Annotated in this window: 46 protein-coding genes and 3 pseudogenes; 28 read left to right on the forward strand and 21 right to left on the reverse strand. The window is 65.0% G+C overall.

The features are described 5' to 3' along the window. Positions 1 to 715 (forward strand): ASCH domain-containing protein (locus PV766_RS22470; protein WP_421097942.1); only part of this gene is annotated, 715 nt, incomplete at its 5' end. A gap of 250 nt (positions 716 to 965) precedes the next feature. Here PV766_RS22470 and PV766_RS22475 read toward each other — a convergent pair. Together PV766_RS22475 and PV766_RS22480 are read right to left on the reverse strand one after the other, a co-directional pair. Continuing rightward, on the reverse strand, positions 966 to 1,577 hold the full coding sequence (locus PV766_RS22475; protein ID WP_258261253.1) for an AAA family ATPase: 612 nt from the start codon (positions 1,575 to 1,577) through the stop codon (positions 966 to 968). 347 nt (positions 1,578 to 1,924) lie between these two features. Beyond that, positions 1,925 to 2,350, reverse strand: coding sequence for a GNAT family N-acetyltransferase (locus tag PV766_RS22480; protein ID WP_258261252.1), 426 nt, complete (start codon positions 2,348 to 2,350; stop codon positions 1,925 to 1,927). Between the two features lie 554 nt (positions 2,351 to 2,904). Here PV766_RS22480 and PV766_RS22485 point away from each other — a divergent pair. Next, positions 2,905 to 3,492, forward strand: coding sequence for a hypothetical protein (locus PV766_RS22485; protein ID WP_301851099.1), 588 nt, complete (start codon positions 2,905 to 2,907; stop codon positions 3,490 to 3,492). Positions 3,493 to 3,764: 272 nt separating this feature from the next. Here the strand turns inward: PV766_RS22485 and PV766_RS22490 are convergent, their stop codons facing one another. Further along, positions 3,765 to 4,367, reverse strand: a complete 603-nt coding sequence (locus PV766_RS22490) for a TetR/AcrR family transcriptional regulator (RefSeq protein WP_421097943.1) — start codon at positions 4,365 to 4,367, stop codon at positions 3,765 to 3,767. A 65-nt stretch (positions 4,368 to 4,432) separates the two neighbouring features. On the opposite strand from PV766_RS22490, the gene PV766_RS22495 reads away from it, so the two are divergent. Beyond that, entirely contained in the window at positions 4,433 to 4,981 is a 549-nt protein-coding gene (locus PV766_RS22495; RefSeq protein WP_421097944.1) for an acyl-CoA thioesterase domain-containing protein, read from the forward strand. A gap of 450 nt (positions 4,982 to 5,431) precedes the next feature. Here the strand turns inward: PV766_RS22495 and PV766_RS22500 are convergent. Beyond that, positions 5,432 to 5,554: pseudogene (locus tag PV766_RS22500) on the reverse strand (helix-turn-helix transcriptional regulator); the annotation flags it as partial. 869 nt (positions 5,555 to 6,423) lie between these two features. Here PV766_RS22500 and PV766_RS22505 point away from each other — a divergent pair. Further along, positions 6,424 to 6,631: pseudogene (locus PV766_RS22505) on the forward strand (hypothetical protein); the annotation flags it as partial. 169 nt (positions 6,632 to 6,800) lie between these two features. On the opposite strand, the gene PV766_RS22510 reads toward PV766_RS22505, so the two are convergent. After that, positions 6,801 to 7,451, reverse strand: a complete 651-nt coding sequence (locus PV766_RS22510) for a response regulator transcription factor (RefSeq protein WP_421097969.1) — start codon at positions 7,449 to 7,451, stop codon at positions 6,801 to 6,803. A gap of 5 nt (positions 7,452 to 7,456) precedes the next feature. Further along, the gene (locus PV766_RS22515; RefSeq protein WP_421097945.1) at positions 7,457 to 8,791 is read right to left on the reverse strand and encodes a sensor histidine kinase; all 1,335 of its coding nucleotides are present in this window, start codon (positions 8,789 to 8,791) and stop codon (positions 7,457 to 7,459) included. A 132-nt stretch (positions 8,792 to 8,923) separates the two neighbouring features. On the opposite strand from PV766_RS22515, the gene PV766_RS22520 reads away from it, so the two are divergent. From PV766_RS22520 to PV766_RS22530, 3 genes are read left to right on the forward strand one after another with little or no spacing between them, the layout of a single operon-like run. Next, on the forward strand, positions 8,924 to 9,811 hold the full coding sequence (locus PV766_RS22520) for an ABC transporter ATP-binding protein (protein WP_421097946.1): 888 nt from the start codon (positions 8,924 to 8,926) through the stop codon (positions 9,809 to 9,811). After that, positions 9,808 to 11,349, forward strand: coding sequence for a hypothetical protein (locus PV766_RS22525; protein ID WP_421097947.1), 1,542 nt, complete (start codon positions 9,808 to 9,810; stop codon positions 11,347 to 11,349). Before PV766_RS22520 ends, PV766_RS22525 begins: the two co-directional genes overlap by 4 nt. Beyond that, positions 11,336 to 11,977, forward strand: coding sequence for a hypothetical protein (locus PV766_RS22530; RefSeq protein WP_421097948.1), 642 nt, complete (start codon positions 11,336 to 11,338; stop codon positions 11,975 to 11,977). Before PV766_RS22525 ends, PV766_RS22530 begins: the two co-directional genes overlap by 14 nt. Positions 11,978 to 12,053: 76 nt before the next feature. Here the strand turns inward: PV766_RS22530 and PV766_RS22535 are convergent, their stop codons facing one another. The 3 genes from PV766_RS22535 to PV766_RS22545 all read right to left on the reverse strand — a co-directional run bounded on the left by PV766_RS22535 (position 12,054) and on the right by PV766_RS22545 (position 13,348). Beyond that, positions 12,054 to 12,266 carry an SHOCT domain-containing protein gene (locus PV766_RS22535; protein WP_059384588.1) on the reverse strand — a complete coding sequence of 71 codons (213 nt, stop codon included), beginning with the start codon at positions 12,264 to 12,266 and terminating at the stop codon, positions 12,054 to 12,056. 62 nt (positions 12,267 to 12,328) lie between these two features. Next, positions 12,329 to 12,547, reverse strand: a complete 219-nt coding sequence (locus PV766_RS22540) for a hypothetical protein (RefSeq protein ID WP_155418975.1) — start codon at positions 12,545 to 12,547, stop codon at positions 12,329 to 12,331. Between the two features lie 249 nt (positions 12,548 to 12,796). Further along, positions 12,797 to 13,348: a helix-turn-helix domain-containing protein gene (locus PV766_RS22545; protein ID WP_059384589.1), complete on the reverse strand. Its 552-nt coding sequence runs from the start codon at positions 13,346 to 13,348 to the stop codon at positions 12,797 to 12,799. Between the two features lie 81 nt (positions 13,349 to 13,429). On the opposite strand from PV766_RS22545, the gene PV766_RS22550 reads away from it, so the two are divergent. The 9 genes and pseudogenes from PV766_RS22550 to PV766_RS22590 all read left to right on the forward strand — a co-directional run bounded on the left by PV766_RS22550 (position 13,430) and on the right by PV766_RS22590 (position 18,448). Then, the gene (locus PV766_RS22550) at positions 13,430 to 13,795 is read left to right on the forward strand and encodes a hypothetical protein (protein ID WP_059384590.1); all 366 of its coding nucleotides are present in this window, start codon (positions 13,430 to 13,432) and stop codon (positions 13,793 to 13,795) included. Then, positions 13,792 to 14,511: an ABC transporter ATP-binding protein gene (locus tag PV766_RS22555; RefSeq protein WP_421097949.1), complete on the forward strand. Its 720-nt coding sequence runs from the start codon at positions 13,792 to 13,794 to the stop codon at positions 14,509 to 14,511. Before PV766_RS22550 ends, PV766_RS22555 begins: the two co-directional genes overlap by 4 nt. Then, positions 14,508 to 15,305, forward strand: a complete 798-nt coding sequence (locus tag PV766_RS22560; RefSeq protein WP_421097950.1) for a hypothetical protein — start codon at positions 14,508 to 14,510, stop codon at positions 15,303 to 15,305. Before PV766_RS22555 ends, PV766_RS22560 begins: the two co-directional genes overlap by 4 nt. A gap of 373 nt (positions 15,306 to 15,678) precedes the next feature. Continuing rightward, a complete protein-coding gene (locus PV766_RS22565; RefSeq protein WP_413768918.1) occupies positions 15,679 to 15,990 on the forward strand; it encodes a transposase in 312 nt (103 codons plus the stop codon). 77 nt (positions 15,991 to 16,067) lie between these two features. Next, entirely contained in the window at positions 16,068 to 16,364 is a 297-nt protein-coding gene (locus PV766_RS22570) for an IS3 family transposase (RefSeq protein ID WP_421097970.1), read from the forward strand. Continuing rightward, positions 16,352 to 16,720 carry a DDE-type integrase/transposase/recombinase gene (locus tag PV766_RS22575; protein WP_421097951.1) on the forward strand — a complete coding sequence of 123 codons (369 nt, stop codon included), beginning with the start codon at positions 16,352 to 16,354 and terminating at the stop codon, positions 16,718 to 16,720. The genes PV766_RS22570 and PV766_RS22575 overlap by 13 nt, the downstream gene beginning before the upstream one ends. 123 nt (positions 16,721 to 16,843) lie before the next feature. Further along, positions 16,844 to 17,983 carry an IS110 family transposase gene (locus PV766_RS22580; protein WP_413768916.1) on the forward strand — a complete coding sequence of 380 codons (1,140 nt, stop codon included), beginning with the start codon at positions 16,844 to 16,846 and terminating at the stop codon, positions 17,981 to 17,983. A gap of 28 nt (positions 17,984 to 18,011) precedes the next feature. Then, positions 18,012 to 18,251, forward strand: a pseudogene (locus tag PV766_RS22585) (integrase core domain-containing protein); the annotation flags it as partial. A 41-nt stretch (positions 18,252 to 18,292) separates the two neighbouring features. Beyond that, positions 18,293 to 18,448, forward strand: coding sequence for a hypothetical protein (locus tag PV766_RS22590; protein WP_421097952.1), 156 nt, complete (start codon positions 18,293 to 18,295; stop codon positions 18,446 to 18,448). Positions 18,449 to 18,522: 74 nt separating this feature from the next. Here PV766_RS22590 and PV766_RS22595 read toward each other — a convergent pair whose 3' ends face one another. Next, entirely contained in the window at positions 18,523 to 19,473 is a 951-nt protein-coding gene (locus PV766_RS22595; protein ID WP_421097953.1) for a phosphatidylserine/phosphatidylglycerophosphate/cardiolipin synthase family protein, read from the reverse strand. 420 nt (positions 19,474 to 19,893) lie between these two features. Here PV766_RS22595 and PV766_RS22600 point away from each other — a divergent pair, with 420 nt between their 5' ends. Beyond that, positions 19,894 to 20,937, forward strand: a complete 1,044-nt coding sequence (locus PV766_RS22600) for an alpha/beta hydrolase (protein WP_421097954.1) — start codon at positions 19,894 to 19,896, stop codon at positions 20,935 to 20,937. Positions 20,938 to 21,100: 163 nt separating this feature from the next. On the opposite strand, the gene PV766_RS22605 is transcribed toward PV766_RS22600, so the two are convergent. The 4 genes from PV766_RS22605 to PV766_RS22620 all read right to left on the reverse strand — a co-directional run bounded on the left by PV766_RS22605 (position 21,101) and on the right by PV766_RS22620 (position 22,806). Further along, positions 21,101 to 21,637: a hypothetical protein gene (locus tag PV766_RS22605; RefSeq protein WP_421097955.1), complete on the reverse strand. Its 537-nt coding sequence runs from the start codon at positions 21,635 to 21,637 to the stop codon at positions 21,101 to 21,103. Between the two features lie 318 nt (positions 21,638 to 21,955). After that, positions 21,956 to 22,096, reverse strand: coding sequence for a hypothetical protein (locus tag PV766_RS22610; RefSeq protein ID WP_173283636.1), 141 nt, complete (start codon positions 22,094 to 22,096; stop codon positions 21,956 to 21,958). Beyond that, positions 22,093 to 22,446, reverse strand: coding sequence for a hypothetical protein (locus tag PV766_RS22615; protein WP_147430456.1), 354 nt, complete (start codon positions 22,444 to 22,446; stop codon positions 22,093 to 22,095). The genes PV766_RS22610 and PV766_RS22615 overlap by 4 nt, the downstream gene beginning before the upstream one ends. A gap of 171 nt (positions 22,447 to 22,617) precedes the next feature. Further along, positions 22,618 to 22,806: a hypothetical protein gene (locus PV766_RS22620; RefSeq protein WP_421097956.1), complete on the reverse strand. Its 189-nt coding sequence runs from the start codon at positions 22,804 to 22,806 to the stop codon at positions 22,618 to 22,620. 158 nt (positions 22,807 to 22,964) lie between these two features. Here PV766_RS22620 and PV766_RS22625 point away from each other — a divergent pair, with 158 nt between their 5' ends. From PV766_RS22625 to PV766_RS22640, 4 genes are all read left to right on the forward strand, one after another. Further along, on the forward strand, positions 22,965 to 23,147 hold the full coding sequence (locus PV766_RS22625; RefSeq protein ID WP_421097957.1) for a hypothetical protein: 183 nt from the start codon (positions 22,965 to 22,967) through the stop codon (positions 23,145 to 23,147). Positions 23,148 to 23,364: 217 nt separating this feature from the next. Then, positions 23,365 to 23,556 (forward strand): hypothetical protein, encoded by a 192-nt coding sequence (locus PV766_RS22630; protein WP_421097958.1) that lies wholly within the window; start codon positions 23,365 to 23,367, stop codon positions 23,554 to 23,556. 125 nt (positions 23,557 to 23,681) lie between these two features. Further along, positions 23,682 to 23,954: a hypothetical protein gene (locus PV766_RS22635; RefSeq protein WP_421097959.1), complete on the forward strand. Its 273-nt coding sequence runs from the start codon at positions 23,682 to 23,684 to the stop codon at positions 23,952 to 23,954. Positions 23,955 to 23,969: 15 nt separating this feature from the next. Further along, on the forward strand, positions 23,970 to 24,161 hold the full coding sequence (locus tag PV766_RS22640; protein WP_421097960.1) for a hypothetical protein: 192 nt from the start codon (positions 23,970 to 23,972) through the stop codon (positions 24,159 to 24,161). A 152-nt stretch (positions 24,162 to 24,313) separates the two neighbouring features. On the opposite strand, the gene PV766_RS22645 is transcribed toward PV766_RS22640, so the two are convergent. Genes PV766_RS22645 through PV766_RS22660 form a run of 4 tightly spaced genes read right to left on the reverse strand, consistent with a single transcriptional unit; the run spans position 24,314 to position 30,416 of the window. Then, positions 24,314 to 24,571: a hypothetical protein gene (locus PV766_RS22645; RefSeq protein WP_421097961.1), complete on the reverse strand. Its 258-nt coding sequence runs from the start codon at positions 24,569 to 24,571 to the stop codon at positions 24,314 to 24,316. 7 nt (positions 24,572 to 24,578) lie between these two features. Further along, positions 24,579 to 27,656: a type I restriction endonuclease subunit R gene (locus PV766_RS22650; protein WP_421097962.1), complete on the reverse strand. Its 3,078-nt coding sequence runs from the start codon at positions 27,654 to 27,656 to the stop codon at positions 24,579 to 24,581. 2 nt (positions 27,657 to 27,658) lie between these two features. Then, the gene (locus PV766_RS22655) at positions 27,659 to 28,846 is read right to left on the reverse strand and encodes a restriction endonuclease subunit S (RefSeq protein WP_064257321.1); all 1,188 of its coding nucleotides are present in this window, start codon (positions 28,844 to 28,846) and stop codon (positions 27,659 to 27,661) included. Then, a complete protein-coding gene (locus PV766_RS22660; protein WP_064257320.1) occupies positions 28,839 to 30,416 on the reverse strand; it encodes a type I restriction-modification system subunit M in 1,578 nt (525 codons plus the stop codon). Before PV766_RS22660 ends, PV766_RS22655 begins: the two co-directional genes overlap by 8 nt. 381 nt (positions 30,417 to 30,797) lie before the next feature. Here PV766_RS22660 and PV766_RS22665 point away from each other — a divergent pair, with 381 nt between their 5' ends. From PV766_RS22665 to PV766_RS22680, 4 genes are all read left to right on the forward strand, one after another. Continuing rightward, on the forward strand, positions 30,798 to 31,232 hold the full coding sequence (locus PV766_RS22665) for an HD domain-containing protein (RefSeq protein WP_064257319.1): 435 nt from the start codon (positions 30,798 to 30,800) through the stop codon (positions 31,230 to 31,232). Continuing rightward, positions 31,225 to 32,028, forward strand: a complete 804-nt coding sequence (locus PV766_RS22670) for a hypothetical protein (RefSeq protein ID WP_421097963.1) — start codon at positions 31,225 to 31,227, stop codon at positions 32,026 to 32,028. Before PV766_RS22665 ends, PV766_RS22670 begins: the two co-directional genes overlap by 8 nt. Continuing rightward, complete coding sequence (locus PV766_RS22675) at positions 32,028 to 32,585, forward strand: hypothetical protein (protein WP_421097964.1); 558 nt, start codon at positions 32,028 to 32,030, stop codon at positions 32,583 to 32,585. Before PV766_RS22670 ends, PV766_RS22675 begins: the two co-directional genes overlap by 1 nt. Positions 32,586 to 32,804: 219 nt before the next feature. Next, positions 32,805 to 33,311 (forward strand): AAA family ATPase, encoded by a 507-nt coding sequence (locus PV766_RS22680; RefSeq protein WP_421097965.1) that lies wholly within the window; start codon positions 32,805 to 32,807, stop codon positions 33,309 to 33,311. Here PV766_RS22680 and PV766_RS22685 read toward each other — a convergent pair. Genes PV766_RS22685 through PV766_RS22695 form a run of 3 tightly spaced genes read right to left on the reverse strand, consistent with a single transcriptional unit; the run spans position 33,283 to position 35,522 of the window. Beyond that, a complete protein-coding gene (locus PV766_RS22685) occupies positions 33,283 to 34,272 on the reverse strand; it encodes an IS481-like element IS5564 family transposase (protein ID WP_167380529.1) in 990 nt (329 codons plus the stop codon). The two genes, PV766_RS22680 and PV766_RS22685, sit on opposite strands and share 29 nt — an antisense overlap. Further along, complete coding sequence (gene cmx / locus PV766_RS22690) at positions 34,272 to 35,447, reverse strand: chloramphenicol efflux MFS transporter Cmx (protein WP_005297378.1); 1,176 nt, start codon at positions 35,445 to 35,447, stop codon at positions 34,272 to 34,274. Before cmx ends, PV766_RS22685 begins: the two co-directional genes overlap by 1 nt. Before the next feature lie 21 nt (positions 35,448 to 35,468). Then, the gene (locus PV766_RS22695) at positions 35,469 to 35,522 is read right to left on the reverse strand and encodes a chloramphenicol resistance leader peptide (protein WP_011113070.1); all 54 of its coding nucleotides are present in this window, start codon (positions 35,520 to 35,522) and stop codon (positions 35,469 to 35,471) included. 233 nt (positions 35,523 to 35,755) lie between these two features. On the opposite strand from PV766_RS22695, the gene PV766_RS22700 reads away from it, so the two are divergent. The 3 genes from PV766_RS22700 (at position 35,756) to PV766_RS22710 (ending at position 42,240) form a co-directional block, all read left to right on the forward strand. Then, on the forward strand, positions 35,756 to 37,645 hold the full coding sequence (locus PV766_RS22700) for an ATP-dependent nuclease (protein ID WP_421097966.1): 1,890 nt from the start codon (positions 35,756 to 35,758) through the stop codon (positions 37,643 to 37,645). Between the two features lie 222 nt (positions 37,646 to 37,867). Then, positions 37,868 to 38,758, forward strand: a complete 891-nt coding sequence (locus PV766_RS22705; protein ID WP_421097967.1) for a hypothetical protein — start codon at positions 37,868 to 37,870, stop codon at positions 38,756 to 38,758. Next, positions 38,743 to 42,240 carry a DEAD/DEAH box helicase gene (locus tag PV766_RS22710; RefSeq protein WP_421097968.1) on the forward strand — a complete coding sequence of 1,166 codons (3,498 nt, stop codon included), beginning with the start codon at positions 38,743 to 38,745 and terminating at the stop codon, positions 42,238 to 42,240. Before PV766_RS22705 ends, PV766_RS22710 begins: the two co-directional genes overlap by 16 nt. Positions 42,241 to 43,070: the final 830 nt, after the last annotated feature.

Raw genomic sequence — 43,070 nt, forward strand, 5'->3', positions numbered from 1 at the left:
TGGCGCAACAAGCACGCCGAGGATCAACAGCTACGGGAGATCGTCGACGGGGCAAACGTTGCGTGATGCGGCACTAGGTCTGAACACTCACCACTTTCTCGGCGGCCCGTGTGGAGAGATCAGTGCGATCTCCAACCACGCCGCACACTGCCCGGACGATCCGATCGTTGCCGTCGCCGCGGCCTACGGGCCGACGGCGAGTGTGATCGCCCCCTGCGGCAGGTATCGACAGATTCTGTTCGACCTCGACCCGAACATCGAATGCATCATCCGCGTAGCGAACGGCCTGGAAGCACATCAGGTTCGGGCTCTACTGCCTCATGCCTACGATTGGCGGGCGATGGAAGCACCTCAGCTGATCTACATGTGGGAAGGCTACGAAACTCTCATCCGCGACGGTCGCAAGCGCCAAACCATCCGCGTCGACGATCCTTTCCGTCGCGGCCCGGCGATCCTCGTTTTCGAGAAAAGCAACGGAGAGACGATCACGATCGACGCGCACGTGGACCAGGTGCGCACCCTCCCGCGCGCAGCGCTGAGCGAGCAGGACGCACTTCGTGACGGTTTCGATTGCCTCGAATCGCTTCACGCTGCCTTGGACCAGCATTATCCGGATCTTGGTGACGACATCCCTGTCGACATCGTCGAGTTCAGTCTCGCTGGCGCTCAGGCGGAAACAGGCGCTGCGATGCGGTCGGCCGCGACCACCGAGTAGGTAGGGAACGCACGGTGACCAGCGGGGACACGTGGCTGATACGCCCTGGTGGAGGTTTCGATCGCCGATGAGCCTGTGCCTCGGCCTCAGTTCGGGTTCAGTCAGAATCTCGTATCGAACAGGTGAGACTGCACGGGCGGACTCGGTAAGGAAATCGGCGGGACTGTAGCTACTCGTCTCCTCGACACGTTTCGGTACCGGGTGTGGTGGGGGGGCGGTGCTCGGCACGTCCGGCCGACCCCGGCCGGGCTCAGATGCGGATGTGGCGGATGCCGACCGCAGCTCGTCGCAATTGATAACGGACGGGGTGCAAGCGAGGGCGTGCGAGGGGTAGGTCGAGGCGGTGTGCGAGGTGCTCGACGATGTCGTCGATGGTTCGGTCGTCGGTGTCGACGTGTTCTGCGAATCGATCGGTGGCCAGTGTGCTCACGCACCGGTCGATCTGGCGCATGGCCCAGGTTTCGTTCCGCCCGGCGGCGCGGCCGAGCCAGTAGCCGGTGCGGGTTCGGAGCCGCCGCCGAAGCGTTGGGGGTGAGGCAACGAGCGTGAAGTGCCGCACGTCGATCTCTTTTGCGGCGAGACCGGTCATGATCTGGTCGAAGTAGTCGGGGTGGACCAGCGTCATCGGGACGATCACCGGACCGTGATGAGCGGCCACGGCATCGGTGAGGGTGGCGATGACCGCCGAGCGCCACTGGGCCCGGTCCTGGAAGTCGTCTCGCGCGGTGGCCGGCAGCATCTTGTGGATCGCGAATCCGATGAGTTCGGGATCGGCTACGTGGGAGTTGCGGATCCGCCGGTGCAACTCGAAGGCGGTCTGGGTTTTGCCCGCGCCGAACGCGCCGTTGATCCACACAAGCATGGGGCCGAGCGTAGCGGTGAGGCGGCGGAGCGGCCGACCGGTACGAGCGGGCGGTTCGTCGCAGCGCTGATCGTCCGTCCCGAGTCGATCCGCGGTGCGTTCGATCGTCCCTGTTCTCGATCCCGGGTCGAGTGGGCCTCGATCGCCGGTCGCGGTGCCTTCCTGCAGCCTCCGGGTACCGGTTTTGGCGCTGCGATGACGCTCATCTTCCGAGTGACGAGTCCCTCCATCAGGATTGGGTCGCAACGGAGGTCGCCGTATCCCGCGACTGTGGCATCGTCGCGGGCGTGTCGACAACGGGTTCGGGGGCCGGGGGTGCGAGCGGTTCGGTGTCGGATGGGTACGACTTACCTGGTCGGTTGGTTGTGTTTGCTCGGCCGTTCCATATATGTCGGGCCGTAGGCGACGAATCCGAATCGGGAGTAGAGCGGGTGTGCATCTGCTGTATGCAGCATCCAGCGGAAGTCCTCGGCGTCGGGGTCCGACAGTAGGTGGTCGAGTACGGCGCTGGCGATGCCTTCGCCGCGGTGTTCCGGGAAGACGAACCCGTCTGCAATGTATCCGTAGCTGACACCATCGGAGGACACTCGGACGGCGCCGAGTAACTGGCCGGAGTCGGATGCCCTGGCGGCATAGACCTTCCAGGCGCTCTCGAACTGTCTTCGGATCTGGTCCCGCGACCGCCACCTGTTCCAGTAGGCGTCGTCTACCAGAAAATCGAGGGTGCGGGCCAGTTCTTCGGGCGACAGGCGGTCGTCGACGACGATACTCATGGCCTCACTACTACCGTGTCCGGGGCCGACTCTCAGCTCTATTTCGTCTCGACACCTCCGCCCTACAGCCGAGCGGGGGTTGTGCCCCTACGCGTATGTTGTCCGCTTGTTGCCGGGTTGCTGCAGTGCAGCGCCTACGGAACAGGGCGTGTCCCTTAGTAGGTGCGTTGTTTTGCGAAGGAGGTACTCGTCTTCTGAGCTCTCCTCCGGACCGGGCACGGCGGGACTGGCGCGTCCGCCGGCGCCGGTGGCGAGTCAGGAGCCGACGGCAGAACTTGCAGACTCGTCTTCGAGTCCGACCCAGTCCATCAGGATGTGTGGCACCGCGGGACTGGTGATCCGGCCCCCGGACGGCCGTGAAACAGCATCGGAGGTGGTGTTCCCGGGGTGAGGATGTCGCGGTCGGTGTCGGGCCCGCGAGCGGCCACGGGCACACCCCTCGTCGCACCCGCGTGGTTGCCCTCGCCTCGTTGCATCCCATGTCGTCGGTCTCGGCTACCGCGTCAGCGTCCGGGGCGGTTGCGCTCTCTGCTGAGGCCACGGACACTGCGGGTATGGCCACGTCTACGCAGCGGTCCTCCTCCACCGTCGCCGCCGCAGCAGCGGCGCGGCTGCACTCGGTGCTGAATCTGGCGGTGCTGGGTTTGGCCGCGTTCGGTCTGGGTGTGGCGGGTTTGGTGGCACGGTCGTTTCCCGCCTCGTGGTCCGGTGTCGCCGTGTCGGTGGTTTTCGTGGTGCTCGGTGTGGTTGCGGCATTGCCGGTGTTCGGCCCGCCCCTGGGGCGGTGGCGTAGCGGTTACACCGCCGTCGCCGCAGTGTTCGCCGTGGCCACCCCGTGGATGGCTGCCGCGGTTCAGTTCGCAGGCGTATTGGCCTTGCTCGGTGTGGGGGTTGTGGTGATCGGGTTGTGTGAGCACCTTCCGGTGGTGCGATATGCGGGTCTTGCTGCGTTTGTCGTCGGTGTGGTCACCTCGTCGGATTTCGCACGGGGGTGGCTGCCGCTGGCCGAGACCGGAACCTATGATCTGGTCCCGGCGCTGGTGACCGCGATTGTCGGGGTGGGCGCGGCAGTGGTGGGGGTGTGGCTGTGGGTGCAGAACCGTCGGGACGCAGGCAAGCCGGTCTCGCCCGAGTTTCGGTAACCGACACGAGTACTCGCGCTGCGCGGGGTCAGCTGTACCGGATCGATATCGAGTCCGGATCCGTTTTCCCAGGGGAATTCCCTTGTGACGGCTCTCGTTCCGCATGTCGCGGCCCGGTGTGGTCGTGTGGTGGAACTGATCTGCCGGCCGGGTCCGTGCCTGTGCCTCCGCCGTGCCGGGGCTAGGTAGCCGACTCCCGAGATCGATGGGACTCCACGCCGCATCCGTTGGTGGTGAGGGGGTTTCTCGGGCCGTGTCGGTGCTGTAGGGGGTCAGCGCGGTGTGCGTAGTGCGTTCCAGGCTGCGTCGGCGAGCAGGGTGGCGTGGCGGGGGAGGCGGTCGGGGGTGGTGTTGCCGATCAGGCAAGAGCGGGCCATTTCCTGTGCGGGGCCGATCCATATGCAGGCCAGGACGTCGAGGGGGAGGTTCTGGACTCGTTCGTGGTCGACCTGGTTGGTGTACCAGGTGTGGACGTGGTCGAAGAAGGTGTCGTTGAGGGCGGCGATGCGGGGTGCGGCCAGGGCGGTGACGTCGGGATCGTGGAGTGTGTAGAGCAGCCGGGCTTGGCCGAGATGGTCACCGATCCATCGCAGGTGGTAGGTCACGGCGGCGCAGATTCCGGCTTCGGCATCGTCCGGGTGGTCCTGCAGCACGCTCAGGAAGCCGTGCTGGTAGTCGGCGAGGGCGTGTTCCTGTAGTGCGGCGGCGAGGTGGGCCTTGCTCGGGAAGTGGTGGTAGAGGCTGCCGGTGCTGGCGCCGGTGGCCTGCTGGATCGCGCTCATCGTCGTTGCTGCGTAGCCGCGCGTGTCGAACAGTGTCAGTGCGGCGTCGAGCAGCATGTCTCGGCGGGGGCGTTCGTGGCGTTGCGAAGGCATACCCCGGATGCTAGAAGTAGAGACAGTCTCTAGAGAACATCTCTAGTCGGGGTCAGGGGGATCGGATGGACAGCTTCTACACACGGTGCGGCGACTCGACGTTCGAGAGCACACCGGCGACCGCCGGACCGTGGGGACCGCAGACCCAGCACGCGGGCCCGCCGTCGGCGTTGCTGGCGGGGGAGATCGAACGGCTTCATGTGTCCGAGGGCCGGCGACTGGGCCGGGTGGCGGTGGACATCCTCGCCCCGATCCCGGTTGCCCCGATCACCGTGTCCACCTCCGTGGCGCGGCCCGGTACACGCACCACTCTGATCGAGGCGGTCGGCACGATCAACGACACACCGGTGGTGGCTGTGCGCGCCTGGGTCCTCGCCCGCGTCCCCTGCGACTATCCGGCCACCGAACCGTCGCCGCTGCCGGGATACGACCGGCCCGAACACGCCCACGACGGCGGCACCATCGCCGGCGCCAGCCTCGACGGCTACCTCAGCGCGACGCAGTTCCGGTTCACCGCAGGTAGTTCGCCGAGTTCGGTCCCGCCACGGCGTGGGGGCGGACCCGGTGTGCTCTGGTGCTCGGTGAGGAACTCACTCCGTGGCAGCGGGTGTTGATCCTGACCGACTCGTCGAGCGGCCATCGACGGAGTCGCCGCGTCGATCGCCGGTGCCTGTTATCTGCGGGCGTTCCTCGAACAGTTCTACGGACCCGACCATCCCCAGCAGCCGATGACCGAGTTCGCCGCGTCGATCATGGCCACGGTCCTGCCCGCCTTGACCACACCCTCCGCCACGTCCACATAGCTACTTATGCGAAGGTGTTCGACGACCTGCCACAGATATCCAGTAGGCCAACTCTGAGGGAGTGCGTGCGAATCGGCCGGAATGGCAGGTCCTGCACGGGGGCGGGCGAGGACGTACTCGGGGTTGCTGGGCCGGGCCCACTTGAAACCAGCGCAGCCGAGAATATTCCCCTGATCACCTCGTCTCGGTAATCGGCTGTGTCGCCGATACGCAGTGAGCAGGGTTCGCTGCGCACTCTGTCGCATGATGTGCGATAGAGGACTATCCGTCGCGGGCGAGATCCGAAGGCTCAGCCCAAAACACATCCTGGACCGGCTGGTCGAACACGGCTGCGATACGCATTGCCAGGTCCAAACTCGGCTGCTGATTCCCTCGTTCGAGTGCGCAGCATTCTGGCGACGTGGTAGGGACTGGGTTCTGGACCATTCCGTGGGCACCGTCAATCGTGTACCAGTCTGTTGGTGGTGCGAGGCTCGGGTCAGCGGCGACCGCGGCCAACGCCAGGTCCTCGAAGAACGCTTCAGTGGCTCCGACCGCGGCGACGACGACAGCGCGGTTGAGTGAGCGCTGGTTGGCGGGCGGCGCTCCGGCACCAGTTTGCTCCCCTGGCTGACGCGCGGGGCCGTCAGGGGCGCATTCTTCTGATGGATGCTCTCGAGGGTTCTGTGCGTCCGAGAGGTACGAGACCAGTTCGTCCAACGACGACTGCAAGGGGTGACGGGGCAACGCGTTCTCCAAAAGTCGGCTCGATCGACCACGCACGCGCTCGGCGGTCTACTCCACGACTCCGCCGATCTGCCGCTTCCCGCAGGTCGAGGTAGGGATGCGGGTGCGCCGGCCCCGCCAGCGCGCTGCGCTGGCCGACTTCATTGGGTAGGCGACAATCGAGGCCTACGCCTCGCCGGATGCCCTGGTCATCAGCGCGCTGACCGCCGACGGCCCGCGGGCGCTGACGCGCACCACCGATTGGGAACTGGTGCGGCGAGGCGGCGACGAGGACCCTGCTCGGAGCCCCGATCAGGTTGGTCGAGATCCCGATCATCGGGACGACGGAACCCGCGGCCACGGTCCGCGCGCTTCGCGACGCCGCTCCCGCCGGCGCAAGCCCGTTGACCGTCGAGTGGGACGGCCTGCTGTGCGTGATCACAATGACCCGGCCCGCGGTCCGCAACGCCGTCGATCTGGCGCTGGCCCTGGAAATCGAGAAGGCCGTCGATGGCCGGACCATCGAGCAGCATGACGCGGCGGACGTCCGCACTCTGGCCGACGGGTGGGCCTACGCACGCTTTTACGAATCAACCGCGCGCCGCAACGCTGCCCTGCCCGGCTGGCTGCACTTCTACAATCACCACCGAGCCCTTTCCGCCATCGGCGGCCAGCCGCTAGTCACCAGACAACGTCGCTGGACATCGCATGATGGACGCCGTCAGCTCCGTGGGTGTGTCGTCCGGGACGAGGTAGCCCGCGCCAGGGATGGTCTCGAAGCGTGCTACGGGGATCTGTGCCGCAAGCTGCGCCCCTTGGCTGCAGGCATCAGATGTCATCGCCGGCTCGTCTGCGCATACGCAGGCGAGCCCCGGACGGTAGACCGGGCATCAACACATCGGATGATTCGGGCGTCGGATGTGTCTCAGCCGAGCTCGTGCCGGCGTAGATACGCGAGGACGGCCAGCACCCGACGATTCGTGTCGTCGGTCGGCGGCAGCACCAGTTTGTTGAAGATGTTGCCGACATGCTTGCCGACCGCCGATTCGGTGATGAACAATTGTGCGGCGATCGCCGCATTCGAATGTCCCTCTGCGATCGAGGCGAGCACCTCGCGTTCGCGCGGCGACAACTGCGCCAACGGATCCCGCCGGCGACGGAACAACTGCTGTATGACCATCGGATCGATCACAGTGCCACCGGCAACCACTTGACGCAGAGTGGAGACGAACTCCTCGACATCGACGATGCGATCCTTCAGCAGATAGCCGACCCGCCCCCCTTCCGCCCCCATGAGTTCGTCGGCGTAACTCACTTCGACATACTGGCTCAGCACGACCACGGCAAGCCCCGGATAGGTTCGTCGCAGTGCCACTGCTGCGCGCAACCCCTCGTCGGTGAAACCGGGCGGCATCCGCACATCGGTCACGACGAGGTCCGGACGGTGCTCGGCGACAGCCGATTCCAAGTTCACGGCATCGGGGACCGCCGCCACGACCTCGAACCCGAATCGTTCGAGCATCGCGGCGAGGCTTTCGCGCAGCAGTGCACCATCCTCGGCGAGGACCACTCGCACGGCAGTCAGTTCTCGATCCACGGCAACTCCACACGGACAACGGTGGGCCCGCCAGGCGGGCTGGACAGCAGCATTCTGCCGTCGACCGCCGCGACCCGGTCGGCCAGGCCCGTCAGACCGCTCCCTCGTTCCGGATCCGCACCACCGCAGCCGTCGTCCACGATCTCGACGACCAGCAGATTCCCGGCGCGTCGGACAGCCACTGCGACGGCCGTCGCATCCGCATGCTTGGCGACGTTGTTGAGCGCCTCGACCACGACGAAGTACGCTGCGACCTCGACATCCCGGGCGGGGCGGGATGGGATGTCCGCGGTGACGCCGACCGGGGCCATGAAGTCTTCGGCCAGCGCACGCAACGCGTCGGGCAGGCCGCGGTCGGTGAGGACCCTCGGGTGGATTCCCCGAATGAGTTGCCGCAGTTCCGTCATCAATTCCTTGGCCTGGTCATGCGCCTGCGACACGCTTTTCGCGGCTGCGGAATCTGGTGGGAGGTCGAGTTTGGCCATGCCCAACTGCAGGGTGAGGTTGACGAGCAGCGACTGTGCGCCGTCGTGCAGGTCGCGCTCGATCCTGCGACGTTCCGCCTCGAAGGCATCGACCAGTCGGGCCCGGGACCGGGACACCTCCACCAGTCGTGCACGAAGCGCGTCCGGGTCGTCGCCGCACAACAACGAGCGGGCGAGCGCACCGTGCAGTCCCGCGATCAGCGCAGTCACATACGGGATCGCCGGCAACAGAAGTAGACCCACGATCGCGTACGGAACGGCTTGGTCGACCGCCGTGATCTGGCTGAAGCCGAGCGCCACCGCTTCGTCGCCGTCACCCACCACCAGGGGGCTGATCACCATCACCACGATGAGCCCGGTGATCACCGCAGCCAGGAACAACAACGCGGGCACCAGCGTGAGCAGCAGGAACGCATAGCCGAGCCCCCTCCATGTCGCGGACTCGGTGTAGCGGGTGCGCACCCAGGGCCACAGGCCCGCGGAGGGAGGAGCGCGGTGCGCCGAGAGCGCCCGATCCCTGCTCACCAGACGCAGCCGCATCCGTTCCAGGGTCGCCAGCGGTATCGCCACCAGCGGGCCGAGCCCGAACACCAGCGCCGCGCCGAGAACACCGAGGAACAGCACCCGGCCGAGCGGCTGCGGATACATGCCGTCGCCCGCCCACACGATCAGGACGAGCCACGGGACGCAGAACGCTGCGAACGGCAACGCGACCATGCACACCACCGGGACGGTGGTCAGCACGTGACCCAGCGACCGCCACGGCCACTCGGTCAGCAGAAAGCGCCGCCGTGTGATCGCGGTGAGCACCGTGGTCGGTTCATTGGAGGACACCGAGTGAGCCTATCGACGCGGCCGCTGCTTCGGGATGAGGTGGAGTGCAGCCGAAAGGTGGTGCTGGCACCACCTTCGATCCGCGGCGTGGACCCAGTGACCGCACCACCGGTCGAATGGTCAGCTGAAGTCATGCAACTGGAGCTGAACCACGTCACCAAAACCTATCGGGGTAAACAGGCTGTCACCGACGTCAGCCTGCGGGTCGGGCCCGGGGTTCTCGGCCTCCTCGGCCCCAACGGAGCCGGTAAGTCGTCGCTGATGCGCATTCTCTCCACAATCACCCGCCCGACCACCGGTACGGTCATGTGGAACGGGACCGACATCGTCGCTCGGCCGGAGCCGCTCCGACGCGTCCTCGGTTACCTCCCGCAGGATTTCGGCGTCTACCCGAATCTCAGTGCCGGAGAGTTCCTCCGGTATCTCGCCGCAGTGAAAGGTCTGACTTCGCGGTCGGCCAAGGAGCGGGTCGACGAGCTGCTCGAACTCGTCAACCTGACGGAGACGGGATCGCGGCCGGTGGGTACGTTTTCCGGCGGCATGCGCCAGCGTGTCGGTATCGCGCAGGCACTCCTGGGTGACCCCGAGCTCCTCATCGTCGACGAGCCGACGGTCGGGCTGGACCCCGAGGAACGTATGCGGTTCCGCAACCTGCTCGGGGATCTGGCGGACGACCGGATCGTGATCCTGTCCACGCACATCGTGTCGGACATCGAAGCAATCGCCGACGACATCGCGATCCTCACCGCCGGCGAACTACGTCGGCGTGGCACCCCTGAGGAACTTCTCCGATCCGCGGACGGTCTGGTGTGGGAGGCGTTGGTTCCCGTTGATGCCGTGGCCGCGATCCGGCACCGAGCGACGATAACCCGCACGGTCCGAACAGCACAGGGCGTGCGTGTCCGTGCGGTCGCCCAGACACCTCCGATGCCGGGGGCTCGTCCTGTCGAACCCGATCTCGAAGACGCGTACGTCAACGCGGTCCACAGCCCGATGGCGCCCGCCGGGGTGATCCGATGACAGGCGCTGTCGCTGCCGTCGCGATGGCAGACTTCCGGGATCGTTCGCGGCGTCCCGCGTTCCTGGTGACGGTGCTCGGCGCTGTCGCACTCGGCTATGTGGCCGTCCCGCCTGTCTCTGCAACGTACGCGATGGTCAAGGTCGGATCGTTCCGGGGACTGTACGACAGCGCGTACATCGGCATGTTGCTCGCCATGATCGGCAGTTTGTGGTTGCCGCTGTTCGGGTTCTACGTCGTCCGCAGCAGCATCGCGCGCGACATTTCCACCGGCGTAGGCGAAACGCTTTCCGCCTCCCCGTTGCGCACGTCGATGTATCTGCTAGGCAAGTATCTGAGCAACCTGGCGGTGCTCGCGGCGATGGCTGCCGCACTCGCTCTGATCGCACCCGTGATGCAGCTTCTCCGCGGGGAATCCACTAGCCTCGACATGACGGCGCTCTGGCTTCCGATCGTGCTGTTCTGTCTTCCTGTCCTGACCGTGGCCGCAGCAGCCGCCGTCGTCTCCGAAACGGTCCCGTTCTTGCGAGGTGGTGCGGGGAACATACTGTGGTTCTTCGTGTATCCGTCGATATTCCTCGCCGGGATTCCGCTGGTCTACGGATCGGTTACCGCAGGATTCCAGGCAGACCTGGCGGCGCAGCACCCCGGGATGGAGGACGAGATCTCGATCGGACTCACCGCGGAACCGGGCACACTCGGGCAGTTCACGTGGTCCGGGATGGACATCGACGCGACTCTCGTCGCCGCGAGTGCGGGGCTGATTGCGGCCTCGACGCTCGTCGCCATCCTTCCCTCCCTCTGGTTCGGCCGGTTCGACCCCTCACAGCAGCAGCAACGCTCTCCCTCGTATGTGTCTGCCGTACCTGCAACCGACGCTCCCGTTGCACCGGCGTTCTCGCAGAGCCCGCGAACACTGTCGCCGGCCGAGCGTGGACAGTCGTTCCCGGGGTTACTGCTCGGCGAGGTGCGCATTCATCTCGGAAGCGTGTCGCGGTGGTGGTGGCTCACAGTCGCGATCGTGACGATCACAGCCCTCGCCGTTCCCGCTGATCGCGTCGGCACCGCACTGCTCTTCGCATGGTTGTTGCCGGTGCTGGTGTGGTCACGTCTCGGGACACTCGCCCATGAACAAGGCGTCGCTCCCCTTGTGCAGTGCGGAGTCTCGTCTCGCATCAGACTCATCGCCGAGTGGGGTGCGGGCATGCTCATTGCGGTCGGCACGGGTGTCGGCCCGCTGGTGAAGATGCTGCTTGCAGCGGACGCGACCGGAGTCGCCGCGTGGCTTGCGGGTGCGACGGTGATTCCTGCCCTTGCGCTTCTGATCGGGTCGATCGGCCGGAGTGCACGCGTGTTCCAGGCTGTCTACCTGGTGACCTGGTACGCCGTGCTCAACGGGGTCTCAGCGGTCGACGTCATGGGCGTGCTCCGCACCGATGGGTCGCTCGGCGGCCCGTCACCACTGTTGTCCTTCGGCGTCAGCGCCGTGCTGCTCGCCGCCACCGTACTCGTTCAGGAGATTCGCCATGCCCGTCGTTGAAACCGCGCTCCAGAAATTCCGCCTTTCCGTCGGTGTTGCGGCACTGGCACTCTCGCCTGCGGCACTCGCCGGCTGCACTCCCGATGCCACGAGTCACGAACAGCGAAACGACAGCTACAGAGGCGCCACGTCCATCACACTCGATTTCGATGATGCGGGTGCCAAACAGTTCGGTGTCACCACCGCGGCCCTGAGCGCCGAGGTGATCGGCTCCGACCGGGACGACATCGAGGTCCGGCGCTCCTTCGAGTTCACCGACGGCGACAAGCCCGATGAACGCATCGACACCGCCGGGTCCGGTCTGATGATCAGCGCGAGTTGCCCCGATAGATTTGCGGTCGGCAGCCCCACCTGCGTCGCCCGCTACGAGATCGCCGTCCCGTACGGGACCGTTGTCCAAGGGAATTCGAAGTTCGGCGATCTGACAGTGACCGACACCCGTGCCCCCGTCGATCTGAACTCCCGCTACGGTGACGTCACGCTGGTCACGGGCCCGGGCGCTTACACCGTGGACGCCGTCTCGGCGACGGGGACAAGCACCATCGAGGTGCCGCAGGATCCCGCCGGGATCCCGGTGCGCCTACGGTCCGGAGATGGCGCCGTCTCCGCAATGACGGACCCTCGCTGAGACGAGAGCGAAGTACCCAGAGTGAATGCACACCTCGCAGGGACGGTTACTACCAGGCAGCCACTCGAGGTGTGTGTTATTCGTCGTCGTCGATCTCGCCGCGGGCCAACCACTGTGGGAGGAGCTGCTCAGGAGTATCGGCGTGAGGATGGGGTGGCTGTGGTGTCCGGGCGAGTAGTCGAATGACGGCAATCACCGCCAGGACGATTAACACCCAGAACGCGATCATCGCGAAGATCATGAGCGCGTAGCCCCACCCGTTCATGCTGTTGGCGTACCAGAACATCATCGGTGTGCCTCTGCATTGCGCCAGATTCGTCGCTCTTCAGGCAGCCCGCGCGATCGCGATTTTCACCCGGGTCCGGCGCACGAGTTCGGCGCGGCCGGCGACGGTGCCGCGAGACGGCCCACACCTGCTGCCTCAGCGATCGCATCGGGTGGCACGTCACTCGCGCCCGCTCTGCTTTCTGTTGATTGGCGTCCAAGTATGCCGAGGCGCTCTTTCAAGAACGCGATGTCGTTGTCCTGCTCGAACATCTGCTTGCGGAGACGGGCGAGCTCGGTGCCCACACGGGCGATGCTGCTGCAGCTCGGAGAGCATCTCGACATACCGCTTCGTGATCGGAACACGCTGTCGGCGTTGGTGACGAAGCGGACATTTCACCTGTCCCCGTACAGATGTCGTGGGAATCTGCGATAGGAGGCGCACACAGCCAATGGGCACACCGACCAGCACCAAAATATCGAAACGACCTGCAAAACAAGATGAAACACCTGATGAGTATCCGGACGCACCCTGACGAACCGTTGCGGGCAGATTCAATCGTCCTCGACGGTGATCGTTGGGGGACTGGGAATTACCGCGGTGGTCAAGGCGATGCGAGTGCGGTCCCCGCCGGAGTCGGTTTGGTACGGCGCGAGTAGCTCGGCGAGCCGTGTCTGGATCTGCGCGAGGTCGTCGGTGGTGACGTAGAGCGGTGTGGTGCCGAAACCCAAGTAATTCCGCAGGTTTCGATCCTCGTTCTCGATGAACGTGTCGAAACTCTCGCCGAGTGCGCTCAGGAAGGTCAGGAAGGCGTTTCGGAGTTCTGCGTCGCTCATCGCATTGAGATCGTCGTGCCCGACGTGTGCCATGCGTTCCCCGAGCGCGAGTGTTCGTTCAATGGTCCCGCGCACGCGGCGCTCGTCGACGACGGTGACGATCTCCGCGTCGATCAGTGCCGCCACGTGCCGGTAGAGCGTGGCCTGGGTGACGCTCGGCAATGCCGCCCGGAGTTCGCCGGTCGTCAGCTGGCGACCTCCGAGCTGCTGCACAATCCGCAACCGAACCGGATGCAGTACGACGTCGGCAATTGTCGATTTGCTCGCCATCGCGACCTTTCGCCGTTATTATCACTCTGATAATGTTCTCAACATCGATACGAGCTTACCGTCGACAGGAGACTTGACGCTATGGCGCAACCGATCTACGACGAAGCAGCCCTGCATCTGACCTTTTCTCGATGGGAAGCCCCGGTGGTCCGCTATTCCGCCATGGCTGTACCGCTGAACTCGATCTCGAGCGTCGAGGTGTTGCCGAGATGGACCTCGGAAACTCTCGGCATCAGATCCGGCCTGACAGTCTCCGGCTACCTGAAAGTCGGCACCTTCTTGCACCCCCGCGGCACCACTCGGCTGGTCTCGATGAAGCGTGGCCACCCGATATTGCGTGTCGGACTTCGTGGGCGCAAGGCCGATGAGAAGTTCGACGAATTGCTTCTCAGCAGCCCGGACGCATACGAGATCGCCGAAGCCCTCCGACTGGCCGGTGTGCGATGAAGGGCGTCTCCATCCAAGTCGACAGCCTCACAAAACGATTCGGTCGAGTAGAGGCAGTCGGCGACGTCACCTTCACGGCCCAACCGGGTCGGGTGACGGGTTTTCTCGGACCGAACGGCGCCGGCAAATCCACGACTTTAAGGATGCTGCTCGGACTGACCCGTCCGGACCGCGGTACTGCGCTGTTCACCGGCATCGCCTACGGCGACCTTCCGTCCCCCACGCGAACCGTGGGCGCTGTACTGGACATCGCGTCGGCGCATCCTGCTACCACCGCCCGCAATCACCTCCGTACCTTCTGCGCCCTCGGCGGTCACCCGTCGGATCGAGTCGACGAGGTAATCGGAACGGTCGAACTGGACCGGTTCTCCGACCGACGCGTAGGCGGTTACTCCACGGGCATGCGACAGCGCCTCTCCCTCGCTACCGCGCTGCTGGGCGACCCGGACGTGCTCGTTCTCGACGAACCGTCCAACGGCCTCGACCCGGCGGGAATTGTGTGGCTACGTAACTTCCTTCGGGATTTCGCTGTCTCCGGCGGTACCGTCCTGATCTCCAGCCACGCCCTCGGTGAACTGCAGAACAGTATCGACGACGTGGTGCTCATCGACCACGGACAGATCGTCTGGACGGGCACCCTGCTCGAACTCACGACGCGAGGCGACACATTGGAAGAGGCATACCTCAGACTCATCGCCCGGGAGAGTGCGATATGAAGCGTGCCGTCCGCGGTGAACTCACGCGACTGTTCTCCACCCGTCTCCCCATGTGGGCACTGATTGCGGCCGTCGCGAGCGGCGCCGGACTCACAGGGCTGCTCGGTTTAGTGGGCCCGGAGAACGCATCGCCTCCGATGCCCGCTCTCGACACCTCGGAAGGTGTGGGAATCGCTATCGGCCTCGCTGGGCTGCTGCTGTTCGTACCCGCACTGTTCGGCACGGTAGCCATCACGAGCGAGTACCGCCACCAGACCATAGGCTCGACGTTCCTTGCGGTGCCTCGTCGCGGCAGGGTGCTCGGCGCAAAGCTGGCTGTCTACAGCGTATTTGGACTCTCTTACGGACTGCTGATGTCGTTGTCGTCGGCAATCGCCTTGTGGTCCGTCGCCACCATGCGCGGAATCACCCTCGGCGCTTCCGCCGGCGACCTGGTGACACTCCTTGCCCGCCTGGCTGTGGCCGCCGCAATCTACACGGTGCTCGGCATGGGTATCGGTGCGCTGGCACGCAACCAGCTCGTGGCCGTGGGAGTCGTGCTCGGGTATTTCTATCTTGTTGAGCCTGCGCTCATGATCGTCCCGGGACTCGGTGCCTTCTATCCGTTCCTTCCTGGAGGCGCGACTGCTTCACTGATGGACTTCACGTTCCTCGCCGATACCGTCGCCCAGGAATCTTCGCTGGGAGTGCCCGCATTTCTCTCGCCGCTCGTGGGCGTGCTCGTGCTCCTTGGCTACGCGGCGGCTGCCTCGGTGGTAGCAGTGGCGTCGCCGCTTCGGCGGGATCTCGCGTAGCGTCGCCGCGCTGAGCAGTGCTGCGCGCGGTCCGGCGGGTCGGATACCGCCGGATTTACGCAGAACCGACCGATCTGGGGAACGCCCTCCCCGAGGACTCGCCCCGACTCGCTCAGCAAATCACCTCGACGCTGGCAACGGGCGGGCGGAAATGTGGGGAGTTCCAACCGAAAGCGGACAGAAACCGTTGCGCTGCAGGGACAGTGTCCGGTGCAGCGCCGCCGCCAGAGGCCAGTTCACGGCTTCAACGTACAAGGCACGAGCGTGGATCGCTGTGAGCTGGGTGGATCCGGGTTTGCCGGGTTCGGGGGCGCGTTGTGGGTGAACCGTCACGGGTTTGATGCCGCTTCCTTTCTTGTGAAGGATGCAGACCATGCCCAAGCGTTACCCCGCCGAGCAGCGTGAGCGAGCGGTGAAGATGGTCCTCGACCACCTCGACGAGTACCGGTCCCTCCACGCGGCCTGCCAGGCCATCGGCCCGAAGCTCGGCATCGGCCCGGAATCGCTGCGGACCTGGACCAAGCAGGCCCAGATCGACACTGCCCAACTGCCCGGAGCCACTACCGCGGAGCAGCAGCGAATCAAGGAACTCGAACGCGAGAACCGAGATCTCAAGGAAGCCAACGAAATCCTGAAAGCCGCATCGATTTTCTTCGCGAGGGAACTCGACCCTCGCCGCCGCTGATCTGCCAGTTCATCGACTGGAAAACCGCGCCACCGTCGGAGCGGACCATCTCGGACGCCCACGTCACGAACGCACTCCTGGGCACCGTCGACACCGCAGAGGGGCTCTACGGGCGCCGCAAGATGACCGCCCCCCTGCGACGCAGTGGCCACCACGTCGCTGCCTGCACCGTCGACCGACTCATGAGCGACGAGGGCCTGTCCGGCATCGTCCGCGGCCGCCGACATCGCACCACGATCCAGGGCGGGAAGAACAGCCAGCGAGCCCCTGACCTGCTCGACCGCGACTTCACCGCCGACGCGCCGAACCGCAAATGGGTCACCGACTTCACCTACTGTCGAACGTGGGCCGGTTCGTGTACGTGGCATTCGTGATCGACTGCTTCTCCCGCGCGATCGTCGGCTGGCACGCCTCGAGCGTGAAAGACACGACCATGGTCACCACCGCGTTGAAGATGGCGTTGTGGCGCCGCGACCACGGCGGCCATGCCGTAGCCGACGGTTTGATACACCACAGCGATGCCGGCAGTCAGTACACATCGATTTCCCTCGCGGAAACCCTTGCACTGGAAGGGATCGTGGCATCGATCGGCAGTGTCGGCGACGCCTACGACTGCGAGCATCCTGGACATGTCATCGTCTGGGGTCTGACCTTTCTTACGATCGGCCCTGCGGGTGCCTTTGCGTTGACGTGTCGGCCCCAGACGGTGGCGCCCGATCCGAGCTGCTGACCGGGTGAGCAGTGACCTGATAAGAGCCTGACTCGACCAGGGTCTCATCGCAGTCCTGTCCGCCCACTCCGGCCAGCGCAGCTGTGGATCGGACCGCTCGGAACGCGAAGGAGACCCACAGCCATGTCCAGCATGCAACTTCGCCGCGACGATGTCATCGTCGGCGTCGACACCCACAAGAACACCCACGTCGCAGTCGCTCTCGACGGATTCGGCGGCCGCCTTGCGGAACTGACCGTTTCCGCCACCGCCACCGGTTTCGAGCAGATGCTCGAGTTTTGTCTCGCTCTGGTCGGTCCCACCGGACAGTTGATCGGTTTCGGAATCGAAGGCACCGGATCCTATGGTGTCGGACTTACCCGCTTTCTCCGGCGCCGCGGCCACCAGGTCCACGAAATCGCCCGGCCGGCACGAGCAGCGCAGCGACGGCTGGCAGGCAAGAACGACACGATCGATGCGGAACACGCTGCCCGCCAACTCCTGGCCGGACACGGCCTGGCGACACCGAAAACCGCCGATGGCACCGTCGAGATGATCCGACTGATCAAAATCGCATACGACGGTGTCGTCCAGGCCCGCACCACCACGATGATCACGCTCAAGGCCACCCTGGCCACCGCCGGCGAGGACCTGCGCTCGACACTCGAAAAGCTCACCGACCACAAACTCGTCATCGCCTGCGCCGCACTCGATACCCCTGCACCGCGGCCGCCGGTCCGCCGCGGTGCTCCTGCGGTGGTCGTCCCAACCGATCCCGAAGCGGCGATGCGGCACGTCCTCGCCGTCATGGCACATCGGTGGCTGGTTCTGCACGAGGAAGCCAAGGCACACGCCGCGTCACTCAAAGCGCTGACCGCTGCAGCAGCACCACGCCTCGTCGAGGCGGTCGGGATCGGCTACGACACTGCAGCACAGATGCTGATCACCGTGGGAGACAACCCCGGCCGGATCAAGTCCGAAGCCGCCTTCGCCAAGATGTGTGGTGCCTGCCCAATTCCGGCCGGGTCCGGGATGACCAACAACCGGCATCGCCTCTACCGCGGCGGCAACCGCCAGGCCAACGCCGCGCTCTATCGCGTGGTGATTGTGCGGATGCGCTGGCACCAACCCACCATCGACTACGTCACCCGGCGAACCTCCGAAGGCCTGTCCAAACGCGAGATCATTCGCTGCCTCAAACGCTATCTCGCTCGCGAAATCTTCCATCTACTCCCCGGCACCGAGGGTGCACAAGCCTCAGGCCATGAAGTGCTCATCGCCTGAGAGCGACTTGACGATCTATAGGAGAATCAACGCCTTGGCGGAGTCGACGATCGGCCTGTTCAAGACCGAGGCCGTTTCCAAGCGCAGCCCGTTCCTAACTGGGCCGATCAAGACGATCGACGACATCGAGTTCGCCACGATGGAGTGGGTCGACTGGTTCAACAGTCGCCGGCTCCACAGCACCCTCGGCTACATCACGCCCGATGAGTTCGAGGCGATCTACTACGCTCAGCCATCGACCCTCCAGCCGGAGTCGTCGCCAGCATAGGGGCGGCAAGAAACCCGTGACGGTTCAGGGACGATGGAATCTTGCGTGTCTACCAGCACGAACGCGGCCCGGTGTTCCCGACCGTCGAGCGGTACTTCGTTGTCGCCCCGGCCCTGGCATTACCGAAAGAGCACGCCAACTTCGACCAGTGGTGGACAGAAACCTTCGCCGCCGGGGCGATGCAGCCGGCAGCATAAGGCGTAGGGAACGTGCCATTTACGCACGTCAGTGGGTAAACCGGGTAGGCCGCCGGTCCACGGTCCAGAGATGGTCACAGTCTCCACAGAGCCAGCACCGCGGCGCGCAGGCTCGCGGAGATGATGCGATGGTCGCGGCGCAGGCGCGGGTTCGAGTGACCGCGGTCGGTGAGGATACACGCGGCGTCCGGTATGGCGATGGGGTCGAGGTCGGCGCGGGCGCGTAACCGGTAGGCCACCGCGTGGCGGGTGTGGGGGATGCGATGTGGGCCGGTGTCGACGACGGCCGGCGGGTCCAGCCGCGTGTCGTCTGCGCTGATCCGGATCACGACATCGCCGGGTTCGAGGCAGGTGCGGCGGTCGGGACCGGGGCTGTCCTCGCGGACCCAGTGGGTTCGGTAGCGCGGGTCCGGTCCGCCCCTGCCGGGCACAGGTGATGTAGGGCTGGTCTGGTTGTCGGCGGTGGGTGTGTAGTCGTGAAGGTGTCGCAGGAACATCCGGCGTACGGGGGTGGGCAGCAAGTCGTGCTCGAGACGCGCGCGGCTGCCGATTCCGGCCAGGGGTACGGCGCGGCCGATCTGCCAGATGGCGAGGGCACTGGCGAGGAACACCCCGTCGACGACGGTGGTGTCGTCGAGACGGTCGAGGAAGGTATGTGCTGCGGCGAGGGCGTCGGGATCGTCGGTGATCAGCGCGGTTTCGTCGGCGATGGTGGAGGCGTGTGAGGCGCTGGCGGGGCCGACGATCACCTTCTCTGCGGTGACGATCAGTCCGGTGTGCAGGTTCGCAGTGGACAGCACCTGCACGCCGGCGTCGAGGAAGTGGGCGAGGGCGGTGGGGGAGGTGGCATGTGCGCGCACGGCGGCGCGGGCGGCGTTGACGATCAACTGGTCCCCGCTGCGCAGCGGCAGCAGGTCGGGTGCGGTGTGGTCGAGGTAGGCGATGGCCACACGCCGGGGCCCGGGGCGGTGCAGGGCCGCGGTGATGGCCGGCCAGGGGTGAGGTGCGTGCAGGACGGTGTCCACAAGCGGTCACCTTATCCGGCGGCACGTTCCGGATGGCCGTATGACAGCAGCGCCGAGGGTGTGCGTTTTCCGGCGTCCGGCGGCGAGTCAGCCAGGTCGGGGGACGTGTCATCAGTGCAGCTCACAGCGCAGTGTCGCAGCGGCCCATGTGATCTGACCGATCTCCGTGCTACACACAGGCAGGCTGTTCGGATATCGCCGAAGTGCGGCCGGTGGTCAGGTTCTTTCGGGCTCGATGGCTCTGCGCCGGTGTCGGCTGTGCGTTGCGGTGTTGGGTAGCGTCGACGCGTCCGGAACGAGAAGATCCGGGGTGGCCGGCATTCCGGCCGGGGGATGCAGGACGAAGGGGGAGTCGACGTGCGAGGGGGAGTATCGATGGGGTGGAGCCGGGCGAGGGCGGTTTCCGCGGCGGTGGCGGCGATGATGATCGTGCCTCTGGGCGGTGGGGTGGCGTCGGCGCAGGACCGCGACGACGATCCGATCGTGGTCTCGCAGGGCTTGCTCGCCGATCCGGTCGCCCCGAACGGCTCTCGCATCGTCTCGAGTGAGATCGACGGCCAGTACCTGACGGTGCAGGTGTACTCGGCGGCGATGGACACGACCATCCCGGTGCGGGTGCAACGCCCCCGCGATGCGTCCGAGCCGCGTCCGGTGCTGTATCTGGTCAACGGTGCCGGGGGTGGCACCGATTCGGCCACGTGGTGGGCCAACACCGATGTCGGCGAGTTCCTGACCGGTCAGAATGTCAACGTGGTCATGCCCCTCGGTGGGGCGTTCTCCTACTACACCGACTGGAAACGCGAAGACCCGCAGCTCGGGAGGAACAAGTGGCAGACCTTCTTCCTCGACGAACTACCCCCGCTGATCGACGCCGCATTGGACACCAACGGGGTGCAGGCCATCGCGGCGAACTCGATGACCGCCACCGCGGTGTTGCAGTACGCGATCGCCAGGCCGGGCTTCTATTCGGCGGTGGCCGGATACAGCGGGTGCGCCCAGACCTCGGATCCGGTCGGCCGCGAGTTCGTCAAGCTGGTCGTCGAGACCTGGGGCGGCGGCGATGTGCGCAACATGTACGGCGAGGACGATGATCCGGCGTGGGTGGCCAATGATCCGGTGGTCCATGCCGAAGGGTTGCGCGGGACCCGTCTCTTCCTCTCGGATGCGACGGGGCTGCCCGGTCCGCACGACACCCTCGGCAACGAGTTCACCATCGGGGAGCAGGACGCGGCGCTTGATCAGCAAGGGCTGGCGTTGGCCAATCAGGTCGTCGTCGGTGGGGTGATCGAAGCGGCCGTGCATTGGTGCACCACCAATTTGCAGACCCGTCTGCGTGAGCTCGACATTCCCGCGACGTTCGATTTGCAGCCGGCCGGGACGCATTCGTGGGGTTACTGGCAGGACGCCTTTCACCGGTCCTGGCCGCTGCTGGCCGAGGAACTGGGGTTGCCGCAGCCGCAATGACCCAGCCTTGCTGGTGACCGCTCACCGGGATCGTCAGGTACCCGGCCCGACTGCATCCGCATGCGCCCGTCTGTGTCGTGATCGCGCCTGTACTGAAGTGCCCGGAAGCGGGTCCCCACCCACGCGGGGTGGGGACATGCCGTCCGTCCAGTTCAGCGCCTGTTTATCTGGCGGGGCCGGTCGCACCCTTTTGCCAGACGGCGGGGTGATCGTCGTGGCCGGCGGGCGTGGCGGCTGCGACGGCCGCAGGCTCGAAGGACAGGATCGCCAGACCTGAAATCTTGAGTCGCGGACGGACCTCGTGGTGCCGGGGCTCGGCATCGGGGTGGGCCAGATCGCGCACTCGCACATCGAGGAAGCGGGCCAGCGCGACGGTCTGCTCCCAACTCGGATATTCGACGCCCACTTCCCAGCGATCGACCGCCGGCTCTTCGGCCAGACATGCGGTATCGACCTGGGGGCCGAAGTGTCCTCCCGCGTTGAGCAATTCGGTGAGATAGAAGGGAACGAGCTTGCCGGCCCTCCACAGTTCGTACTCGTCATCGCCGGGCTCGACGAACGGTTCGGTGACGTGACAGTCGGTCAGGAGCCGTTGCGCATGCTCGAGTTCGGTCGGCGTCGCGGTGCCGATGCATCGGCCCATCCACGACTCGGTCGACGGTGTTGCGCGGCGGCGCTTTCGGCGGAAGAACTCGAGCACGGTTTCTCCTTCGGTGCTGTTAGGGGAAGGTCTGGTTCGGGGAGGCGGACCCGGCGTCGTGGGCTGCATCCGCGCCCCGCGGGAAGGGCGGCTCACGCCCGGTGCGCGGGGCGTGGGTGTGGTGCGGCCGTGTGGATCACGCGTTCACGGTAGCCGGGGTGTTCTCCAGCGGTGTCGGCGTTCTGTCCGCGTAGGTGTCGGGGCCGGTAGCCGGCGGGGTCGGTTGTGCGTCCGAGGGTGTCTCGGGCCCGGGTATCAGGGTGGATCGCGCGTCTTTTCGCTCACCCGCTGAGCTCAACCTCGGTGGGGACGTGTCGTTTATGCAGGTAGAGCGGTCGATGTGCAGTCACGGGTCGGCGCCGGTCGCGTACGCGTGTGCGCCAGCGCGGCCAGGTCGGCGAGCAGGATCGTGGTGACGATCCAGGCGAGGCCACACAACGCCGGGACTTCGACGGTCATCCGGCAGTGTCAGCCGGGGTGCCCATCAGCGCGGAGGTCAGCCGAATGGACAGCAGCCGTGCTTCCTCGGTCAGATAGACCGTGAACGGGGAGAGCCGGCGCATTTCCTCGCCGCGTTCGTCGTCGGTCAGGACGATGCGTGTGATCTCGTCGAGATCGCCGGTGTCGATGAGTTGTTCCCACAGGTCGATGTACCGGCCGTACATCGGATGTGCCCATTGCTCGCGGGTGGTGGCCAGCCGCGCCCGGATGGCGGGACTGTCGATCGGCAGGTTCTGTGCCTTGATCTTCAGCAGCAGCCCGGTGTGCACGAGCTTGCGCCGGACCATCGTCCTTGTCACCACGGCCACCTCCACGCTCCTTCCGCTCTCGGTCCGAGGCTATGTGGTCGACCCCGCGGGCCGGATAGATCCGCCCGGTGTGGGCGTCGGCGGCGGTGTACGTCTACCTCGTGCGGGACGGTCCGGCCGGCGCCGGGGCCGGGGCCGGGACATGGCGGGTGGGTCCTGTTCTTCCGAAGGTCAGCGGCGGCGGTTGTCCAGTGTCGAGAGCAGGACGAACTTGGTGCCCATCAGATCGAACGCCGCGGCGCTGTCCCCGGCGATGAGGACTTCGCATTCGCGGGCGTGCAGCGCCGCGATGGCCTGTTCGAGTTCGTCGTCGGTCATCGCATCGGCTGCGTCCCCGATCGCCTGCTTCGCTGCGTCCACGCGGCCACGCTAGCCGGTGCCGGACGATCCGCCAGTGCCGGGAACTGTGCTGCCGCTGGGCGCATCTCACTGGGTGACACCGGTGCGGCAAGGACACCGGCTCCACCGCGGCCGGACGATCCGGCCGGGGTGCGTGTCGACAACAGGAGGAACCAACAATGCGACGTTCGATCATCGCGCGGGCTCTGGTCACGGCGGCCGCGGGGGGCGCCGTCGGCCTGACCGGTGCCGGGCTGGCGCAGGCCGCCACCGGAGGCGACTACGTCGACAGCGGCTGGACCGAGTCGACCATCGGTCTCGGTGTCGAGGGCCAGGTTCTGATGCTCGAGACCGGAAAGTAGACCGGCTCTTCCTGCGGCGAAGTGCCGTGTCCGAGGGGTGCGCACGTACCCGACGTCCGCGTGCCCGGCGATCGGGAACGTCGAAGGATGGGCGGGCACGTGCCACAGCACTTCGCCGCATACGCCCCCCGCCGGCGTCTCGCCGCATCCGACGGGTATGACCGCGACCCGCGTGTCGTGCGGTCGTGGTCGGTGGGATGTGCTGTGCATGGTGGCCATGCCAGCACCCCGTACGACCGAGGCCGAGGCCCGCGCGGCTGTCGCGCAGATGGAACCGATCATGGCTATCGAAGGCCGGCAGATGAGCGATCGGGACAAGGACCTGCTCGTCGATCTGATCCGCGGGGTGATCACCTTCGATGAGGTCGCGGCCGTCATCGCCCGTGAGGCGGGCTACGAGCTCGACTGAGCCATTGCCGCTGCTTTCACACCGCCTGTGTCGGTGCTGGTGTCTACGGTCGCCGGGCGCGCACAGCTCGCGCGTGCGGCCACAGACGAAACGGCCGCACCACGACACAGGAGGGGCAGTGGTCGATGCTCGACGACGAGGACCGCGGGTATCGGGACGGTCGCCGTGCGGGGGCGCGGTTCGCGCGCAACCCGACACGCGAGCCGAAAGATCCGGCGATCCCGCGGTGGGTGAGCGATCCGCATGTCTACCTGCGCTTCTGGCAGGAAGGCTGGGTGCAGGGCATGTCCGATCCGGACGGCACCCGGCTGCGGTATTCCCCGCAGCCGATCCGAATCCGCACCACCGCACCGGCATCGTCCGCGACCGAGCAGCCCTGCTCTGTGGAGGAAAACTGAGCCGGGCCGCGAAGTGTGATCGAAGACCGGCTGCGCACCGAGGTACTGAAGGCGATGCCGCTGCCGGACCTCGCCCTCGACGCCGTGGTGGCCGGCATTCCGCTGCTGACCGGTCAGAACACGACGCGGGGCGGCGGGTCCATCTACCTCGCCTGGCGGCCGGAGAGCCCGAACCCGTGGGATGAGCACGGCCCCGGCCGGCTGTAACCCCGAACGCGCCCATCGCGGAGGCACCGGCCGCGGCCGGTCGTGCCGGACCGACCCGCCGGCGCACCGGCCGGGATGTCACTGCGCTTGCGGGGCGCGGGGACGTGTCATCTGCGCAGCTCACAGCACGTCTTTGGTGCCGCGCGACGGGGTCAGTCGGTGCGCTGGCTGTGCTGGCGGGCACGCCGGTAGGCGTAGGTGCAGGCGGCCGTCAGGATCATCGAGCTGAGCAGGATCGGTAGTTTCGCAGTCCAGGACGAGGCGGAGGCGAGCGCGGCCGCTCCGAGCATCAGCGCGCCGCAGTCTTGGACGGCGAGCGCGGCGATCTTCGGGGCGGGTTCGGTGGCGGTGCGGGTCCAGACGAATCCGGCCGGCAGCACCAGCGCTCCGAGCGTCAGCACGACGGTCACAATCTATTCAGTCGACGAGGTAGTGGGCTTCGATGTAGTCGACGGTGGAGTCATAGGGCTCCCCGACCGGTTTGAGCCCGTACTTACGGAACACCGAGGCGGTGGCGCGGCGCGCTCCGCGGTTGCGGGCATCGGCGTTGTCCCAGGACTGTTTGAGGGTATGGGTGACGACCTTGTCGATTTCCTCGGCGAGGTTGCGTTCGGTGACGGTGATGCCGTCCGGTGCGTGGTCTTCGATGATCCGGGACAGGACCCCGACGTGGTCGTCGTCGACCACCACGACGGTGTCGTCGGGGTGTTTTTCGGCGTGGACGATGGTGCGGGCGATCCGCAGGGCCTCGGCGAGGAATTCGAGGGCGTCGTGGGAGTTCTGGATGATGCGGTCCCGCAGTTGTTTGATGCGTTCGGCCAGGGCGGTGTATTTCGCCGAGCCCGGCTCGACGCCCTTGTCGAGGGCGGCTTTGATGTGGTCGAGGATCTCCGCTGCCGACGGCGGCGTGGGGTCCTCTTCATCATCGGTTTTCTTCGGCCGGACCAAGGCGAGGAGTTCTTTGAGGATCGCGATGCCCTGGCTGTCGAGGACGAGGGGTTCTTCCTGGCCGGCGACGACGGTGAACGAATGCACGTGCGCGTTGATGATCTCGAGGACCATCGGTCCGAGCTCGGACAGGCGTTCTTTGCGATCCTCGTCGGAGGACTTTTTGAACAGCGTCGTGTACACCGACCCGAACAAGGCGAACCCGCTGCGATATTTGCTGATCCGCTTGTCGGTGTTGATCAGCGGATACAACCGCGCCAACAGCCGGTAGTCCTTGGAGAACACTTCGGTGGCGCCGGGGTGGGTGTCGAGGAAATGGTTGATCGCGCGCACCGACTCGTAGCCGTGCTCGCTCAGATCCAGGCCATCGATGTCGGCGAGGAGATCTTCGATGCGGGCGAAGGTAGTGCGGAACTCGGCGACCAGGTCAGTCAGGTCGGTGACGAACCCACCCCCACGGCCTGTCGTGTCGTCGGCAGTCGGGTCCTGGACTGCGCGTTGGACTTCCTCGGCCAGGCCGATGTAGTCCACGACCACCCCGGATGTTTTCACGAATCCGGTGGGGGAGATCCAGGTGCGGTTCGGGCGGGTGATCGTCTGGAACAGGTTGTGCGCCTTGAGCGGCTTGTCCAGATACAGCACCCCTTCGTTGGGGGCATCGAATCCGGTCAGCAGCTTGGCGGTCACCACCAGAAAACACAGCGGATCATCCGGGGTCAGAAACCGCCGCTTCTGCTCTTCTTCGTCGGCCTCGGACAGCTGATAGGCCCGCAGTGCGCGATCCTCGTCCTTCGCATCCGAGACGGAGATGTTCACCTCGGCGCAGATCCGCTCGTGGACACCGACCTCGGTAAGCACCTGCGTGACCTCGAATCCGGCCAACAGCTCGTTGAGCTTGTCCGTATAGGCGACGGCAAGTTCCCGGTTGTAGGCCACAACCTGGGCTTTGAGCCCGTTGCGATAGGCACCGGCCAGATAGTGATCCACGATGTCCTGACACACCGCCTCGATGCGCTCAGGGTTGGCGAACACCGATGTCAGCCGCCCGAACTTACGCGAGAGGATCTCCCGATCCGGGTCGTCGAGATCGAAGTCCTCGGCGAACTGATCGAACTCCGCCTGCAACGCGGCATCGTCGAGCTCGAACGCCACCGGATGCGGATCGAGCAGCACCGGCACAGTCGCCTCGTCGGCCAACGACCGCGACACCGAATACCGGTGCAACACCTTCCCCGGATCTTGCTCGTCGCCGAACAGCGCGAAGGTGTCGGTGGCGAGGTTGCGCACCGGGGTGCCGGTCATCCCGAAGAACCGCGCCTTCGGTACCGCGGCGCGCATCTGCCCGGCCAGCGACTCCGAGCGCGCCGATTGGGTGCGGTGGGCCTCGTCGACGAGCACGATGATGTTCTCGCGGGTGGACAGGTTCGTGCCGGCGTCGGCGAACTTGTGCACGGTCGTGGAGATCACCCCCCGCACGTCCTCGGCCAACAGTCGGCGCAGTTCGGCGCTGGTGGCGGGCTGGTGGAAGTAGGCATCGCCCATCGCGGAGGTGAACACCCCCGAGGTCTGCCGCACCAGCTGGGTCCGGTCCGACAACAAGATGATCGTCGGTGACTCGGTGCGGGTATCGGCCAGCAACAACGAGGCGGCGAACACCATCAGCAGTGTCTTCCCCGACCCCTGGTGATGCCAGATCAACCCCCGGGTGCCACCGTCGACGACGCGCTCGTGGATCAGCCGCGCCGCTTCCATCTGCGGATAGCGGGGCAGATACTTCTTGTCCGCACCCCCACCAGAAGTGTCGAACAGCACGAAATCGGCCAGCATGCCTAACACCGTGGCCGGATTCAGCAGCAACTCGACCGAGCGCTGCACGTCGGCTTGGCCGGCCAGATCCTCATCGTCCGCGGTGGAGCGAAACGGCTGCCACAGGTTCGTCGGCGCCCCTGCGGCCCCGAACCGCAGTTTCAGTCCGTCGGAGGCGACCGAGAAGACATTGGCGGTGAAGAACCACGGGTATTCGGCGGCGTAGACGTCGTTGATCTCCCGGGCGGCGTCGGCCCATCCGGATTTCGCGGTCGGGGATTTCACCTCGACCACCACCACCGGCAGCCCGTTGATCCAGTAGACGAGATCGAACCGGCGGGAGGTCTTGCCCGGCACGGTGATCGGCACCTCGTCGGACACAACCAGGGTGTTGCCGGTCGGATGCTCGAAGTCGACGAGTTTGAGGGCGTGCCAGATACCGTCGGCGTCCCGGAATTCCTTGCGGCCGCGCAGCAGGTGCAGGACCTGTTCGTTGGCGCGTACCAGTCCGCCTTCGACGGCGTTGACGGTGGCGACGATCTCGTCGACGACCGCGTCCACATCGAACCCTGCGATCACTGCCGGGTTGAGCCGGGCGAGGGCCGCGCGCAGGTGCTCGGCCAGCACGGTTTGTGTGGTCTCACGCGGTAGTGACCTGCCAGCGGTGTAGCTCCAGCCGAGGGGGAGGGACCATTGGATCATCAGGTTCTGGAACTCGCGTTCGCGGATGCCCTTGGCCACGGTCAGACTCCCAGTTCGGCGGTTTCGATGTCGATGGTGCGATCTAGCAGACCCGACAGCAGGCCTGCCCGGACTTCGCGGAGACGAACGGCTTCCGTCCGGATCGCAGTGATCTGCTCCTTGATTGCATCCAATGCTTCTGCTGCCCGTTCCTGCTCAGACCGCGAGGGGACAGGAAGCGCCACAGATAGGAGCTGGTCGGGGTTGAGGCGCTTACGGCGCTGCACGGTCCCGACAACTCGGCTCTGCATTTCCGCCCACAGTCGAGGTGTTCGGCACACGTGCTTCATCCAGCCCGGGGCGATGTCCTCGGCAAGAGTGAAAGTGGGGAACTCGTTGCTCGCGACGAAGCCGTCGAACTTGGCGGGTACCACCGTGATCGGCCCTTCCCAGGCGGTCAGCTTCCGCATTACCACTTGGTTTTCTCGAAGGAGGTTCATCGCTGTGTACTCGGTGTCTGCCCCGTCGAAGGGGCCCTTGTCAATGAGGCCTTGACCAGCGTTGAGTACCCCGGCGAGGCAGTATGTGGTTCCGGCTTCCAATCGGGTCCGTACAAGATCGAGGTGCATCGCGTCACCTAGGAGACGGGGCTCGGCTTCCTCGCCGGCAGCAGTACACCAGAGCAGTGACGTCGCCGACTGATAGACGTTTTGCAGCGCTGTAGCTTCGTTACCGAGCGCAGTGATCTGATCGTCAACTGCCTCGATGACTTCAACGATCCTCTCTTGCACCGGGAGAGGCGGGAGGGCGATGGACACCGACGCGATATTGCCGGCAGACAACTCGGTCTGGTTGGTGCTCCCGGTCTGGAACGACTCAAGATCTGCCTTGCGGGCAGAAAGCACCAGACCTGCGAATCCCAATGCAAAGTGTTGCGGGTCCGGACGCACGATGGTGATGTGGGAGTCGGCAGTTGCCGGCTCGGGTAGCTCGCGCAGTTCTGCGGCCCGGCCAAGTGTGCCTCGGCCTGTGGAGTTGATGAGCACGTCGCCGATTTGAAGTTGAGCATGTTCGGGGATCGGCCGTGAAGGGTCTGTACGGCGGGCGAGAGCGCTGTCGATTCGGTTTTCATCACGGACACACTTCTGGTTGAACACCAGGTATCCATTGTCGACGTACTTCGGGGCCTTCCCCCTCTTGATAGAGCAACAGGTGTCCCCGAGCGTCGTCTCGACCCACTTGTCACTCATTGAAACCCTCGATCCCGGCGGCGGCGAGAACTTTGAGCATGCGCACCTCGGTGGTTCGACGCTCAGCACGCGCGAGGTTGTAGGCGTTGATCTGTGTGCCGAGATCTTGTGTTTCGTCGGCGGTCTGCTTGATGTAGCGGCCGATGCTGAGGTCGTACCCATTTGCCGCAATCTCCGTGGTAGCGACAAATCTCGCCGCCAGACCACCTTCCCCGTCAGGGTCGACCGGGTTGCCATCGGTATCGAAGTCCGAATGGTACGTCGTCACGATGTCGGCTATATCGGCCTCGGTCAGGACGTTGCGGCTCTTGGCCTTGACGAACCGTGTGGAGGCATCAATGAAAAGCACGCCCTTCTGCCGCTCCGAAACCTTGGTGCCGACAGCACGGAACACCAGGATCGCTGTGGGAATGTCTGTGCTGTAGAAGAGATTCGCCGGTAGACCGATGATGGCTTCGAGGAGGTCGTCGTCGAGGATGCGTTGGCGGATAGCTGCTTCTTGGCTACCGCGGAATAGGACACCGTGAGGCAAGACGACGCCTGCGCGACCCTTCTTCGGATCCATACTGGCGATCATGTGCTGCACGAACGCCCAATCCGCCGACGATTGCGGGGCCACTCCACCGATCGCGCGGGGGTCATTGGTCCAGGGTTTCCACTTCAGGCTGTAGGGCGGGTTGGCGAGGATCATGTCGAACTGCGCGACCGATCCGTCCGGCTTCTTGAAGCGTGGTTCCTTCAAGGTGTCGCCGACCTCGACCTGGAACTGCGTGAGGTTGTGCATGAACAAGTTCATGCGGGCCACACCCGCTGTGTCTGCGACGGCTTCCTGCCCATACAGCTGCAACGAATAGCCCTTCTTGCCGCGGGCTTTGAGGAACCCGGCGGAGGCGATGAGCATGCCACCGGACCCGCACGTCGGGTCGTACACCGACTCGTAGTCGTGCGGATCGAGGATCTCGACGATCAGCTCGACGACCTCGCGTGGGGTGAAGAACTGGCCGGCGCGGGTGCCGGACCCGTCGGAGAACCGTTTGAGCAGGTACTCATATGCCCCGCCGAGCACGTCGTGGGACATGTTGCCCTCGTGCATCTTCGGGGTGCGGTCCATCGCCTGCATGACCGCCGCCAACACCTCACCGGAGAGCACTTCCTCCGACGTCCACGTCATCGACCCGAACAGGCGTGAGAACTTGTCCGGATTCGCGGTCTCGATGGCCTGAAGCGATGCCCGCACCCGCTGGCCGAGGCCGGGCTGGGTGATGGTAGCCAGGATCGAGGCCCAGGAGGCGCGGCGCTCGTGGACGGTGCCGGGGTGGATCAGCGGGATCTCGAACGACTGGTAGTCGCGGTATTCGATCTCGCGGGCTTCCTCGGCGGACAGATCCTCGAGCAGTCCGTCGTTCTCGGCCAGGAACACCTCGTGCTGATGCTCCCAGGTGTCGGACAGGTACTTCCAGAACATCAGCGGGAAGACGACCGAGGAGTACTGCGCTTCGGGCATCGCCACGCGTAGTTCGTCGGCGGCGTCCCAGAGCCGGTTCTCGATCTCCTGCTGGGTCACTGTCATCTGTCGAGGTGTCCTTGCTGGTGAGGGGGCGACCCGAAGGCCGGGGTGGTTCGGTGCTCACCCTATTTCGGGTGCTCAGAGTAGATGCAGGCAGGGACGTATTTAAGCCACGGCGGCGATCGATCAGCGCTGCTGCCGGCAACGGAACACGCTCGGCGGCGTACCGATCGGGAAGGACGGTTGATCCCGTCGGTGTCGGGCACGGCATCGTCGTCGGGTTCGGTTCTGCGCTCGGCGATGAGTTGGCCGCGCTCCTTGTGCCGCTGGGCGACCGTCGACCCCGGGTGCCAGGTCGGACCAACGTAAGCGCGGGGCGGAGGAAGTATTTCCAACTGCGCCCACTGTCGGGACGGGGTAAGATGAGGGAAGATGGAGGAAGATATGAGACGGTCAATCGCAGCGCTCGCCGAGGAGATCGCCATTGCGGCTCACCGCGGTCAGGTCGACAAGGCCGGCCAGCCCTACATCACCCACCCCGCGCGCGTCGCCGCCCGGCTGGCCGGTGACGAGAACGCCGTCGCGGCTGCCTGGCTGCACGATGTCGTCGAAGACACCCCGGTTACGCTCGCCGACCTCGAGGAATCGTTCCCGGCCGAGGTCACCATCGCAGTCGATGCGCTGACCCGCCGCCCCGGTGAAGCCCCGGCCGACTACTACGCCCGCGTGCGGGCAGTGCCCCTGGCGTTGACGGTCAAACTCGCGGATCTCGCCGACAACAGTGACCCGCAGCGCCTGGCCCGGCTCGACGCCGCCACCCGCGAGCGCCTGATCGCGAAATACGCCCGCGCGCGGGCCGAGCTGACCGCCGGTGTGTAGGGCCGAGGACGACGGCGGCCGCAGATGCACCGATCACCGACAGCACAAGTCGACGTCGATCGAGGCACTGCGGCCCGACCCGGCGCCGGATCGGCCCGACGTCGAGTGGGCCACCGACCCGGCCAGCACCCCGCGCCGGCTCTATGCCGACTATCCGGCCGAGGTCGCAGCCCTGGTCGTCGGCACGATGACTGCCGTGAAGCAGCAGGAGGCCGCGATGACCGCTGATGTGCTCGCCGTACTCCCCGAGAGTGCTCGCATGCATGGCCTCGAGTTCCGGATGAAAAGCCCGGCCTCGCTGGCCCGCAAGCTCGCCTACCGCGTCAAGGCCGCACCGTTCGCCGAGCCGGAACGGATCGTCGAGAAGATCACCGACGTCGTCCGCTACACCGCGATCTCCCGCCCCGAGCACTTGGTCGCGACCGCCCGGGCGATGGCTGCCGGGCTCTCCCATCGCGGTTGGATGGTGATCGAGGCCGAGCAGTCCTATCTCGACGGCAACCAGTACAAGGGCCTGCACATGCTCGCCCGTCACCCGGACGGGCTGGTCGCCGAGTTCCAGTTCCACACCGACGCCTCGCAGCAGGTCAAGGACGACACTCACGTCGACTACGAGCGCGCCCGCGACACCGGCGTTCCCGCGGCGGAGCGGGCCGCGCTGATCGAGAAGATGACTACTCGCTGGGCGCAGGTCCCCACCCCGCCCGGGCTCACGCAGCTGTCCGAGCTCGGCGGCTGTCCGGTCACGCCGAAGAACTATGCACCACGGAAGATGAATCTCGGAAGGGACACGTGATGAGCCTGTACACCGTCAGTTACCTCGGTCAGGAGCAGTGGCTCGCCTACGAGGACACGCAGGCCGCCCGGATCTACGCCTATGTCCCGAACCTGGGCAGGTTCGTGCTGCACCGCCAGCTCGGCCAGGACTTCTACTGGGACAACGAACTCGACTGGACCCCGGTCGACGCCGCGACCGGCCACGGCATTGTTGAGGCCGGGCAACTCGGCAAACTCGACGGCCGCCGGCACCGGGATCTGCTCGACGAGCTGACCGCCGAACCCGACCACAAGACGCTGGCCGAGGTGTTCGGTGCCCAGCCTGTCGCTGAGCGCACCCCTTCGCCACAGGAGTTCGCTGCGGCGAAGGTCAACGCTTTGGCCAACACCGAGCCGGGAAAGTGGCTGACCTACAAGGTCTACGACCGTGACAAGCGCCGCACAGCCACGGTGGCCGCCCGCGACTTGCGTACCGGGAAGATCGCTGCGGTCCGCAAGTCCGGTCTGCACATCGACTCCCGGGTCACCGCTACCGCTGATGGTCGCCTTGCCGTGGAGATCGCCCGCACTGCCTGAACGACAGTGTTTCGACTGGCCGGAAACGGCACGTCCCGCCCTTGGTGCGGGAGAGGGACGCGGTAGAGGCAAGTTAGGTGCGCGTAGCTCGCGAAAAAGTGTGGACGTCCGGAGGCTGCGGTGTAGACACGTTGCAGCGCTGGTCGTATACGAGTCGGAAGTCACGAACCGTCGGACCCCTCTGACAGAGTTTCCGCACGGACCTACGACAGGACATCAATGAGGCTTCACTCTGTTTACGCACGTTTCTATCGGTCGCTCAACTACGACTTCATCCGCGCATCTGGTGAGAAGTACGAGCCTGACCCATGGGATGCCACGCCTGAAGGCGACTACCCGTTCGTCCGCATCAAGCTTCGCCCGGGCATCACGACTGTCGTCGGTGCGAACGAGTCCGGCAAGTCTCAGGTACTCAGCGCCATCGAAGCCGCGCTGACCGGCAACGGGTTCGAGCGAAGCGACTTCTGTCGATACTCGCGATTCTTCGGTGTCCACAACGATATCGTGCTGCCGGAGTTCGGCGCCGTCTTTGCTGAGGTTTCGGACGAGGCCGTCAAGCTCATCGAGAGCATCTCGGGCCACAGCGACCTCCACGACGTCGAGCGGGTCGCGTTCTTCCGGATGAATCAGACGCCGAAGTTTCGGGTCTACGTTCGGCAGAAGGACAAGTGGACCGGTCCGGAACGCGTTGAGAAGCCTAGCTGTGATGTCCAGGGACGTTGTTGAGTCGGTCGAAGGGTACGCCGCCAATCGCAGAGTGGTGTCGGTGGTGGTTGTAGAAGTGGAGCCAGCCGGGCAGCGCCAGGCGTCGTTCGGCCTCTGAACCGTAAAACCTGGCATAGGCCCAGCCGTCCCCGAGCGTGCGGTGGAATCGCTCGATCTTCCCGTTCGTCTGCGGCCGGTAGGGGCGTGTCCGCTTGTGTCGGATGCCGAGCCGAGCGCAGAAGTCCCTCCATGCGTGGGATCTGTATGCCGACCCGTTGTCGGATAGGACTCGCTCGACGGTCACGCCTCGTTCGGCGAACCAGGCCACGGCGCGTTCGAGAACTCCCACCGCTGTGCTCGCCTGCTCATCCGACCAGATTTCTGCGTATGCGACGCGGGAGTGGTCATCGATGACTGTGTGAACGAACGCCGTCCCGGTGCGCGGCTTGTGATCTTTTCCTCGTGGTAATCCCGGAGTCGCGAGCTTGTTCCGTGCGCCTTGCTGCCGACCTACGTAACGATGTCCACCGCCGTCGGGGATGTTGCCGAACTTCGTGACATCGACATGAATCAACGATCCCGGATGAGGATGCTCATATCGCCGCAATGGCTCGCCAGTGACACGATCGATATGCGAGAGGCGGTTCACGCGGCAACGGACGAGGACCGCGTGAACAGTCGACGTCGAGAGACCAAGTCGCGCAGCGATCTGGGCTGGCCCCAGTCGAAGCCGCCAGCGCAGGTTGATGATCTTCTTCTTGACATGCTCGGGCGTCCTGCCTGGGATCCGGTGCGGCTTGCTGGAGCGATCCTGCATCCCAAACTCACCCTCTTCCCGGTAGCGGCCTGCCCATTTCCGGGCAGTGATCGGGGAGACCATGAACATCTTTGCGGCGATCGTGGCCGGATAGCCGTCTTCGACAATCAGCCGAGCTAACCGGAGACGGGCACGAGGAGTGAGAAGAGCGTTCGGATGGGTCATCAATTGGCCTCCGCCGCGGTCTTCGTAAGCGCGCGTCTGGTGAGAAGCATGATGACGAGAGCGATCGCTGTCAGCACCGAAGCGACCCAAACCGGCGCGAGCAGCCCCAGCCCGGTCGCGAGCCCGAGCGCACCAAGCACGGGCCCCGCTGCAGCTCCGATATTCAATGCTGCGGTTGCGTACGAACCGCCCATCGTTGGCGCACCCGATGCTGCATACAGCACACGCGTGATCAGAGTACTGCCGACGCCGAACGACAGGAATCCCTGAACGAGGACGAGGACGATAAGCGCAACGGGATGAGATGCGACCACTGCCAACACGATCCAGCCTGTCAGCAATAGCGGTCCGCCGACTGCGAGCACGAGGCCAGGTCGTTGATCTGATAGTCGTCCTGCGATCGTGACGCCAAGGAACGATCCGATGCCGAACATCACCAGCGCGACGGACACCCACGCTTCGGCCAAGCCCGCGGTCTCGGTCACGATGGGTGCCAGGAAGGTGAATGCCGCAAAGGTCCCTCCGTTGATCAGCGCTCCGAGTGCCATGGCCAGGATGAGCCGCGGCGTCGCCAACTGGCTGAGCTCGACACGGAGCCTTGGTGAGGTCGCGCTAGTCTCGCTCCGACCAACATTGTTCGTGACGCCACGAATGACTCCAACGGCCGCGGGAATACAGAGGATGGCGATCGCCCAGAACGTCGTTCGCCAGCCCAGCGCTGTGCCGAGCAGTGCCCCGGCGGGGACGCCCACGACGGTTGCGATCGTCGTGCCGGAGAGCAGGATCGACAGTGCACGCCCCTTCTGGTTCGCTGGCACGAGGGTAGTGGCCGTGCTCAGTGCTACGGCGAGGAATCCTGCGTTTGCGAGAGCGCTGAGCACCCGGGTGATGAGCAGGAGAGAGAACACTGGTGTCATCGCTCCGATGACGTGGCTTCCCGCGAACACGAGAAGGCAAACGATCAATGTGAGCCGCGGTGGCCAACGGCGAGCGAATGCCGCCATCACTGGCGCGCCGACGACCATACCGACTGCGAATGCGGAGGTCAGCAGGCCCGCAGTGCCGACCGAGACGTCAAGTTCGGTCGCGATCGCGGGGAGCAATCCCGCGAGCATGAATTCTGAAGTGCCCATGACGAAGACCGCCAGGGCAAGCATGTAAAGGGCAAAAGGCATCGAGTACTCCGAGGTGTGAGATCAAGAAATGGTTCTTCTTGTCACCACGGCCAGCGCCCCGGGTACGCCAGACATACGCCCACACAGATCGTGGGCGTCGTAACTAGTGGTTCAAGGGGCTGGCGGTGTGACCGACAACCCCTGACCTGTCTGATTCGGGACTCGACATGCCCCAAACTCTAACATGCCTTCAATGGCAAGCGGTCTGGACAGATACTTCTTGAATCGGCACGGTGTCATTACGGGCGGGGGCCAGAACAACGTCCCTGGACATCACACCTAGCGCCCTCGCAGAGCTGGGCGTCCCTGTGCCGTTTCGCATTGACGCTGACGTACCGCTCCCCGACAGCGTCCCCCTGGAGTACCTCGTCTCGGGCAACAAGACCGCCCCGCTCGGCCGTGATCTCCTGCGCGAGCTCTGGGACGGATTCCAGAAGAACAACGCCTGGTTCGAGTCAGACCAGACCGTCACGACAAACGCGGGTGCCATCTCCAAGCTGTTCCAGCCCGTTCGTGAAGCAACCGAGGCTGAGGTCGAGATGTACGAGCTCGCAGCTGACCTCATCTTCAAGGTCGCAGGCATAAACAAGGAGCTTCTCAAGGAGCTCCAACAGCACGTCAAGAAGAAGAACGGTTACGCGAACAGCATCGTCGATACCATCAACAGTGAACTCGCGAAGGCTCTCGACTTTCCTCACTGGTGGTCCCAGGACTCGCAGTTCGAACTCTTCGTATCGCTCTATGAATTCGACCTTGTCTTCATGATCCGCGACCGAACTGGGCGCACTTACGGGTTCGACGAGCGCAGTGCCGGCCTGAAGTACTTCCTGTCGTACTTCGTCCAGTACCTCGCTCACGAGGTCCGCTCCGATGGTCGCCCCGAGGTCCTCCTCATGGACGAACCGGACCAGTTCCTGTCGGCCTCAGGCCAACAGGATCTGCTTCGGGTATTCGACGACTTCGCTGACCCTAAAGACGCCGGCCGTGACCCGGTCCAGGTCGTGTACGTAACGCACTCGCCGTTCCTCATCGACAAGAACGAAGCCGACCGCATCCGCGTCCTTGAGAAAGGTGAGCACGACGAAGGCACGCGCGTCGTCACTAGCGCCGCCGCGAACCACTACGAGCCCCTACGGTCCGCGTTCGGCAGCTTCGTCGCTGAGACCACCTTCATCGGCAACTGCAACCTCATGGTCGAAGGGCCGTCCGATCAGGTCCTCATCGCGGGTGCTTCCCGGTGGCTGAAGAAGCTCGGCGTAGCGGATCGCGACCGGCTCGATCTGAACCACATCACCATCGTGCCCGCCGGCGGCACCCGCCATATTCCTTACCTCGTCTACCTGGCGCGCGGGCGCGATGTCGACAAGCCGCCCGTCGTCGTGCTCTTGGACAACGACAAAGCCGGTAACGAAGCGAGGGACGACCTTGCGGCTGGCGGCGCCTACGGTGACACACTCATCGGCGCAGACCTGGTCCTCCAACTCGGACAGGGCGACCTTGCCGGGTTGGTGACCGAGAACCCACTTGGCATCGCTGGCATCGAAGACGTCGTCCCGTTCAACGTCGCAGTCCTCGCCGCCACGATCTACTGCCGAGAGTTCGTGCCGACCGTGAACCCGATCGACCTCGCACTTACTCCAGCCAGCGTCTACCCAAATACCACAACGACAGACGAGAAGGCCTCGAAGAACTCCGGCACTTTGAGATTCCTTGAGAAGGCGATCGCCTCAAAGACGAACATCCCGACCTTCCATCTGGACAAGGTCGCGTTCGCGCGCGCAACAGTTGACGCCCTGACAAGTAGCGCTGGCGACCTTGTGGTCGCAGAGGAAGACCGACAAACCGCGGCCGACAACTTCAAGCTCCTGCTCAAGAACATCGCCCTGTGCCAGCGGAAGGCCGAGCGGGCTGAATCCGTCCAGAAGATCTCCAGCCGCATCAACCGCGCGAAGAAGGACTTCACCCGAACTCACGACAGTCAAGCGCGTCGCGAAGACGTGGTCACACTTATCGAGGAGATCGGCAGTCAGCTCGACCGAAGCCCTGAAGCTGAGGATGTCCGTGCCGAAATGCGCACTTGGTATGCACGGTTCGACCTCGAGGCAGACCCGCGCAAGCTCGTTGCCGACTTCCCCGGGCTTCTCAAGGCGCTCGACGGACTTGCCTACAAGGCCGTGCGCGAGGCCGCTGTCCGCTAACACTCACCTGGGGCCCGAGTCGATCCATGAGTCTCCGTGCCCCGCTCTTGGGCAAAGGTAACTGCGGACAGTGGGGCGGTACTAACCTGCCACTTCGATTGCGAGATAGTAGAACTGTCGTAGGCGAGCGGTCTAGATCGGAGGATGTTCCCGTGCTGCCGACCTCGCGCACATACTTCAGGAGCAGCATTGACAAAAGCCAAAGCGTCTACCACGAAGCAGGTGGCCTCCGCTCTTGCTCGGCTGTCGGCTGCGCAGTCTGAAGAGTTTGCCCGGACCCGTGGGCGGCTGGTCATCCACGACTACCTGCCCCAGACCTTTCATGACGGTGCCGCGGAGGCAAGTAAGTGCGAGTGGAGTTCGCACGTCGCCGCCAGTCTCACCGCTGAGGAGGCTGGCGCGCTTGCTTGGGTGCTCGTCGACGAGATGATGAAGGTTCGCTTTGGCCCCGCCATCAGCCTGTACGACACGTGGCGCAAGCACACACTTGCAGGAACCAAGATCTTGCCACTGGAAAGGGAGACCGTCGCCTCGTTCGTCGAGCCGGTCTTCGGTCTGCCGGAAAAGCCGAAGAGCGAGGTCCACTTGTACGGCCACGTCGGTGAGTGGCTCTGGCACCTGCTCACCAAGGACAGTGCAGCCGTCCGCGTTCAACCCGACCCGAAAGGTGACGTCACCGACGCTGGCGGCGACGGGTTCTCCATCTACGAGAACCCCACGGGTGCTCTGCGATTCCGGTTGTGGGAAAGCAAGAAGAACACCGGGTCCGGATTGCTATCTACCAGCCTCAACAAGGCCTACAAGCAGATCGCTGCCTCCGGCCAGCGTTACGTCGCGAAAATCGTCGGAACCTTTACGTTGGGCTCGTACGACGACGAGATGCTCACCTTCATCGCACGGGTGCCGGCCGCGTGGACCCAAGGCGATGAGCTGGTCGGCGCCGGTGTGACGCTCGCGACCCACCAGCCGCTACCGCAGGAGCCGTTCAAGAAGATGAGTGAGTATCTGCCGTTGCTGGACAAGCCAGGTCAGCTACGCGGCCTGGCTACCAGCATCAGCTGCTATGGCGAGCTCGCCGAAGCTGTACGGAGGTACGCATGGACCGCGCTCTAGACGCCGAGCACCTCAACGCCGCGTTCGGCGACGACCAACTTACCGAGCTCCCCACCGTAACCGAGCTCACTGAGTTCATCGCTGAACTCGAGATCGAGCTCGTCCGCGGCCTCACTGACACCGGATTCCGTGCTGACCTCACACCACTGAGACGCACCGCCTGGTATCTGCACGGGATCGCTTCCACCGCCGAGGGATTCCGGTACCCGCTTGAGCAGCGCCGCCGCGCGTTCGCTGTCAGCGCCCACGTCCACGATCTCCTCCTTGAGGATCCAGCCGAAACAGGCCGCGAGCGCCTGGCGACTGCATTCGCAGCACAAGTCGGCTACCATCGCGCCGACGAGAGCCCCAACGCTGGCGCCATCTACCGCAAGATGCGCGACGCCATGGTCGAGCCAGCCAATTTCACCGACAGCGCAGATGTCGCCCTCCAAGCCGGAATCCTGTTCCTCGGCCTCGACATGGCCACTCTCAACCGGCGGCTACGTACTTGGGCGGCCGTCGCCGCCGCGCTGACCCGTGGGACCGAACTCGAAAGCCTCGACGGCACCGTGTTCGGCCCGACCCAGCGGCTCCTACGCGGCGTCGCCGACCTCGTCCAGTACCTGCGCGAAGGCAGCCCCGGCGTGCTCGAATCCGCCCGTGGACACCTGCGCCTCGTCGTCGACGACGAAGTTGGCCTCAGCGACCTCGATACCCGTTGGGTAGCTGGACACCTCCTCGCACTCGCCGACGGACTCGTCGGCAGCAGCATCTGGGCAGTTCTCCCACCAGACCTCCCCGCAGCCGTCAAACAGGCGTTCACCCTCGACCAGCAGCCCATCTTGACGCTGTGGCCGCCACAGCGCAGCCTCGTCGCCCACCCGACGATGAGCCCTCTCGACCCCGCAACCTCCAGGCTGCTTGTTTCCGTCCCGACCAGCGCCGGCAAGACGCTGCTCGCACAGCTCATCATCTGCGCGCACACCGCACGCGACGACCGCGACGTTTGCTACGTGACGCCGCTGCGCAGCCTCGGCCGGGAAATGCGACAAGGACTGCGACCCCGCCTGCGTTACCTTGACCGGCGCCTCGGCGCAGACCTCCCTGACGGCTTCGGTGCCCAGGACCTCTTCGGCGATGACACCACCGACGGCACCGGTCGGCTGCCGCAGGTCGAGGTCATGACGCCCGAGCGACTGATGAACGCTCTGCGGCAGAACCCACAGGAAGTCTTGAGCCGGTTCAGCTTGTTCATCATCGACGAAGTCCACCTCATCGCCGAGTCTGGCGGCCGTGGACTGCTGCTCGAAGGACTGCTGTCGTTGCTCGACGCCAGCGGCGCACGACTCATCCTCCTCTCCGGTGTGATGGGCAACGCCGCATCCCTCGCCGCATGGACCTCCGCTGGGCAGGCCGAAGTGCTGTTCACCGACGAGTGGAGAGCGCCACGACGGCTGCACGTCCTCCTGGGCACCGAGAAGATCGAGGAGAGCCGCACCGACATCCCACCTCGTCATCGCGGAGGTATTCACAAGACCCGATATGACCTGCGTGCCCACCTCGCGGTCCGCCCCACCAGTGCCACCGAGCGGCACCTGGCCACCAGCAAAGAGACCCCGGTGGGTCAGCTCGTCATCGGCCCAGACAACAAGCGCATCACCGGGAAGGGCAACACCTCCACCGCCTACTCGACAACCGCCAAGACAGCCACCTTGCTGCTCCGCGCCGGCAGTCTCCTCATAGTCGTCTCCCACCGTGCCACCGCACGCGATGCCGCGAAGGTCATGGCCGACGAGCTCGAGGAAGACCCGCGCTCTCAAGGCCTTGCCGACGCCCTCGCCGCACGCCTCGGCGACGACCATCCCCTCGTCGGCACAGTCCGCAAGGGCGTGGCCTACCACCACGCCGGGTTGCCTGTCGAAGTACAAGAAGCCGTCGAAGACGCGATCCGTAGCGAGACAATCAAGGCTGTCGTCGCAACCAGCACCCTCACCGATGGTGTGAACCTGCCCGTTCGCACCGTCGTCATCGCAACCACGGAGTACGACGGTCAGGATCCAGCCTTCCGGATGACTGCCGCCCAACTCCTCAACGCCGTCGGCCGCGCCGGCCGAGCCGGTAAGGAGTCCGAAGGCTGGATCGTGCTAGCCCTTCAGAAGGCGCTGACCGGCAGCGACTTCGACCGGCTAACCCCCGGCCCCGACGAACTTGAAGTTCGCTCGACCGTAGCCAAACCGGCAGCTCTCGAAGCTCTCGTCGAAGCTGAGGCACTCGTGGCACAGACACAGGACGCGATCCTGCAGCTGGCCCCCGACCAGGAGACCGGAGGGTTCGTCAACTACGTCTGGTTCATCCTCCACGTCCTGGAGCACGTGCCTGACCTCGCAAACACCAGGACCTGGCGCGAAGTCGTGGAACGCCTGTTCGCGTTCACCCAGCTCCCCGAAGACCTCAAGGAACGGTGGCTGGCACTCGCCGAACTCGTCGCAAGCCAGTACGAGCAGACACCACCCGCGTCACGTCGACGCTGGGCACAAGCCGGAACCAGCTTGGCGTCGGCCGCCGTGATCGAGACGATCGCCGAGGAGCTCGCCGACCGTGTGCAACAACTTGGCGGCCTTGATGAGCAAACACTTGAGGAAACACTCGACGTCCTCACCAGCCAGGCCGTGCACAGCCGTCTCTTGAAACTGCCAGAAGCACGAAGGTACTTGCGCTTCCGAAAGTCACCCAGAGGCGCGGACATCGAGGTCGACGCCGACGCCGTGATTCGTGACTGGATCGCAGGACGAACACTTACCGAACTAGCCAACACCCACCTCATTGAGGTGACGGACCCGGCGTTCCGACTTGAGCAAATGGTCGACGGTATCAGCGAAGGAGTACAGCACTACCTATCCTGGACTGTCGGTCTCATCATCGCCCAAGCGAACGACATCCTTCTGTCACGACTCAGCCCAGTGCAACTGTTCGCCAGCACTGCTGCTCATCTGCGTTACGGCGTCGATACGCCCCTCGCGATCGATCTGCTCGTTCGAGATGTGAAGTCTCGGACGCTGGCGCAGCACCTGGGGCGCGTGGCTTTGGATGCAGGGCTGGATGAAGAAGGTTTGCGCGAGTACTTGAGCGAGCAGCACATTCAGGGGTGGCGTGCCAACCTCGGAGCGACCCCGACGGATGTTCTTGACCTGCTCCAGTACGTCCAGGGTAGAGACCGACACAAGCTGGCAGAGATGATGGCAACTGGCACTGTCACCGCTCAGTCTCGGCTTGAGGGCGACGTGCAAGCCGACCCGGTACCCGTGACCGTGGTCGCATCGGACAACGGTGATGAGCTGAGGATCCTGGCCGAAGATCGCTCAGTTCTCGGATTGATTGTGGCGCGTGATCATGCCGGCGTCGCTGCGTTGCTCGACAGCGGTTTGCTACTCGACTTCAGCCTTCAGGGCACCACGGTGACGATCACTCGCGCCACAACAGGCCAACTCAGCTTCCTGTAACTCTTCGTGGCCATTCCCCGGTGGACGACGAGGGGGAGACACTGAGCTTGGGTGAGGGCCAAGTGGGGGCGTTGCTGGCGACGGCGCGTCTGGGTGATGTGGGAGGGGATCGTGGTGCGGTTTCTGGATGCGCCTGATCCTGCGGCTGAGGTGTTGTTGAGGGGATGATGGGGTGGCGACCCGGCCCCTGCTGTGTCGGTGGGGTGGTGTTGTGGTCGGGGTGTGTCCCTCGCGGGTGTGCTTGGTGGTGGGGGTGGTTTCGGTGCTGTGAGCTGGGGTGATGGCATGTCCCGGTGTGGGGCCGGTGGTGGTGCCGGCGGGTGTGGGTGGGGTCGGTGTCGGGGGTGTGTGGGGGCGCGGTGGGGTGCTGTTTCCGGCGTGTTTTTGAAATGTGTTGTGGAGCAATGCTTGTTGTGAATCACGTTGGTGTGCAAGGTTTCACTTGTGTAATGCGCATGACAGTTCTGTGATATCGGGATATATACTTGCTGTGTAACGGAATTGGTGATCTAGAGTGCTTTCGCTCGTCTGGTGCCTCCTTTGGCTGTGGGGTATGATGGGAGCATGATGTCGGGACGGGGAGTCAGCAGCGCGGCGGTGGTGTGCGCGGCGCGCGCAGCGCGTCCCGGTCTGTCGATTCTCTCCGGTGTGGCATGTGAGGTGTCGATGAAAAATGTTGGTGTGCATGAAATCTTGCTGTCGAGCGGAGCGCAGCGACGCGGGCGACGGCAACGTGACTGGACTCCCGCCGAGCCGCGCAGCGGCTCCCGAGCGGGGAGCGCAGCGACCCGCCCGGTTCCCGGCGCGGAGCGCCGGGGAGAGCGCCGCGG

Origin of the sequence: Rhodococcus sp. As11 (assembly GCF_048957735.1) — a bacterium.
GTDB classification, from domain to species: Bacteria; Actinomycetota; Actinomycetes; order Mycobacteriales; family Mycobacteriaceae; genus Rhodococcus; species Rhodococcus gordoniae.

Excerpts from the sequence above, each read along its gene's own strand:
- PV766_RS22475 (WP_258261253.1), bottom strand. The coding sequence starts at position 1,577 with ATGCTTGTGTGGATCAACGGCGCGTTCGGCGCGGGCAAAACCCAGACC.
- PV766_RS22480 (WP_258261252.1), bottom strand. The coding sequence starts at position 2,350 with ATGAGTATCGTCGTCGACGACCGCCTGTCGCCCGAAGAACTGGCCCGC.
- PV766_RS22485 (WP_301851099.1), top strand. The coding sequence starts at position 2,905 with ATGGCCACGTCTACGCAGCGGTCCTCCTCCACCGTCGCCGCCGCAGCA.
- PV766_RS22490 (WP_421097943.1), bottom strand. The coding sequence starts at position 4,367 with ATGCCTTCGCAACGCCACGAACGCCCCCGCCGAGACATGCTGCTCGAC.
- PV766_RS22495 (WP_421097944.1), top strand. The coding sequence starts at position 4,433 with ATGGACAGCTTCTACACACGGTGCGGCGACTCGACGTTCGAGAGCACA.
- PV766_RS22520 (WP_421097946.1), top strand. The coding sequence starts at position 8,924 with ATGCAACTGGAGCTGAACCACGTCACCAAAACCTATCGGGGTAAACAG.
- PV766_RS22525 (WP_421097947.1), top strand. The coding sequence starts at position 9,808 with ATGACAGGCGCTGTCGCTGCCGTCGCGATGGCAGACTTCCGGGATCGT.
- PV766_RS22530 (WP_421097948.1), top strand. The coding sequence starts at position 11,336 with ATGCCCGTCGTTGAAACCGCGCTCCAGAAATTCCGCCTTTCCGTCGGT.
- PV766_RS22535 (WP_059384588.1), bottom strand. The coding sequence starts at position 12,266 with ATGATGTTCTGGTACGCCAACAGCATGAACGGGTGGGGCTACGCGCTC.
- PV766_RS22545 (WP_059384589.1), bottom strand. The coding sequence starts at position 13,348 with ATGGCGAGCAAATCGACAATTGCCGACGTCGTACTGCATCCGGTTCGG.
- PV766_RS22550 (WP_059384590.1), top strand. The coding sequence starts at position 13,430 with ATGGCGCAACCGATCTACGACGAAGCAGCCCTGCATCTGACCTTTTCT.
- PV766_RS22555 (WP_421097949.1), top strand. The coding sequence starts at position 13,792 with ATGAAGGGCGTCTCCATCCAAGTCGACAGCCTCACAAAACGATTCGGT.
- PV766_RS22560 (WP_421097950.1), top strand. The coding sequence starts at position 14,508 with ATGAAGCGTGCCGTCCGCGGTGAACTCACGCGACTGTTCTCCACCCGT.
- PV766_RS22565 (WP_413768918.1), top strand. The coding sequence starts at position 15,679 with ATGCCCAAGCGTTACCCCGCCGAGCAGCGTGAGCGAGCGGTGAAGATG.
- PV766_RS22580 (WP_413768916.1), top strand. The coding sequence starts at position 16,844 with ATGTCCAGCATGCAACTTCGCCGCGACGATGTCATCGTCGGCGTCGAC.
- PV766_RS22600 (WP_421097954.1), top strand. The coding sequence starts at position 19,894 with ATGATGATCGTGCCTCTGGGCGGTGGGGTGGCGTCGGCGCAGGACCGC.
- PV766_RS22610 (WP_173283636.1), bottom strand. The coding sequence starts at position 22,096 with ATGACCGTCGAAGTCCCGGCGTTGTGTGGCCTCGCCTGGATCGTCACC.
- PV766_RS22625 (WP_421097957.1), top strand. The coding sequence starts at position 22,965 with ATGCGACGTTCGATCATCGCGCGGGCTCTGGTCACGGCGGCCGCGGGG.
- PV766_RS22630 (WP_421097958.1), top strand. The coding sequence starts at position 23,365 with ATGCCAGCACCCCGTACGACCGAGGCCGAGGCCCGCGCGGCTGTCGCG.
- PV766_RS22635 (WP_421097959.1), top strand. The coding sequence starts at position 23,682 with ATGCTCGACGACGAGGACCGCGGGTATCGGGACGGTCGCCGTGCGGGG.
- PV766_RS22655 (WP_064257321.1), bottom strand. The coding sequence starts at position 28,846 with ATGAGTGACAAGTGGGTCGAGACGACGCTCGGGGACACCTGTTGCTCT.
- PV766_RS22660 (WP_064257320.1), bottom strand. The coding sequence starts at position 30,416 with ATGACAGTGACCCAGCAGGAGATCGAGAACCGGCTCTGGGACGCCGCC.
- PV766_RS22665 (WP_064257319.1), top strand. The coding sequence starts at position 30,798 with ATGAGACGGTCAATCGCAGCGCTCGCCGAGGAGATCGCCATTGCGGCT.
- PV766_RS22675 (WP_421097964.1), top strand. The coding sequence starts at position 32,028 with ATGAGCCTGTACACCGTCAGTTACCTCGGTCAGGAGCAGTGGCTCGCC.
- PV766_RS22680 (WP_421097965.1), top strand. The coding sequence starts at position 32,805 with ATGAGGCTTCACTCTGTTTACGCACGTTTCTATCGGTCGCTCAACTAC.
- PV766_RS22685 (WP_167380529.1), bottom strand. The coding sequence starts at position 34,272 with ATGACCCATCCGAACGCTCTTCTCACTCCTCGTGCCCGTCTCCGGTTA.
- cmx (WP_005297378.1), bottom strand. The coding sequence starts at position 35,447 with ATGCCTTTTGCCCTTTACATGCTTGCCCTGGCGGTCTTCGTCATGGGC.
- PV766_RS22710 (WP_421097968.1), top strand. The coding sequence starts at position 38,743 with ATGGACCGCGCTCTAGACGCCGAGCACCTCAACGCCGCGTTCGGCGAC.